The organism is Tenacibaculum sp. 1_MG-2023 (assembly GCF_030547425.1).
Classification (GTDB): Bacteria; Bacteroidota; Bacteroidia; order Flavobacteriales; family Flavobacteriaceae; genus Polaribacter.
The window spans coordinates 57,672-115,342 of the sequence record NZ_JAUORH010000010.1; the positions used below are offsets into that span (position 1 = coordinate 57,672).

44 protein-coding genes (2 of these 44 cut by a window edge) are annotated in these 57,671 nt (G+C 31.8%); 20 read left to right on the plus strand and 24 right to left on the minus strand.

Going from position 1 to position 57,671, the window contains the following annotated elements:
• The 8 genes from Q4517_RS08635 to dnaB form a co-directional block, all read right to left on the minus strand.
• Positions 1-208, minus strand: partial view of a patatin-like phospholipase family protein gene (locus tag Q4517_RS08635; protein ID WP_303508124.1) — the 5' end (the start) only. It extends 587 nt beyond the left edge of the window; the window shows 208 of its 795 coding nt (coding positions 1-208); its start codon is at positions 206-208; its stop codon lies off the left edge, out of view.
• A 40-nt stretch (positions 209-248) separates the two neighbouring features.
• A complete protein-coding gene (gene bshA, locus Q4517_RS08640) occupies positions 249-1,379 on the minus strand; it encodes an N-acetyl-alpha-D-glucosaminyl L-malate synthase BshA (protein ID WP_303508125.1) in 1,131 nt (376 codons plus the stop codon).
• A gap of 139 nt (positions 1,380-1,518) precedes the next feature.
• Positions 1,519-2,364 carry a transketolase gene (locus tag Q4517_RS08645; protein WP_303508126.1) on the minus strand — a complete coding sequence of 282 codons (846 nt, stop codon included), beginning with the start codon at positions 2,362-2,364 and terminating at the stop codon, positions 1,519-1,521.
• A gap of 350 nt (positions 2,365-2,714) precedes the next feature.
• Entirely contained in the window at positions 2,715-3,626 is a 912-nt protein-coding gene (locus Q4517_RS08650; RefSeq protein ID WP_303508127.1) for a hypothetical protein, read from the minus strand.
• 87 nt (positions 3,627-3,713) lie between these two features.
• The gene (locus Q4517_RS08655; protein WP_303508128.1) at positions 3,714-4,757 is read right to left on the minus strand and encodes a hypothetical protein; all 1,044 of its coding nucleotides are present in this window, start codon (positions 4,755-4,757) and stop codon (positions 3,714-3,716) included.
• A 317-nt stretch (positions 4,758-5,074) separates the two neighbouring features.
• Positions 5,075-6,334 carry an asparagine synthetase B gene (locus Q4517_RS08660; protein ID WP_303508129.1) on the minus strand — a complete coding sequence of 420 codons (1,260 nt, stop codon included), beginning with the start codon at positions 6,332-6,334 and terminating at the stop codon, positions 5,075-5,077.
• On the minus strand, positions 6,335-6,988 hold the full coding sequence (locus tag Q4517_RS08665; protein WP_303508130.1) for an Abi-alpha family protein: 654 nt from the start codon (positions 6,986-6,988) through the stop codon (positions 6,335-6,337). It abuts the gene before it with no gap.
• Positions 6,989-7,059: 71 nt separating this feature from the next.
• Positions 7,060-8,574 carry a replicative DNA helicase gene (gene dnaB, locus Q4517_RS08670; RefSeq protein WP_303508131.1) on the minus strand — a complete coding sequence of 505 codons (1,515 nt, stop codon included), beginning with the start codon at positions 8,572-8,574 and terminating at the stop codon, positions 7,060-7,062.
• A gap of 127 nt (positions 8,575-8,701) precedes the next feature.
• On the opposite strand from dnaB, the gene Q4517_RS08675 reads away from it, so the two are divergent.
• From Q4517_RS08675 to lysA, 3 genes are all read left to right on the plus strand, one after another.
• Positions 8,702-9,775, plus strand: a complete 1,074-nt coding sequence (locus Q4517_RS08675; RefSeq protein WP_303508132.1) for a DUF3810 domain-containing protein — start codon at positions 8,702-8,704, stop codon at positions 9,773-9,775.
• Positions 9,776-9,845: 70 nt separating this feature from the next.
• Entirely contained in the window at positions 9,846-11,084 is a 1,239-nt protein-coding gene (gene pepT, locus Q4517_RS08680) for a peptidase T (RefSeq protein WP_303508133.1), read from the plus strand.
• A gap of 282 nt (positions 11,085-11,366) precedes the next feature.
• Positions 11,367-12,572 (plus strand): diaminopimelate decarboxylase, encoded by a 1,206-nt coding sequence (lysA, locus tag Q4517_RS08685; RefSeq protein ID WP_303508134.1) that lies wholly within the window; start codon positions 11,367-11,369, stop codon positions 12,570-12,572.
• Positions 12,573-12,816: 244 nt separating this feature from the next.
• Here lysA and Q4517_RS08690 read toward each other — a convergent pair whose 3' ends face one another.
• The 4 genes from Q4517_RS08690 to rpsF form a co-directional block, all read right to left on the minus strand.
• Positions 12,817-15,984, minus strand: coding sequence for a carboxypeptidase regulatory-like domain-containing protein (locus tag Q4517_RS08690; protein ID WP_303508135.1), 3,168 nt, complete (start codon positions 15,982-15,984; stop codon positions 12,817-12,819).
• A 106-nt stretch (positions 15,985-16,090) separates the two neighbouring features.
• Positions 16,091-16,537: a 50S ribosomal protein L9 gene (gene rplI, locus Q4517_RS08695; protein ID WP_115901608.1), complete on the minus strand. Its 447-nt coding sequence runs from the start codon at positions 16,535-16,537 to the stop codon at positions 16,091-16,093.
• A gap of 15 nt (positions 16,538-16,552) precedes the next feature.
• Entirely contained in the window at positions 16,553-16,849 is a 297-nt protein-coding gene (gene rpsR / locus Q4517_RS08700; RefSeq protein ID WP_028892048.1) for a 30S ribosomal protein S18, read from the minus strand.
• Positions 16,850-16,852: 3 nt separating this feature from the next.
• The gene (gene rpsF / locus Q4517_RS08705) at positions 16,853-17,194 is read right to left on the minus strand and encodes a 30S ribosomal protein S6 (protein WP_099214475.1); all 342 of its coding nucleotides are present in this window, start codon (positions 17,192-17,194) and stop codon (positions 16,853-16,855) included.
• Positions 17,195-17,317: 123 nt separating this feature from the next.
• Here rpsF and Q4517_RS08710 point away from each other — a divergent pair, with 123 nt between their 5' ends.
• Positions 17,318-18,214 carry a sterol desaturase family protein gene (locus Q4517_RS08710; RefSeq protein ID WP_303508136.1) on the plus strand — a complete coding sequence of 299 codons (897 nt, stop codon included), beginning with the start codon at positions 17,318-17,320 and terminating at the stop codon, positions 18,212-18,214.
• Between the two features lie 63 nt (positions 18,215-18,277).
• Here Q4517_RS08710 and Q4517_RS08715 read toward each other — a convergent pair whose 3' ends face one another.
• The 3 genes from Q4517_RS08715 to Q4517_RS08725 form a co-directional block, all read right to left on the minus strand.
• Positions 18,278-19,348 (minus strand): hypothetical protein, encoded by a 1,071-nt coding sequence (locus tag Q4517_RS08715; protein ID WP_303508137.1) that lies wholly within the window; start codon positions 19,346-19,348, stop codon positions 18,278-18,280.
• Positions 19,349-19,410: 62 nt separating this feature from the next.
• Positions 19,411-20,190, minus strand: coding sequence for a hypothetical protein (locus tag Q4517_RS08720; RefSeq protein WP_303508138.1), 780 nt, complete (start codon positions 20,188-20,190; stop codon positions 19,411-19,413).
• The gene (locus tag Q4517_RS08725) at positions 20,177-20,737 is read right to left on the minus strand and encodes an RNA polymerase sigma factor (protein WP_303508139.1); all 561 of its coding nucleotides are present in this window, start codon (positions 20,735-20,737) and stop codon (positions 20,177-20,179) included. The genes Q4517_RS08720 and Q4517_RS08725 overlap by 14 nt, the downstream gene beginning before the upstream one ends.
• Positions 20,738-21,069: 332 nt before the next feature.
• On the opposite strand from Q4517_RS08725, the gene Q4517_RS08730 reads away from it, so the two are divergent.
• From Q4517_RS08730 to Q4517_RS08745, 4 genes are all read left to right on the plus strand, one after another.
• On the plus strand, positions 21,070-23,286 hold the full coding sequence (locus Q4517_RS08730) for a bifunctional (p)ppGpp synthetase/guanosine-3',5'-bis(diphosphate) 3'-pyrophosphohydrolase (RefSeq protein WP_303508140.1): 2,217 nt from the start codon (positions 21,070-21,072) through the stop codon (positions 23,284-23,286).
• A 74-nt stretch (positions 23,287-23,360) separates the two neighbouring features.
• A complete protein-coding gene (locus tag Q4517_RS08735) occupies positions 23,361-23,810 on the plus strand; it encodes a Fur family transcriptional regulator (protein ID WP_115901602.1) in 450 nt (149 codons plus the stop codon).
• Positions 23,811-23,833: 23 nt separating this feature from the next.
• Entirely contained in the window at positions 23,834-25,105 is a 1,272-nt protein-coding gene (locus tag Q4517_RS08740) for an adenylosuccinate synthase (RefSeq protein WP_303508141.1), read from the plus strand.
• Positions 25,106-25,138: 33 nt separating this feature from the next.
• Positions 25,139-25,669, plus strand: a complete 531-nt coding sequence (locus Q4517_RS08745; protein ID WP_303508142.1) for a DUF1572 family protein — start codon at positions 25,139-25,141, stop codon at positions 25,667-25,669.
• A 55-nt stretch (positions 25,670-25,724) separates the two neighbouring features.
• On the opposite strand, the gene Q4517_RS08750 is transcribed toward Q4517_RS08745, so the two are convergent.
• From Q4517_RS08750 to Q4517_RS08765, 4 genes are all read right to left on the minus strand, one after another.
• On the minus strand, positions 25,725-26,438 hold the full coding sequence (locus Q4517_RS08750) for an SCO family protein (RefSeq protein ID WP_303508143.1): 714 nt from the start codon (positions 26,436-26,438) through the stop codon (positions 25,725-25,727).
• Positions 26,435-27,211, minus strand: a complete 777-nt coding sequence (locus tag Q4517_RS08755) for a formylglycine-generating enzyme family protein (RefSeq protein ID WP_303508144.1) — start codon at positions 27,209-27,211, stop codon at positions 26,435-26,437. The genes Q4517_RS08750 and Q4517_RS08755 overlap by 4 nt, the downstream gene beginning before the upstream one ends.
• Before the next feature lie 29 nt (positions 27,212-27,240).
• Positions 27,241-28,695: a copper-containing nitrite reductase gene (gene nirK, locus Q4517_RS08760; RefSeq protein WP_303508145.1), complete on the minus strand. Its 1,455-nt coding sequence runs from the start codon at positions 28,693-28,695 to the stop codon at positions 27,241-27,243.
• A 141-nt stretch (positions 28,696-28,836) separates the two neighbouring features.
• Entirely contained in the window at positions 28,837-30,267 is a 1,431-nt protein-coding gene (locus Q4517_RS08765; protein ID WP_303508146.1) for an aspartate aminotransferase family protein, read from the minus strand.
• Positions 30,268-30,405: 138 nt separating this feature from the next.
• Here Q4517_RS08765 and Q4517_RS08770 point away from each other — a divergent pair, with 138 nt between their 5' ends.
• Together Q4517_RS08770 and Q4517_RS08775 are read left to right on the plus strand one after the other, a co-directional pair.
• Complete coding sequence (locus tag Q4517_RS08770; protein ID WP_303508147.1) at positions 30,406-32,046, plus strand: OstA-like protein; 1,641 nt, start codon at positions 30,406-30,408, stop codon at positions 32,044-32,046.
• A gap of 5 nt (positions 32,047-32,051) precedes the next feature.
• Positions 32,052-33,230: an aspartate aminotransferase family protein gene (locus tag Q4517_RS08775; RefSeq protein ID WP_303508148.1), complete on the plus strand. Its 1,179-nt coding sequence runs from the start codon at positions 32,052-32,054 to the stop codon at positions 33,228-33,230.
• Between the two features lie 105 nt (positions 33,231-33,335).
• On the opposite strand, the gene Q4517_RS08780 is transcribed toward Q4517_RS08775, so the two are convergent.
• Complete coding sequence (locus tag Q4517_RS08780; protein ID WP_303508149.1) at positions 33,336-35,051, minus strand: AAA family ATPase; 1,716 nt, start codon at positions 35,049-35,051, stop codon at positions 33,336-33,338.
• A gap of 156 nt (positions 35,052-35,207) precedes the next feature.
• Positions 35,208-36,146, minus strand: coding sequence for a hypothetical protein (locus Q4517_RS08785; RefSeq protein WP_303508150.1), 939 nt, complete (start codon positions 36,144-36,146; stop codon positions 35,208-35,210).
• 1,180 nt (positions 36,147-37,326) lie between these two features.
• Between Q4517_RS08785 and Q4517_RS08790 the strand changes: the two genes are divergently transcribed.
• The 3 genes from Q4517_RS08790 to Q4517_RS08800 all read left to right on the plus strand — a co-directional run bounded on the left by Q4517_RS08790 (position 37,327) and on the right by Q4517_RS08800 (position 41,390).
• On the plus strand, positions 37,327-39,783 hold the full coding sequence (locus tag Q4517_RS08790; RefSeq protein ID WP_303508151.1) for a PAAR domain-containing protein: 2,457 nt from the start codon (positions 37,327-37,329) through the stop codon (positions 39,781-39,783).
• A 64-nt stretch (positions 39,784-39,847) separates the two neighbouring features.
• Positions 39,848-40,780 (plus strand): hypothetical protein, encoded by a 933-nt coding sequence (locus Q4517_RS08795; protein ID WP_303508152.1) that lies wholly within the window; start codon positions 39,848-39,850, stop codon positions 40,778-40,780.
• Positions 40,781-40,814: 34 nt separating this feature from the next.
• Positions 40,815-41,390 (plus strand): hypothetical protein, encoded by a 576-nt coding sequence (locus Q4517_RS08800; RefSeq protein WP_303508153.1) that lies wholly within the window; start codon positions 40,815-40,817, stop codon positions 41,388-41,390.
• 540 nt (positions 41,391-41,930) lie between these two features.
• Here the strand turns inward: Q4517_RS08800 and Q4517_RS08805 are convergent.
• Positions 41,931-42,515 (minus strand): carboxypeptidase-like regulatory domain-containing protein, encoded by a 585-nt coding sequence (locus Q4517_RS08805; RefSeq protein ID WP_303508154.1) that lies wholly within the window; start codon positions 42,513-42,515, stop codon positions 41,931-41,933.
• Between the two features lie 574 nt (positions 42,516-43,089).
• Here Q4517_RS08805 and thrA point away from each other — a divergent pair.
• The 3 genes from thrA to thrC are packed head-to-tail and all read left to right on the plus strand — an operon-like array spanning position 43,090 to position 47,796.
• On the plus strand, positions 43,090-45,534 hold the full coding sequence (gene thrA, locus Q4517_RS08810) for a bifunctional aspartate kinase/homoserine dehydrogenase I (protein WP_303508156.1): 2,445 nt from the start codon (positions 43,090-43,092) through the stop codon (positions 45,532-45,534).
• Between the two features lie 2 nt (positions 45,535-45,536).
• On the plus strand, positions 45,537-46,466 hold the full coding sequence (locus tag Q4517_RS08815) for a homoserine kinase (protein WP_303508157.1): 930 nt from the start codon (positions 45,537-45,539) through the stop codon (positions 46,464-46,466).
• Between the two features lie 49 nt (positions 46,467-46,515).
• Positions 46,516-47,796: a threonine synthase gene (thrC, locus tag Q4517_RS08820; protein WP_303508158.1), complete on the plus strand. Its 1,281-nt coding sequence runs from the start codon at positions 46,516-46,518 to the stop codon at positions 47,794-47,796.
• Between the two features lie 50 nt (positions 47,797-47,846).
• Here the strand turns inward: thrC and Q4517_RS08825 are convergent, their stop codons facing one another.
• A complete protein-coding gene (locus Q4517_RS08825; RefSeq protein ID WP_303508159.1) occupies positions 47,847-51,404 on the minus strand; it encodes a M1 family aminopeptidase in 3,558 nt (1,185 codons plus the stop codon).
• A gap of 3 nt (positions 51,405-51,407) precedes the next feature.
• Complete coding sequence (locus tag Q4517_RS08830) at positions 51,408-52,289, minus strand: ABC transporter ATP-binding protein (RefSeq protein ID WP_303508160.1); 882 nt, start codon at positions 52,287-52,289, stop codon at positions 51,408-51,410.
• A gap of 207 nt (positions 52,290-52,496) precedes the next feature.
• Here Q4517_RS08830 and Q4517_RS08835 point away from each other — a divergent pair, with 207 nt between their 5' ends.
• From Q4517_RS08835 to Q4517_RS08850, 4 genes are all read left to right on the plus strand, one after another.
• Positions 52,497-53,627 (plus strand): sensor histidine kinase, encoded by a 1,131-nt coding sequence (locus tag Q4517_RS08835; RefSeq protein WP_303508162.1) that lies wholly within the window; start codon positions 52,497-52,499, stop codon positions 53,625-53,627.
• The gene (locus Q4517_RS08840) at positions 53,620-54,321 is read left to right on the plus strand and encodes a LytTR family DNA-binding domain-containing protein (protein ID WP_303508165.1); all 702 of its coding nucleotides are present in this window, start codon (positions 53,620-53,622) and stop codon (positions 54,319-54,321) included. The genes Q4517_RS08835 and Q4517_RS08840 overlap by 8 nt, the downstream gene beginning before the upstream one ends.
• Positions 54,322-54,387: 66 nt before the next feature.
• The gene (locus tag Q4517_RS08845; protein ID WP_303508166.1) at positions 54,388-56,160 is read left to right on the plus strand and encodes a long-chain fatty acid--CoA ligase; all 1,773 of its coding nucleotides are present in this window, start codon (positions 54,388-54,390) and stop codon (positions 56,158-56,160) included.
• A 72-nt stretch (positions 56,161-56,232) separates the two neighbouring features.
• On the plus strand, positions 56,233-57,671 hold the 5' portion of the coding sequence (locus Q4517_RS08850; RefSeq protein WP_303508168.1) for a long-chain fatty acid--CoA ligase. It continues 334 nt past the right edge of the window; only the first 1,439 of its 1,773 coding nucleotides appear in the window; it begins with the start codon at positions 56,233-56,235; the stop codon falls past the right edge of the window.

The window sequence follows — 57,671 nt, forward strand, 5'->3', positions numbered from 1 at the left end:
TACCAGAAGCATACATAGATCCTACTAAAGAACCTGAACTACAAGCCGAAATAGCATTAATTTTAATATTTAACTCTTCCAGTTTTTCTAATAAAGCAATATGTGCTACTCCTTTTTCTGCTCCTCCACTTAGCACTAAATTTATAGGTACTTTAGCGTCTAAAGTTTTTATTTTTTCAAGAGAACATTGGTACTTTTCTTTAATCATCTTTCTCTATTTATTAGCTTTTTTTAAGATAATATAATTTTTATGCTTCTACTGAACATTTTTTATAGAGTTTCTCATAAGCTGGTAGAATATTATCTAGTGAAAATAGCTTAATATGTTCTTTAGCGTTTTCTTTAAATTTATTTAAAACCACATCATCTTTCAAAATATCAATAGTATTGTTAGCCATACCATCAGTATCGCCTAATTCGCTTAAAAAACCTGTTTTACCATTAATGTTTACTTCTGGTAACCCTCCTGTATTAGTAGAAATAACAGGTGTACTTGCCGCCATGGCTTCTAAGGCTGCCAACCCAAAACTTTCCGTTTCAGACGGTAATAAAAACACATCTGTATAGCATAATATTTTTGCAACTTCTGTACTATTTCCCATAAATAGTACTTTATCTTCTATTTGTAATTCTTTAACTAAATTTTCAGCTTTTAAACGTTCAGGACCATCACCAACCATTAGTAATTTTGAAGGAATTTCTTTTTGAACCTTATTAAAAATTCGAATTACATCATCGGTTCGTTTTACAGGTCTAAAATTACTTATATGTGTTAAAATTCTCTCTTCAGATTGTGCCAACGCTTCTCTTTTACACTCTCCTTCATGCGCCTTGTCATATTTTTCTCCATCAATAAAGTTGTATACTACTTTAATATCTTTTTCAATATTAAATAATCGAAGTGTATCTTCTTTTAAGCTATTGGATACAGCTGTTACTTCATCTGATTTGTTTATACTAAACTCTACAGCAGTTTTATAAGTTGGATGACTTCCTACCAAGGTAATATCCGTACCGTGTAGTGTTGTTACTACTTTTATATCAATACTTTTATCTTCAAGCATTTTTTTTGCCATATAGGCAGCGTATGCATGCGGAATAGCATAATGTACATGTAACACTTCAAGTTCATATTTTTGAACTACTTCTACCATTTTACTTGATAAAGCTAATTCATAAGGCTGATATTGAAATAGTGGATATTCTTCTAAAACAACTTCATGAAAATGCAAACGATGAGAAAAGAAATCTAATCGAACAGGCTGATTGTAAGTTATAAAATGTACTTCATGCCCTTTATCTGCTAATGCCATTCCTAATTCGGTCGCCACTACTCCACTTCCTCCAAAGGTAGGGTAACATACAATTCCTATTTTCATCTGTATCTGTTGATTATTTGTTGAATATGATTACAGACGTAAATTTACGGTATTACTTACTTTTTTTTGTAAAGTTTTTCATAAAAAAAAGCCATTACGTAATTCGTAATGGCGTTTATGGTATTGATTATATCTTTTCTTAGTAATCTCCTAAGGTTTCTGGATTTTGAGCTAAGGCAACCTCTAATTGCTCATCGTTTGGTGCTTTACCATGCCATGCATGTGTATGCATCATAAAATCAACTCCATTTCCCATTTCTGTACGTAATAATACACAAACTGGCTTTCCGTTTCCTGTACGTGACTTTGCTTCTGCCATTCCTGCTAAAACAGCTTCTACATTATTACCTTCAGTAATTTCTACAACATCCCAACCAAAAGCTTCAAATTTAGCTTTTAAGCTTCCCATAGCTAAAACTTCATCCGTAGAACCATCAATTTGCTTTTCGTTTACATCTACTGTAGAGATTAAGTTGTCAACTTTTTTAGCCGCTGCATACATCACAGCTTCCCAAATTTGACCTTCTTGCAACTCTCCATCACCATGTAATGAATATATCGTTTTGTTGTCTCCATCTAACTTTTTTGCTTGAGCTGCACCAATAGCAACACTCATACCTTGGCCTAACGATCCTGAAGCAATGCGTATTCCTGGTAAATGCTCGTGTGTAGTTGGGTGTCCTTGTAAACGAGAGTCTAGTTTTCTAAAAGTAGCTAACTCCGCTACCGGAAAAAATCCGCTACGAGCTAAAACACTATAATAAACTGGCGAAATATGCCCGTTTGATAAAAAGAATAAATCTTCGTTTTTACCATCCATAGAAAAATCAGTAGAATAATCCATGATTTCTTGGTATAAACACGTAAAAAATTCTGCACATCCTAAAGAACCTCCTGGATGTCCTGAATTTACAGCATGTACCATGCGTACGATGTCTCTACGAACTTGTTGTGTAAACTCTTGTAATTGTTGTGTTGTTGGCATTATTGTTTTGTTTTATGCCCACAAATGTAATTGATTATGTAAAAATGAGCAATTACTTTTTTATTTAAGTAAAAGAAAAAGGGTTCATATGAGTTACGTTTTCTTTTTCGTTAAATTTTCCCTTTCTAATTGAATAATTACTGAACCCTTTATTTACGTGGTTCAAATAACTTGTTTGTTTGTTTAATACACAAATAGTTGTACTCTGTTTTTATAAAAATTGACTTCCAAAAACAAGCAAAAAATTCATTTATAGATAATTATAAAAATAAGAAAATCATGTCTTTTTGATACTTTTAGATTCTAGTAATAGTAAAAGGCTATAAGTCTTCTTACTATTTAAGTAAGTATTAATTTAACAGTTCTTCTACATTTTGATATTGAACTCCAAAAAGGTAGTATTCGTTATTATTAGGAACTTTTAACGTAATCGTTAAGCTTTTGTCAGTTCCTAAAGTGTATTCTATAGCAGCTACATTTATTTGCTGATAAAAAGGGAATATTACTTGTTCTGGAATAGATGTTAGTAAACTTACTGTTTCTTCTGTATATGTTCCAGAAATATGAATTTTTATTGTCATATCTGAAACAGCAGATACATAAGAATTAATGTTTTTTAACATTCCTGTTTTGGGATTAAAAACTTCATCCCAAGATATTACAGAGTCATCCCAATTACTTGGAGTATGATATGCGTATAAAAAAGCAGCAGATGAAAACCAATTTCCAAAGTTAATTTTCTGTGTAGTAGATTTACTAAAAGCTATGCTTACTGTTACAACTGATTTTGCTACTTCATTAGTAAAATTATCTAAAGAGGTATTTACAACTAAAACAGGAAATTCTGGGTAAACAGGAATGCGTATAACTTGTTCGTTTGATTTTACAATAATTTTTGACTGTGAGGAGTTTCCTATTACTCCTTTAAAAGTATTTAAGCTAGGTGTATACTTTGGTATTGTATATGGGACTATCCAGTTTGTTGCGTTATTATAATCATTCAACCCTATTTGAATCGCTAAAGGTTGGTTTATTTGAGCATTTAAAATTCTCCCATACACCTCACTAAAATAATTTAGAGGAAGGGCGCTATCAAAAAACTCGGTTCCTACTGGAATAGTATCTAATAAAACTGAGAAATCAGCTTCGTTTGTGGGTAAATTTGGTAAAGATGCATAGAATGTAAAATTACTTAATTGTGCGTTAAATAACTCTGCCAGTTCGTTTAATACTAAATAATTAAAACTCTCGGGGGACTTCATTATTCATTATTTTAAGTTAACTATAATAAATTTATGTAAAAGGTTAAGTAGAGCACATGGTTTTCATGTGCTCTCTTAACTATAAGATTAAATTAATCTTGAAGGTGCTTTTAAAACATGGTTTGTACTACCACCTGTTACAGCTCTATCTGTTGGAATTACTCCCATACCAAAAATTTGTAAATCTCCTGGTGCTGATGTAATTGTTACAGAAATCGTTTTATCATCATTAAATTTATAGCTAGATGTAGCTTTTGATGATGATCCTGATGTATAGAATGGCCATACATTGGTCTCTGTACTTTTTTCAATTTCTTCAAAATCAGATTGACTATAAGTTGCCCAAGATTTTACAGTAATTGTGTAACCAGAAACAAGTAAAGCTTGGTTGGTTACTCTTTGTAAAGAACCAGATGGACCAAATAAATTATTCCAATCATCTTGATTTTGAAATTGATCAGGATTTTGGTACATATCAGTAAAATAACCAGAGAAAAACCATCCTCCTGCTCTAACAGCTAGAAAAGCATACTTATTAAAATTCATATCTACAGTAATTCTACTTGCAGAAGCTTTTTCATTTAATGGTTTTGAAACACTATTAGACTTCTTTCCCCAGAAACCAACTCCTGAAGAACCGTTGCTTTGTGCCCATGAGTTTTGAATATCATCATTAGACGTTTGAGAATCAAAATGAATTGCCGCAGAAGAACCTTTTTCAACTTGTAATTTTAACTCTTCAAAGGCTGGAGTGTATATAGGGTTAGTTCCCATGTTGCCTCCAATCCAATTGTTAGAGTTTGTATAATTACTCATTGCTATTTTATACAAGAATGTACCTGTATCTTCTGTTTTACTTAGCATTGTAGCGTAATTACCGCTTAAAGTATTTAAAGGGTTACCTTCATACAATACTCCTACAGATTTTGGGGGAACACCATCAAAATAGTTATATAGTTCTGACGCTGAACTTTGGACTGGTAATACACCTTGTATCATTTGAAAACTTTTGTCACTTAAGTTTAATGATTGACAAAGGGCATTATACATTCCATTAGTTGGAGTTTCCATATTTGCTCCAACTTGTTCTTTTACGACACCATTAGATGGTTCTGTAAGTTTTGTTGCCATGATAATTTAGTTTTAAGTTTAGTTTTTACCTACTCTATTTAGGCTTTTCGGTATACGCCTAAAAATCCAAAACTATTTAACAGATGATCAAGCTATTAAATTAAAGAATGAGGTATGAAGTATAAAGTTGCGCGCTAATCATAAACCATACAATACAAGTTTTGGTTTTACTCTTACTAAATTATATAAATAACAAACGAATCACTTTACAAAAACCTTAAACGTTGTTTATTAATACGTTAAGTAGTATTAAATAGGTACAAGGCTTAACCAAAAACAATATAAGACGCTAAAAAACAGATAATTACACATATGGATTATGTTTTCTGTTTTTTCTTTTTAGCTGCAGGAAATAATACATTGTTTAATATTAAACGATATCCAGGAGAGGTTGGGTGTAAGTCTAACTCTGTTTTAGGGTCTCCTACTCTATGCTGATAATCTTCAGGATCATGACCACCATAAAAAGTAAACATTCCTTTCCCTTTAGTTCCGTGAATATAGCGCCCCTCTCCATTGGTTTTATTGCCTCCTAAAACAATGACTGTAGATTTTATTGTATTAGGGTCAAAAGAAGTTGTTTGTCCCATAAAACCTTTAACTAACATAGTATGATTTTGGGTAAGCATTGTTGGAACTTGATCCCATTTTGCCGAAAACTCTTTCAATACAAAATAGTCTACCTCTTTTCTTATTCTTCGCTTACGAGTCATATCTATTGAAGAAAACTCATAGGTAGTAGGGTTACGAATCAATTCAAAATCTTTAAACGCAAGTGTTTTATTAAAGTTAATTTTCGATTGATAATTAGGCTCTGAAGCATCTCCATCAAACATTCCTTCACAAATATCTACCCCATCAGCAGCTAGTGCAATATCAAAGCTATCAGTTGCAGAACACATCGCAAACATAAACCCTCCGCCAACTACATAATCTCTAATTTTTTTGGCTACTGCTCCTTTTTCTTCAGACACTTTACTATACCCTAATCTTTTCGCTAAAGCTTCAGCATCTTTTTTTTGTTGAATATACCAAGGAGCTGTTCTAAAAGCTCCATAAAAACGTCCATACTGCCCTGTAAAGTCTTCATGATGTAAATGCAGCCACTCATACAATAACAATTTATCATTCAACACCTCTTCATCATATATTACATCAAAAGATATTTCAGCATACGTTAATACCATCGTTACCGCATCATCCCACGGCATTTTATCTTTAGGAGAATATACCGCTATTTTTGGTGCTTTTTCTAAAGTTACTGCTTCTTGGTTTTTTGAAGGTGAAGAAATTTCTTCTAAAATTAATGCTGATTTAGCATCTGAAATTATTTGATAGGAAACACCTCGTATTTTACATTCTTTTTCTACCGCTTCATTATTTTCAATTAAAAAAGCACCTCCATCATAATTTAATAACCATTTAGCTTTCAAACCATTTTGCAAAGCATAATACACAATACCATATGCTTTTAAATGATTCTTTTGATTTTCGTTACTCATAGGTACATAAATAAAGGATGCCCATAGTGAGTTTGAAAAAAGGAAAAATGTTAGTATGTAGAGAAATTGTTTCATTTATGAAGTTATTTTGCCTAAAAAGGTTTTTCCTAAGTTAGTTAATGAATAAAATTCACCTAAAAAAACATTATCTAAAGGACCAGGTACTATACTATTTGAAAAATTTACATCATATAACTCTTTTAACACCCCTAACCTTAGTAGATTATCTATTAAAACTAATTTAATTTCTTCATTAAAAGCTTCTAATTTTTCTTTTATTTCTTCTTTTAACAAGTGTCTATCTAATTTATCTAAAGAACTTAGTTTGTTAATTGATGAGAGCAGAACTATTTCATCAGAAGAAATTTGATTTAATATTTGAATAAATATATTATTACTATCAAATTTGTTTTCTGGATTTAAAGAGTTTGAAAGTAAATTAGCCCAACTATCTTTCATAAAATTATCTTCTTCATATGAACTATATTCTAGTAGTGTTGATAAATCCTTTACAGGAATTTTCTTTGGAGTTTCAATACCTTTTAATTTTAAAAACTCTTTAGCCTTTAAAATTATGCCTACTTTATTTTTAAACCTCCAATACTCTACTTTATCAGTAAGTATTCCTGTTCCTTCTATCAAAGGAGCAGCTATTAGTTTCTCAATAAAGTTTAACGCTTTTTCTGCTGCTAAGCCAATTCCATTAATTTTTTCTAACTCTTCTTTCATTATAAAACTAAAATACACAATTACTTCGAAGTAATTGTGTATTCTATAATATTTTAAGTTTTATTTAAAGATTAAAACGGAACATCATCGTCACTTGGACCAAAAGCATCTTCTGGTGAAGCAAAATTACTAGACGCTACTTCATCGTTAAACCCTGAGTTCATACTCGATTGGAATTCACTACTAAACCCTTCTTCTAAATCTGAGAACTTTGCTAAGTGTCCTGTAAACTTCAAACGAATATTATCTAATCCACCATTACGGTGTTTTGCTACAATAAACTCCCCTTGTCCTTCACATGGCGAATGATCGTCGTCATCCCATTCTGTCATTCCATAGTATTCAGGACGATAAATAAACGATACAATATCGGCATCCTGCTCAATTGCTCCAGATTCACGAAGATCGGATAGTAACGGACGTTTACTTCCTCCACGGGTTTCAACCGCACGTGATAACTGAGAAAGGGCAATTACAGGTACATTTAATTCTTTACCTAGTGCTTTTAAGTTACGCGAAATCGTCGAAATTTCTTGTTCACGGTTACCTCCTGCTCCTCCTGCTGTCATTAGCTGTAAGTAATCAATAATTAAGATTTTAACTCCGTGTTGTGACACTAAACGACGTGCTTTTGCACGTAAATCGAAAATAGATAATGCTGGTGTATCATCTATAAAAATAGGGGCATCCGAAAGTTTTTTCACTTTCACGTTTAACTGCTCCCATTCGTGTGGCTCTAAATTTCCTTTACGTAATTTTTCTGATGTCAATCCTGTCTCAGAAGAAATCATACGGGTGATTAACTGTACAGATGACATCTCTAATGAAAATACAGCTACCGCATGATTAAAATCAATTGCCATGTTCTTTGCCATCGATATTACGAAGGCTGTTTTACCCATACCAGGACGAGCTGCAATGATAATTAAATCGGAAGGCTGCCAACCTGATGTTAAAGCATCTAGTTTTGTAAATCCAGTGGCCAAACCACTCATTCCTTCCTTGGTAGAAATCTCTTGGATTTTATTAATCGATTGTTGTACTAACGAATCAGCTCTTTCTGCTCCTTTTTTAAGGTTTCCTTGTGTTACTTCAAATAGTTTTCCTTCGGCGTCATCTAATAAATCAAAAACATCTACAGTTTCATCATACGCATTTTCAATAATTTCTGAAGAGATAGTAATTAGCTTACGCTGAATGAATTTTTCTAGAATAATTCTAGAGTGAAATTCAATATGTGCAGATGAGGCAACTTTTTGGGTTAACCCAATTAAGTAAAAATCTCCTCCTGCTAAATCTAACTTTCCATTTTTCTTTAATTGATTTGATACAGAAAGTAAATCAATTGGTTCTGAGTTTTGGAAAAGCTCGTAAATAGCGGCATAAATTTCTTGGTGCCTTTTATCATAAAAAGCATCAGGATGTAAAATATCAATTACTTCATCAATCCCTTTTTTATCAATCATCATAGCCCCCAAAACAGCCTCTTCTAACTCTAAAGCCTGTGGTGGTAACTTTCCTTTTTCTAAGCTTATAATTCTAGCTTTATCTATTTTTGTTCCTTTGAGAGATTGGGTTCTTTCCATAATAGCAAAAGTAAATTTTTAAGATGATATTAGTAGAGACATTATTCAATTTTCTTTATGCACATTTTTTGTAAATAAACTGTTATTAACTTGTTGATAACCTTACAACTTTCTTATTTTTGGTGGCATGCATAACCTAAAAAAATATTTTTTTGTTGCTTTATTTCTGCCTATTCAAGTAATTTTTGTGCTTTTTATAAGCCAAAAACCACAATGGATTGAATTTTATTATAGTAATGGAATTTACCCGTATATTTCACAATTCTTTCGAATTATTCTAGGTTGGATTCCTTTTTCTGTTGGGGATATAATTGGTTTTGTTTTATTGTATCTTTTATTAAAATCTATCTATTTTTTAATTAAAAAAAGGTTTCAAAACTTCCTTCCTAAGTTAGTAAAATTTATTGCAATTTTATCTATTATTTATTTTTGTTTTTATGCTTTTTGGGGATTAAATTATTTTAGAGAGCCGTTAGCTAAAAATCTTAAACTAAAACAATCTACCTATACAACTGAAGAATTAATTTCAACTACTAAGAAGATTGTAACAGAATTAAACAAAGTTCATTTACAAATAACAAAAAATGATTCAGTAGCTATAATTGTTCCTTATTCTCAAAGAGAAATTTACAGTTTAGCTCCTAACGGTTTTCAAGAACTATCAAAAACTTATCCTCAATTAGTTTATCAAACTTCCTCAATTAAAAGTTCATTGGTAAGTTTATTTCAGTCATACAATGGAACATCTGGATATTTAAATCCAATAACGGGAGAAGCTCAGGTAAATAATATGATTCCTAAAACTGGTTATCCCGCAACTATTTGTCATGAAATGGCGCATCAAATTGGTTGGGCTGCTGAAAACGATGCTAATTTTGTAAGCTTTTTAGCTTCAATAGCTAATAAAGACTTGTATTTTAAATATTCTGGATATCGTATGGCTTATAATTATTGTATTGGTCAAGTTTATAAGAGAGATAAAGAATTAGGTAAAGAAATTGCCAAAACAGTAAATAAAGGTGTATATAAGGACTATAAAGCGACTTATTTACATTGGAAACAGTTTAAAAACCCTATTGAGCCGTATTTAAAAAAAGGGTACAACTCTTACCTTAAAGCCAATAATCAATCAAAAGGAATTCAATCATACAGTTATGTTGTTGATTTATTAATAGCATATTATAAAAAGAAAGATTCCTGAAAATTTCATTGTATTTCAATTGATAAAATACATTTGAATTGGCTATTTTTGGTGCTTTAAAAATACTACGATGAACAAACAACATATAATCGACCGATTTGTAAAATATGTAACTATTGATACTGAAAGTGACCCTAATAACCCTGCATTTCCAAGTACTGAAAAGCAATGGAATTTAGCTAAGGTTCTTGAAAAAGAACTAAAGGAAATAGGAATGGAAGATGTTGAATTAGACGAGAATTGTTATTTAATGGCAACGTTACCTAGTAACTTAAATTACGAAGTACCAACTATTGGTTTTGTTGCTCATATTGATACAAGTCCAGATTTTACTGGAGCTAATGTAAAACCTCAAATTCATGAGAATTACGACGGAAAAGATATCTTATTAAACAAAGAAGAAAACATCGTTTTATCTCCTGATTATTTTGATGATTTACTACAATATAAAGGACAAACTATAATCACTACTGACGGTACTACCTTATTAGGTGCTGATGATAAAGCAGGTGTTACTGAAATTGTTTCTGCAATGGAGTACTTAATCCAACACCCAGAAATTAAGCATGGCAAAATCCGTATTTGCTTTACTCCTGATGAAGAAGTTGGTAAAGGTGCACATATGTTTGATGTTGAAAAGTTTGGTGCAGAATGGGCTTACACCATGGATGGAAGTCAAATTGGAGAACTAGAATATGAAAACTTTAATGCAGCTGGTGCTACAGTTACTATTCAAGGTAAAATTGTACACCCAGGATATGCAAAAGGCAAAATGATTAATTCTATGCTTATTGCTAGTGAGTTTATCAATGCATTGCCTGAAGATGAAGTTCCTGAAAGAACAACTGGTTATGAAGGTTTCTTCCACCTACACCACATGGAAGGTAAAGTTGAGCAAACTACGTTGAGCTATATTATTAGAGATCATGATATGGACCAGTTTAACAACCGTAAAAAAGCGATATTAGATTTAGCTGAAGTTTTAAATGCTAAACGTGGACAAAAGTTAATTAGTGTTGAAATTAAAGATCAATATTTTAACATGAAAGAAAAGGTAACTCCTGTAATGCACATTGTTGATATTGCTGAAGAGGTAATGAAAGATATGGGAATTACTCCGTTAATTAAACCCATTCGTGGTGGTACTGACGGTTCTCAATTATCGTATAAAGGCTTACCATGCCCTAATATTTTTGCTGGCGGACATAACTTTCATGGACGTTACGAGTATGTTCCTGCTGAAAGTATAGTAAAGGCTAGTGAAGTAATTGTTGGAATTGCACAAAAAGTTGCGGTAAAATTTAAGTAATCTTACACTAGCTTTTATAAAATCAAAAACTCTAGCTTCCGCTAGAGTTTTTTTTATGATATTTTACCCCTTAAAAAATATCATTTTGTTTGAAATAAATCCCCTTAATTTTATTTCATAGCAAATATGATTCTTTTGAAAAGATTATATCATAGGAAAATTCCCTTTTGCTTAGACGCAAAACTCCCTAATTTCACAAAAAAACACAAATTTGTGAATTTCTTTCATTTTATTTTTTGTAATCAGTTACCTATATACTTTTGCCCATAAATATTAAAGTAAATGAATAGACAAGACCTTTTAAAGTTAGCCGATAAATATCAGTCACCTTTGTATGTTTACGACACTGAAAAAATTATTTCTCAGTATAAAAAGATAACATCTGCTTTTTCTAAAGTAAAAAACGTAAAGATTAATTATGCTGTTAAAGCTTTATCAAATATCAATATTCTAAAGGTTTTCAACAAGCTTAACAGCGGTTTAGATACAGTTTCTATTCAAGAGGTTAAACTTGGTTTATTAGCAGGGTTTGAGCCTCATGAAATTATATATACACCTAATGGAGTTTCTCTACAAGAAATAGAAGAAGTTGCTAAATTAGGTGTTCAAATTAATATTGATAATCTGTCTATTTTAGAATTATTCGGGCAAAAACACCCTAAAATCCCAGTTTGTATTCGTATTAACCCGCATGTAATGGCTGGTGGAAATAGTAAAATATCTGTAGGTCATATCGATTCTAAGTTTGGAATTTCAATTCATCAAGTACCTCATATAAAAAGAGTTGTTGAAAATACAGGAATGCATATTAATGGAATACATATGCATACAGGTTCTGATATTTTAGATATTGATACTTTTATAAGGGCCACAGAAATTTTATTTGATACTGCACGACAGTTTAAAGACATTGATTTTATTGATTTTGGTAGTGGTTTTAAAGTTCCTTATAAAAAAGACGATATTTCAACCGATATAAATGAATTAGGTAAAAAACTATCTACGAGGTTTAATGAGTTCTGTAAAAATTACGGAAAAGAAGTTACTTTAATGTTTGAGCCTGGAAAATTTTTGGTAAGTGAAGCTGGATGTTTTTTAGCAAAAGTAAATGTTATTAAGCAAACAACTTCAACTGTTTTTGCTGGTATTGATAGCGGTTTAAATCACTTAATACGTCCAATGTTTTACAACTCTTATCATTACATTGAAAACCTATCTAACCCAAAAGGAAGAGAACGCTTTTACAGTATAGTTGGATATATTTGTGAAAATGATACCTTTGGTTCTAATAGAAGAATCAATGAAATAGCTGAAGACGATATATTATGTTTTCATAATGCGGGTGCTTATTGCTTTTCTATGGCTTCAAATTATAATTCAAGGTTTAGACCTGCTGAAGTTATGATTTACAAAGGAAAAGATTATTTGATTAGAAAAAGAGAAACTATGGACGATATTCTTAAAAATCAAGAAAGTATTATCTTATAATCCTAGATTTAAAAACTCTGACCTTAATAAGGCCAGAGTTTTTTTAAAATATAATCAACCCCTCAAAGACTATATTTTAAAACGTTGTAATTAAAGTCCCCTATCTTTATTTACGTCTACAAATATCACTTATTTATTTCAACAATTTCACAGGAAAAGCACCCTTTATCACAAAATATTCAGGCAAAAAGCAAAAAAACCACTCAAAAAATGAGTGGCTTTATAAGTCTTTTGTTCTTATTTATTAAAATATGTAACGTAATCCTATTTGCATTTGCCAACGAGACAATAAACTAGAGTCAAAGCCAAATGTTTTTATAGAGTTTGGAGTAAATGAATATGTAGGAGTGTTACCTGCGTCTAAACTAACACCTAAAGGCTGTAAATTATTAGGTTGCTGAACCACTCCCCAATCAGAATTTAGTAAATTTCCTACATTTAATATATCAAGACTTAATTGGATTGTATTTTGTTTTTCATCAGAAACATTAAAATTAAAGTCTTGTAATATTTTTAAATCCCATTTGCCTCTCCATGGCGCTAAAGCTCCGTAACGTTCAACATACTGCCCTCTAATCCCTTTTAAATAATCATCTTGTTGTATATAACTTTCAAAAGCTGCTGCTTGGGCAGGGTCACTAAATTGCATTTGATTTACTTCTGAACTCGTTGGAACATATAGTAAGTCATTTACAGCTGAACCATCGTTATTAATATCTCCTCCATAAGTATAATTAAACCTTCCTCCTTGTGCATACTCAAAGAAAGTTGAGATAGTTGTTGCAAACTTATTTCCTCCATAAGTAAACTTTTTAGAAAGTATACCAATAACTCTATGCGTATCACCATATTTAGAATATGATAAGATGTCGTTATTTGCATTTCCTACAACAGGATTAAATGCAAAAGCATCTCCCGTGATTTCTGCTTCAATTGAGTTTACATCCTGTGCATTTAAGTAATTATAGGCTACACTTGTATACAACCCGTTATCAAAAGTTTTTTGAAGCTTTAAAGAAGCATTCCAAACACGACCTTTATCAGAGTTTGTAAATACGTAAGCATTATTTCCTTTATCACTTCCGCCATATATTTCTCTAGTATCAAATGGCGTATTTAAAGTCGCACTAGGCTCTCTTAGTCCCCAGTTTTGTACATGTGCACCATTGATATCCTTTGTATAAGAAATGTCAGTAGTCGCTATAATTCCATTTTCAAACTTCCAATCTAAGCCTAAATTTGTTCTCCATACTTGTGGAAATTTAAAATCTGGATCAACCAATTGGAAAAAACCATCATCTGCCCCGCTTACCTGATTTCCAATCCACACAAAAGGTAAACGTCCTGTGAATACACCTGAACCTCCACGAAGCTGCATCGTATTATTTCCTTTTACATCCCAATTAAAACCTACTCTCGGTGAAATTAACCATTGATTCGTAGGCATTTTGGTTGAAAGTAATTGTTGTTCTTCACCTGTATTAGGGTTGTAGTACAATACTGAATTATCTCTTGTTGCGCCATTATCAGTATCTATAAATTTCTGAATCAAACTAGAAGTATTAAAATACAAAGGCTTATCAAAACGAACACCATACGTTAACTTAAACTTATCGTTCACTTCCCATTCATCTTGTACATAAAAAGCTAATTGACCTACATTTAATTCAGATAATTTCCAACCGCCGTCTACTCCTACTCCTGCTGCATTTTGAGCATCATATCTGCTTTTTGCATAAGCTAAATTAGTCGCTAAAATACCATTGGGATCAGCTGCATCATTTAAAAAGTTAGCCATATTAGGATATGGTCCTCCAAAACCTGGGATATTAAATGTTCCTCTATACGGAAAGGTTCCGAAATTATCATAAGCCCCTAGATTAAATGAGTTTTCAAATTCAAATTGTTCAAATGAAAAACCAACTGTATATGTATGATCTCCTTTGAAAAAATTCATATTATTAGTCAATTGAAAAACTCGTTGATCTAGTGTATTGTGAATAGAAAAAGGCTCATGACCGGCTATAATATAATTACTACCGCTACCATCTTCAATAGAAATTACTGGTGCAGGTGTAGATAACGGATTTCTAAAATCGTCAAAATGCGTATAGCCTATTTGCAACTTATTGGTTGTTGTTTCTGATAAGTTAGAGTTTAATTCTAACTGAAAAGAGTTTAGATTATTATTAATTTCATACCCCGAATTTTCAAATTGTAAGGTAGAAAAGCTTGGCCCCCTATTTCCTAAAGCTGTTGGATGAGCTGGGGTTTCTTTTGAAGCTCTTAAAAAGTTATAAATTAATGCTAATCTATTTTTATCGTTGATATTCCAATCTAATTTAAAAATTCCTTTTGTAGATTCAGAACCGTACGTAAATCCTTTATAAGCTCCTGTATCATATCCTAAAGCAGCCAACGCATCACGAACAGCTATCATATCAGATTCTAGTACTCTAGATTCATTAATAGCGCCGCTCCCTGTGTTTGGTACCCAACCTGCTGTACCTAAATCTTCTCTATCATCTTTTTCAAAATTCGCAAAGAAGAACAACTTATCTTTAATTAAAGGTCCTCCTAAACTAATTCCATATTGACTTTGACTTAACTTAGGTTTTACGACTTTCTGCCCTTTAATTTTTCCTCCAGTCATATCTTGATTTCTGTAAAACCCATAAACTGTACCTGTAAATTCGTTAGTACCACTTTTGGTTACAGCATTTACAGAAGCACCTGTAAACCCTGATAAAGTTACATCATACGGCGCTGTAGAAACTGAAATTTGTTCAATTGCATCTAACGAAATTGGTTGAGAACCTGTTTGTCCCCCAGGTGTTGGTGAATCTAAACCAAAAGGGTTATTAAAAATAGATCCGTCTAATGAAAAGTTATTGAACTGATCGTTTCTTCCTCCAAATGAATTTCCACTCGCAGTTGGTTCTAAACGCGTAAAATCTGCAGCTGAACGTGAAATAGTAGGTAATGTCTTTAGCTGAATTGAACTAACACTAGTTTGTGCTCCTGTTCTATCATTATTAAAAACTTTACTTCTTGAAGAAGAAATAACAACTTCTTCTAATTGCTCTCCATCCTCAGATAAAATACCGTCAATATTGGTTGTTTTACCTAAAGTTAAATAAATGTTGGTTACTTCTTGCGATTCAAACCCTATATAACTAAACGTTACTTTATATGGCCCTCCTACTCTTAAATTAGGTATGGTATATCTACCATTATCTTGAGCTACAGCTCCTGATATAGTACCTGTTGGCTCATGCAAAACGACAATGTTAGCACCAAACAAAGGTTCACCTTGATTGTCTGTTACAACTCCTTTTATTTTTGATGTGGTTACCTGGGAATAGATGGATAAACTCAAAAAAACAAAAGAAAAAATTAGTATTTTTTTCATAATAGTTCTGATTTTGTTTATGTTACATTTCAAATTTAAGCATAAAAAAAATCCGCTCGACCGAGCGGATTTTTTCTTTATTAACATGTATTTAACAATTTAGTTACTATTCAGCAACTACTTCAAATACGATGTCAGCTACAACAGCTCTGTGTAAACGTACAGCAGCGTTGTATTTTCCTAATCTTTTTACGTTACCTCCAGTAACTTTGATAAATTTCTTATCTACTTCAGTACCTGCTTTAGCTAATGCTGCAGCAACATCAATGTTGTTTACTGAACCAAATAATTTATCTCCAGAACCTACTTTAGAAGCTATTTTGATTTCATAACCTTTAACAGTTTCAGCTATTTTGTTAGCGTCTTCTATTAATTTAGCTTCTTTATAAGCACGTTGCTTTAAGTTTTCTGCTAATACTTTTTTAGCTGAAGAAGTAGCTAAAATTGCATATCCATGAGGTATTAGGTAGTTACGTCCATAACCATTCTTAACAGTTACAACATCGTCTTTAAAACCTAAGTTTTCTACGTCTTGTTTTAATATCAATTCCATGTTTCTACTTCTTTATTATTTTAACATATCTCCAACGTAAGGCATTAAAGCTAAGTGACGAGCTCTTTTAATAGCTTGAGCCACTTTACGTTGATATTTTAATGATGTTCCTGTTAAACGTCTTGGTAAAATCTTACCTTGTTCGTTTACTAAATACATTAAGAAGTCTGCATCTTTGTAATCGATGTATTTAATACCGTTTTTCTTGAAACGACAGTATTTAGCTTCCTTTTTAGTTTCGATATCAAGCGGAGTTAAGTAACGTACTTCTCCTTGCTTGTTTCCTTTTGCTTGTTGTTCTATAGATGCCATTTCTTACTTTTTTGCAGATTTAACACGGTTTCTTCTCTTTTCAGCCCAAGCTGCAGCATGCTTATCTAACTTTACAGTTAAATAACGCATAACGCTATCGTCACGTCTAAACTCTAATTCAAACGGAGCAATTGCATCACCTGCTACTTTGTACTCAAATAAGTGGTAAAATCCACTTTTTTTCTTCTCGATTGGATACGCTAATTTTTTTAAGCCCCAATCTTCTTTAGAAATCATTTCTGCACCTTTAGAAAGTAAATAGTCCTCAAACTTCTTTACTGCTTCCTTTATCTGAGTTTCAGATAAAACGGGATTCAAAATGAAAACAGTTTCGTAATGATTCATAATTAAATTATTTAAAATTTATTTTTAAGCCTGCAAATATACTGCTTTTTAATCCATAAACAAACTCTATTACTTAAATAATTTAATGATTTTGTGTACGTTTGTAACTAAACACTCTTTTTTATGCAAATCCCTGAAATCCCTAATTTGGTTCATTACGCTATTCCCTTTTTTATTTTGACTGTTATTATAGAAGTTATATTAACGGTTAAAGTAAAACTAGAAGATTATGAATTTAAAGATGCAGCTACTTCTATTACTATGGGATTAGGTAATGTTTTTATAGGATTACTTACAAAAGGATTAATTTTTGGAGTGTTTTTCTTTTTATATCAATACCGATTGTTCACTATCTCTTTTACTTGGTGGGCTTGGTTGATTTTATTATTTGCTGAAGATTTTGCTTACTACTGGAATCATAGGATTGCACATGAGAGTAGACTATTTTGGGCGAGCCATGTGGTGCATCATTCTTCAACAAAATATAATTTGAGTACGGCATTACGCCAAACTTGGTCAGGTAGTTTTTATACATTTATATTTTGGGCGCCACTAGCAATTATAGGATTTCATCCATTAATGATAGTTACTCAAATGAGTATTAGTTTATTATATCAATACTGGATTCATACCGAGCTCATTGATAAACTACCTAAATGGTTTGAAGCTGTTTTTAATACACCAAGTCACCATAGAGTACATCATGCTACCAACCCTCAATATTTAGACAGAAATCATGCAGGAATCTTTATTATTTGGGATAAACTTTTTGGAACTTTTGAACCTGAAGTTGAAAAACCAGTATATGGCTTAGTTAAAAACATCAATACTTACAACCCTATTAAAGTGGCTTTTATTGAATGGTACAATATGTTTAACGATGTTTTTACCAGTAAAACTACACTAAGAAAAAGATTACTGTATTTTTTTAAACCTCCTGGTTGGAAACACGACGGTACTGGAAAGCTTTCAATGCATTTACGTAAAGAATGGGAAGAAAATAAAAAAGGAGAAGTTTAAACTTCTCCTTTTTTATTGTCACCTCCAAAGGCATATAATTCCCCGAGGTTTGCCTTAATTTTACTAATTAATATCAAATCGAACTCCTAATGAAATATTTCTTGTATCAGTATCTTTAAATAATGGATTTAAATCATATTTAGCATATAACCCAATTCCTTGGTAAGCGACATAAGCACTTAATCCGTAGTTATATTTATTCATATTAAAATTATTCTTCTGAACTTCTTCAACCGTAACTCCTTGCGCATTTTTGTATTCTAAATATTGGCGAGTTCCTAATTTAAAACCAAAGAAACCACCTACTCCAACTTGGAAGCTTTGATGTGTTCTATCAACAATTTCTCCATCAGAATATTTTTTGTTTTTCGAAAAATCGAACTCTAAATGCATTGGAAAGGTCATTTGTACATGTCGTAATCTACTTTCAGAAAGTTGTTCTGGGTGAATACTTAAATTTGTTTCATTTCCATTTACAGTATGATATTGATTGTTTTTTGCTCTTAAATTATTCCACAGAAAAGACAATCCATATTTAAAATATGTTTTTGAAGGTTCTTTTGACAACCGTGTTTTCCATGTAAAACCTAACTCATAAAAATGCGATTGCCAAAACTTATAATCTGAATCCTTTAAAGAGCTTAGTTTATTATTTGTTAATGTATTATTTGCTCCTAAAGCAATAACAAATTGTGTTGTAGTTCTTTTTCTTCTTCTTTTCTTTTCTCTTTCAACTTCATCTTCTTCATCGTCAGAAAAGTTTAGTCTGAACTTAAATTTTGCTATTTCAAAAGTTTGTTCTCGTGATTCTTCTTCATTGCTAAATATTTTACCGTCAATTTTGTCTTGTACAAGTTGTTGTAGTTTTTGTTCCTGAAAACTAACTTTTTTCTCTATTTGAGCTGCATGATAGGCTGCTGTTTCTTTTTTTAATATAGCAGCTTCATCAAACGATATTGTATTCTTTTCTAATTTTGTATTAATCTCTTTTACTCGAATCTTTAAAGAGTCTTTTTGCTGCTTAGTAATACTATCAATACTCATTGATATTTTCTTGACTTCTTTTTCAAATACTTTTTCTTGAGATTGGGCAATAGTTGTTACAAACAACACTAACAATAGTATTCTTTTCATTTTGATAATTTTAAATTGATAATAATTTGGAATGGTTAATTATCGATAATTAATAAGCGCTTTTATTTATTTCTCTCTACAATTGCTACAGCAATATCGGATATTCTTGATTTTAGTTTTTGCATAAAGTTTCCCTTAAACTCTTCATCATCAATCGTTCTTTCAACTTCTGCTAAAATAGTATTAGGATCTATTTTTAAGTTAGACTTTTTTAGTTCGTCTTCAATAGTTTTTAACACATCTTCTCTCTTTACTTTATGCTTTGCATAGTATTCTTTAACCTCTTCAGAACTATGTGTTACTGCAAATAGCAAATCGTCACTAATTACTTTTACTCTTGAATTAGATTCTTTCTTTTTTGTTTCTATTGGCTTATCCAATTTTCCTACTACTACTTCTTCTTTTCGTAGTTCTTCTTTTTGGATGTTTTTAAAGACTTTATCTTCTTTTTTTAAGGTAGAACTCTTAATTACAGTAATCTTTTTCTTCTTCTTTAATTGTTTTTCTTGTTGATTTTCTTCTGTCTGCACTACAGCTTCATCTGTATTTCTAAGGAACTTTTCTATGCCTTTATTATTAATTTTCAGTGTATCAACTGGAGTATCAACTATAACATCTTCAATTGGTGCTTTTGACTCTGAATCTTTAAAATAGAAGGCTACAAAGCTTATAAACAAAGTAAAACCTGCTGCATACCCTACATATAAAAACCAGTTCCTTTTTTTTGTTACTTCTCGACTATCTAAACGAGTCTCTAACCTTTCCCATGCTGAATTAGATGGTTTTAGTTCTCTGTTTTTAAGCTTTTCAGCTATATGCTTATCAATATTATTGCTTGACATTTCTTACTTTATTAATTTTCTCGTAACTAGCTTGTAAACATTTACGAGCTTTAAATAATTGTGACTTTGAGGTACTTTCAGAAATCTGTAATTTTTCTGCGACCTCTGAATGTTTATGTCCTTCAATAGCATATAAATTAAACACTAATTTATACCCCTCAGGTAACTCATCTATTAACCTTTGAATATCTTCTACCGAGGTATTTTCAAGGTTTACTGTTGCAGCTTCATTAAAAACAAAATCTTCATCCGATACTTGAACAGGGTTCTTTTTTCGTAAATAACTTATACAGGTATTTACCATAATTCTACGAATCCAGCCTTCAAAGCTCCCCATTTCTTTAAACTCCTCAATATTGGTAAAAACTTTAAAAAAGCCCTGTAGCATTAAATCTTCTGCATGATGTAAGTCTTTTACATACTGCCTGCAAACTCCTAACATTTTTGGAGAATGTTGCTCAAATATTAGTTGCTGAGCTTCTCTACTTTGTTTTTTTGCTTGTTTTATAAGCGAAGCTTCTTTGTTATGTAATGAAATAATTTTCAAATCAATAGGTACGTTTTTTTATAGCCTTACAAATATAAAGACTACCGAACTTGAAAAAAGGTTGCCTGAAGAATAAAAAAACCTCCGAACTTGTTATAAGACCGGAGGTTCAAATACCATAATTAAATGATATTTCAGGGGGGACTAGCTCTTTTTGTGTCTCCTCTGAATTATGTGGCAAAGTTATACTATATCAACAAATATATTTACAGGAAAAAACCTAGATATACATTAAAAATTCATTTAAAAACATTTTCTTACAAAACTTGCCCAATATAATTCTTTGCACTACTTTTATTATAAACCTAATAAGTATAAAGAGTTTTTATTATATGAATTATAATGCAACGATAGAGGAAGAAAACAAAGAAATAGCAAATAGGTATAAAAACTTATTAAAAGGTACATATCAAACGTTATCAGAAAATGATAAAAAATTGATACGTAAAGCTTTTGATATTGCTGTAGAAGCACATTCTGAACAACGTAGAAAATCAGGTGAACCTTATATTTACCATCCTATTTCTGTGGCAAAAATCGTTGCTGATGAAATAGGTTTAGGAGCCACTTCTATTGCTGCTGCCCTACTTCATGATGTTGTGGAAGACACCCACTATACAATTGATGATATGGAACGCTTGTTTGGTGAAAAAATTGCTCGTATTGTTAGCGGACTCACTAAAATTTCTAATTTAAAAAAGGATCAAGATTTCTCTATACAAGCAGAGAATTTTAGAAAAATGTTACTTACCCTGAATGATGATGTCCGAGTAATACTGATTAAAATAGCTGATAGGTTACACAATATGCAAACTATGGACTCTATGCCACCTCACAAGCAGGTGAAAATAGCATCTGAAACCTTGTATATCTACGCACCATTAGCTCACCGTTTAGGACTTTATAACATAAAAACTGAGTTGGAAGACCTAGGGTTAAAATATACCGAACCCGATGTTTATAAGGATATTTTAATTAAAATTAAAGATAGTAAAGAAGATCAACAAAAATATATTGATAGCTTTACTAGTGTTTTAAATGAAGCCTTAAATAAAGAAGGCTTTAATTATGAAATAAAAGGACGTTTTAAATCTATTTTTTCTATCCGCAGAAAAATGCGTAAGCAAAACGTAACTTTTGATGAAGTGTACGATAAGTTTGCGATTCGTATTATTTACAAACCTACTTCTGACGATGAAAAGTTCGATGCTTGGAAAATATACTCTATAGTTACTGATTTTTTTAAACCAAACCCTGCCAGATTAAGAGATTGGATTTCACAACCAAAATCAACAGGATATGAAGCATTACACATAACAGTAATTGGACCTCAAGCTAAATGGGTTGAAGTTCAAATTCGTTCTGAAAGAATGGATGAAATTGCTGAAAAAGGTTATGCTGCCCACTTTAAATACAAGCAAGGCTCTGTAAAAGAAAATGGCTTAGAAGGATGGTTAAATCGTTTAAAAGAAAGTTTAGAAAACCAGAGTTTAGACGCTGTAGACTTTGTTGAAGACTTTAAATTGAATCTTTATGCTAAAGAAATTTATGTATTTACTCCAAAAGGAGACCTAAAATCACTTCCTAAAGGAGCTTCAGCATTAGACTTTGCCTTTTCTGTACATACCGATGTTGGATTAAAGTGTCGTGGAGCCAAAGTAAACGGAAAATTAGTGCCATTAAGTCACGAATTAAAAAGTGGAGATCAGGTAGAAGTGCTTACCGCCTCTAACAACAAACCTAATGTGCGTTGGTTAGACTTTGTTATTACAGCTAGAGCGCGTGCTAAAATAAAATCAGCTTTAAAAGCAGAAGAAAAGAAAATAGCAGAAGAAGGAAAAGCTATTTTACAACGAAAACTACGTCATTTAAAAATTAACTCAAATGAAAAAGTTATTCATGAGTTAGCTAGTTATTTCGGCTTAAAAACTAGTTTCGATTTATTTTATCGAGTTGGTAATGGCGCTATAGACAATACACAACTTAAGGAGTTTATTGCTCAAAGAAGTAACCGTATTATGGGCTTTATTAAAAGTACCTTTAGACGTTCTCCTTCAAAAGAAATATCCGAAAAAGAAGAGGTTACTAATAAATATGATGCCTTAGTTTTTGGTAAAGAAGAACAAACATTAGATTATACTCTGGCAAAATGCTGTTCACCTATTCCTGGCGATAAAGTTTTTGGTTTTGTAACTATTAACGAAGGAATTAAGGTACATAAAAACGATTGTCCTAATGCTATTTCGCTACAGTCAAACTATGCCTACAGAATTATGCCTGCGAAGTGGATTGATTCTACCAAGCAAGAGTTTACAGTTATTTTACACCTTTCTGGTATTGATAATAAAGGAATTGTTAACAACATTACCAAAATAATTTCTAATAGTATGGATGTGTTTATTCATAGTATAAATATTTCTGGAGATAATGGTGTGTTTGAAGGAAAGCTATCGTTAAGTGTAAAAAATAAAACCCAACTTGATAAATTAATTAATAACATGAAACAAGTAGAAGGCCTTCAAAAAGTTGAGCGTGTTAATACTTTGTAAATTTCGTTTTTAACATTCTTGTATTTTATCAAGAAATAAACGTAAATTTGTCCTTTCGTAAAATTTAAAAATAAATGAGTAATTCAGCCGAAAATCAAGAAATTGTAAAAAAAGTATTCACTTCTTTCTTAGAAGAGAATAAACACCGTAAAACACCAGAACGTTACGCTATTTTACAAGAGATTTACGATGCTGAAGAACATTTTGACATAGAATCTTTATACATTAAGATGAAAAATAAAAACTATCGTGTTAGTAGAGCTACACTTTACAATACGATAGATTTATTGTTAGACTGTGGATTGGTTCGTAAACATCAATTTGAAGGGCAATCAATGGCGCGCTACGAAAAAAGTTACTTCGATAAAAATCACGATCATGTAATACTTACAGATAGTGGCGAAGTAAAAGAATTTTGCGACCCCCGAATTCAAATTATCAAAAAAACAATTGAAGATGTTTTTGATATAGATATTCATAACCACTCACTTTATTTCTACGGAACAAAAAGAAACAACAAATAAAAACACACTTAACAACACACTAAATGGCAGTAGATTTATTACTCGGACTACAATGGGGAGACGAGGGAAAAGGTAAGATTGTAGACGTTTTAACAAAAAACTACGATATAATTGCACGTTTTCAAGGAGGTCCAAATGCTGGTCACACGCTAATTTTTGACGGAAACAAGCATGTACTACATACTATTCCATCTGGAATTTTTCATAAAACAGCTTTAAATGTAGTAGGTAACGGAGTGGTTATTGACCCTGTTATCTTTCAAAAAGAATTAGAGAATTTAGATACGCATAACATTGATTATACTTCTAAATTATTAATTTCTCGAAAAGCGCACTTGATTTTACCAACGCACCGATTATTAGACGCAGCTTCTGAAACTTCAAAAGGAAAAGCTAAAATAGGATCTACATTAAAAGGAATTGGACCAACATACATGGACAAAACTGGTAGAAATGGAATGCGTGTGGGTGATTTAGAATTAGACAACTGGAAAGAAAAATATAGAGCTTTAACTGAAAAGCACTTAAGTATGTTAGCATACTTTGATGTTCAAATCGATTATGATTTAGACGAGTTAGAAGCTGAATTTTCTAGAGGAATTGAAAAATTAAAAACATTACAGTTTATTGATTCTGAAGAATTTTTAAACAGCGCTATTAAAGAAGGTAAAACTATTTTAGCTGAAGGAGCTCAAGGATCGTTATTAGATATCGATTTTGGAACATATCCTTTCGTAACTTCTTCAAATACCACTGCTGCTGGTGCTTGTACTGGTTTAGGAGTTGCTCCTAATAGAATTGGTGAAGTTTTCGGTATTTTTAAAGCATACACTACTCGTGTAGGTTCTGGACCTTTCCCAACAGAGTTATTTGACGAAGACGGAGCTACTATGGCAGAAGTTGGTCATGAGTTTGGAGCTACAACTGGACGTGCTCGTCGTTGTGGATGGTTAGATTTAGTTGCGTTAAAATATGCTGTTGATGTAAACGGTGTTACACAATTAATGATGATGAAAGGTGATGTTTTATCTGGTTTTGACACTTTAAAAGTTTGTACTTCTTACAATTACAAAGGTGAAGAAATTTCTCATTTACCTTATAATATTGAACCAGAAAACGTAAGTGTAAACTATACTGAATTCAAAGGTTGGGAAGATGATTTAACAAAAATGAATTCTTCTGATGAATTACCTCAAAACTTATTAAATTACATCTCGTTTATTGAAAAAGAAACGGGTGTACCTGTAAAAATAGTTTCAGTAGGACCTGATAGAAAACAAACAATTAATAGATAAAAATTTAAAGGAGCTCAATTGAGCTCCTTTTTTATGATGATAAAAGAATATTTAGAAAATATCACTACTCAATTTAAATCATATAAAGAAGTAGCTGATAAAGCGATTGCCCAACTAGAAGAAAAAGACGTACACTGGAAATACAATGAAGAAAGCAATAGTATAGCTGCTATTATTGTGCATGTATCAGAAAATATGTTGTCGCGTTGGACAGATTTTTTTACTTCTGATGGAGAAAAAGAATGGAGAGATAGAGATGCTGAGTTTGAAACTCATGATTTATCAAAAAAAGAATTGATAGCTCAATGGGAAAAAGGATGGGATTCCCTTTTTTCAGCGTTAGATTCATTAAATGAAGAAAACTTCAATCAACCTATACTTATAAGAAATAAACAAGTTAAGTTAATTGAAAGCATTACAAGGCAAATAGCTCATTACCCTTATCACATTGGTCAAATAGCCTATATTGGTAAAATGATTTTAAATGACAAATGGCAAACGGCTTCGATTGGCAAAGGAAAGTCTAAAGAGTTTATACAGACTCAATTTGACAAAAACAAATAAAAAAAACGTCTTTTAGGAATTTCTAAAAGACGTTTTTAATTAGAAAACATGGCAGCTAATTTTTTACTGTTTCCAAAATACTTGCTACTGTTTCTTTGTTATCTACCCCCAAACCTTCTTGTTGATGCACTAACTCTCCTTCTGGGTTAAATACACTTATAATATTTGAGTGTGAAAAATCTAATGGAGAAATTTGTTTGTATTTCACAGCTAGTACATTCGCAAACTCTCTAACTGATTCTTCTGTGCCTTGTAAAAAAGTCCAATGCTCATCATCCATAAAGTTTTCTTTCGCAAAAGCCTTTAATCGTTCTGGGGTATCGTTTTTAGGGTCTATACTAATTAAAACGTATTGTAAGTCTTCGTTATATTCTTTAGGTATTTTAGCCTCAATATTACGCATATCAGCAACCAATCTTGGGCAAGCAGCTTTACATGTAGTATAAATCATTACCATTACCAAAGTTTTCCCTCTTAAATCTTCTAAATGAATCCTTTTATTCTCTTCAGTTTTCCATTCTGATGTTAAATTGAATATAGAACTTTCAGAAATATCAGTAGCTAGTTCTTTAGCATCATTTTGATTCTTTTGTGCTAAATCCATTTTACAAACAGGGCAACTCCCTCCTTCTCCATACATTTTATCTCCCTCACAAAGCATAGGACATTCATATACAGTTGCCAAATTCGTATTGTTTTTCTCTTTTTTACAAGAACTTAATAACGTAATTGAAAAAAGAAATATCATTATATATTTTACTACTTTCATTGTGCTGTATTTTTATCTTTTACACATCTAAAACCTAAGTTTCGCATTGTGTATTTAGCTTTTAAACTTCCACGGGTAGCATAGCGCATAAAAGCTGCATAATTCATTAAATCTGTCGACCCAATTGCTGCACTACCGCAGAATAAATTACTATCATTATCAACATCTTTTCTAGATTCTCCTGACACTAATACCGAATTAAAATCGGATGTCCATTCCCAAACTAAGCCATGCATATCATACACTCCCCAATAGTTTTTAAAAGTTGAACCTATAATATTATTAAATGTTCTTGGTTTTTCATACCATCCTAAAATGTATTCATTGTATGTTTTTAAGGTTCTTGCATCTGCTAATTTTTGATTAGCCATTCCTACATATTCCCATTCATCAACTGTAGGCAAACGTTTTCCTTTATTTTCACAATAACATTTGGCTGCAAACCATGAAATATTGGTAACCGGTGATTTTAATTTAAGATTACCTCCTATTTCAGTATCATTTTTCCAATTAATAAGGTAACTTTTATCTGCAAACAGCTTAATTACTTTAGATTTTCTCCATTTTGGATTTTCTTTTACAAACTGTAAAAAGTCTTCATTAGTTACAGGATGTACATCCATAAAAAAATCTTGAATAGTTACTCTTGCTGAATCTCTTCCGTACAAAGGAATATAATCACCTCCTTTAATGGGAACCATTTTAGATTGACAATTCATATTGGAAATGCCTAAGAAAAATATACAAATTGTCAATCTTAAAATAGTTTTCATTTCTTTTAATTTAGAGTTTAACTATGCTTTTAGTGAGCACTTCTTACTTCTAATACAGTATTTACACTAACATTTGTTTTATTGTTATCCCAAGAATTGTAAACATAAGTAAGAACATCTGCTACTTCTTGATCGTTTAAAGCTTGTTTGGTCATTACACTATTATACTTTTGACCATTTACTGTTATTTCTCCTGTTTTACCGTGTAAAACAATATCAATAGCTCTCTTAACGTCAGCATTTAAATAATCTGATTTTGCTAAAGGAGGAAATGCATTTGGAATTCCTTCTCCGTTCGCTTGGTGACATGCAAAGCAGGTTTTTGTATAAATTTGTTTTCCGTCTGCTATTTTTTGTGCTAATGATTTATCTTGTGGTTTTGCTACAACCTCTTCTTCTTTACCATTAGGCATTTCTTGAATAGTACCTCCTTCAGGATTGTAAATTCCCTCTTGTTTTACTCCTGAATAAATTTTCTTTTTCTCTTCACCTTTTACTTTCAACATTCCTAAAGCTCCTTTGTTAAAAGCTCTAAAAATAGCATGGTCTACTAAAATAAACGTCCCAGGAACATCTACTTTAAAATCCACAATAGCAGCCCCACCTGCTGGTATTGATGTTGTTTGTACATCTTTATTAATTACAGAACCTCCTTCAATATGAACATTGTCAAAAATTTCACCAATTACGTGAAAAGACGACGTTAAATTAGGTCCACCATTACCAACAAATAAACGTACTGTTTCTCCTACATTAGCAGTAATTGCATTATCACCCGTTAAAGCTCCTACGCTTCCGTTAAACACTACATAATCGGCATCTTCTTTTACTGCTTTTCTCATATCAAAAGCCTGTAAACCTGGTTCTCCATTCTCTCCCTTTGTATAGAAATCACCTTGCATAATATAGTATTCTTTATCTACTTTTGGTAGTCCTCCTTCTGGTTCCACTAAAATTAAACCATACATTCCGTTAGCAATATGCATTCCTACAGGCGCAGTAGCACAGTGATACACATATAACCCAGGGTTTAAAGCTTTAAATGAAAATGTTTTTTCATGACCAGGAGCTACAAAAGAAGAAGTTGCTCCTCCACCTGGACCTGTTACTGCATGTAAATCAATATTATGAGGTAATCTATTATCTGGGTGATTTGATAGTGTAAATTCTACTTCATCTCCTACTCTAGTTCTTATAAAACTTCCTGGAACTGAACCACCAAACGTCCAGTACACATATTCTACACCATCTGTCATAGTTCCTTCTTTTTCAAGAATCTCCATGTTTACTAGTAACTTTTTAGCAGTTCTGTTACCTACAGGCACTGGAACATGAGGTGGAGCTGTTAATTCTGCTTCTATAGTTCCTTTAATTGCTATACCTGAAGCATCTTTCATGGCTAAGCCTTCAGGTTTTTCATTTTTACAGCTTGTTATTAAAAACATAGCTGCTAAAATCATTGAAATTGTTTTCACTTGTTTCATTTCTCTCTATTGATGTAGTTATTAATACCTTTTTAATAAAAGACTTTTTTATCTTTTATTAAACAAAACTACTAACAGAAAAGCTTATGAAATATGATTTTTATCATGAAAACAAAAAAGGAGCTTTTAGCCCCTTTTTAATTATTTATCTTTTAAAATTTCTTCACCAAATTGGCTACACAGCTCCAAGGTTTCATTAATATCTCCCATTGTCGTTTTAGGGTTAATCAAACACATTCTAAGCACTACCTGTTTATTCAATATAGTAGTTACTAAAAACGCTTCTCTAGAGTCCATTATCTTTTGAGAAATTTTCTGATTTAATTTATCAATTTCTTTTTCTGATAAATTCAACCCGATAGGGTTATATCTAAAATTAATTACTGCTAAGGTTGCAGGAGAAATAATTTCCCAGTCTCTACTCTTACGTAACATTTTCTCTACATCATCAGCTAATTGAATGTTGTAAGTAACAGCTTCTTTAAAAGCGTCTAACCCATAAGTTTTAATAGACATATAAAACTTTAGTGCTCTAAAACGTCTTGTTAACTGAATTCCATAGTCGTAAAAATTAATTTCCGATTCGTTTCCTTCAATGTCTCTTAAGTACTCTGGTTTTTCGCTAAAAGTACCACTTAACCAAGAAGCGTCTTTTACTAACAAACAACCAATTTCATAAGGTTGATAAAACCATTTATGCGGATCTACAGTAAGAGAATCAGCTCTTTCAATTCCACGCAAAGCTTTTGCTCCTTTTTTTGATAAAATAGCTGCTCCACCATATGCCCCATCAATATGGAACCATAAATTTTCTTCTTCACAAATATCTGCTATTTCATCTAAAGGGTCTACAGTACCAGTATTTGTAGTTCCTGCAGAAGCGATATAACAAAACGGTTGTAACCCTTCTAATCGGTCTTTTGCAATCGCATTTTTTAGTTTGTTAATACTAATTCTAAACTCTAAATCAGTGGGTAAAACTCTAATTTGCTCTTTTTTAAATCCTAAAACACGAATTGCTTTAATATTTGAAGAGTGTGCCTGATCTGACAAATAAATTATGGCTTTAGAAAAATCATCACCACATTTTAAACGTCTAGCAGTAACCAAAGCTGTTAAGTTTGCCATAGAACCACCACTGGTAAAAATTCCTCCTCCTTTTTCAACAGGGAAATTATACATTTTTAGTAACCAGTTCATTGTTACAATTTCTAACTCAGCTGCTGCAGGAGAAACCATCCATCCACCAGAAAAAATATTGAATCCTGTTGCCAAACTATCTGCCATAGTACTAATAAAGTTACTAGGCCCTGGTACAAATGAATATGCTTTAGGGTGAGAAATAACGGTACTATTAGGTATTACATTATCCATCACAAAATCTAACACTTTATCAGCAGGCATACCAGCATTTGGAGCTTCTTGTAAGAAAATACTGTCCATTTCTTTTCTAGAGGCACTGGCTACAGGCTTTTTTTGCTCTAACGTAGCCCAATGTTCTGCAATTATATCAACAATTTTATATCCGTAAGATTTCATCTCTTCTTTTGATAAATCAAAATGAGCGCTCATATCTTTATAATTTTTTAATTTGTTACAAAATTAACCATTTACTAAGTGACAATCTTTTATTTATCTTGATAATTTTATTTCTTTATTAAGATTTTAGCATGTTCTTTTCATTATTTTTGTGCATTAAATCGTATTATTTTGAAAAAACTATTCCTATTAATTTTTATATTATTCTCTGTTGTAAGTTTTTCTCAAACAAAAAAAATAAAAATACTTTCTACTGAAATAAGTACTGCTGATGAAAGTAAATATCCAGGAGCTACTATACTGATAGGAAAAGTTAAAATGTCACACGAAGGGGCTACTCTAGACTGTAAAAGAGCATTACTTTATAAAGACAAAAATTTATTTAAAGCTATTGGTGAAGTAATTATTGAGCAAGGAGATAGTATTATTCAATACAGTGATTTTGCTACCTATAACGGAAACACTAAAAAGGCAAAATCTTGGGGAAATGTAGAAATTAATGATAAAGAAATGACGCTAAAAACTGATACGCTTCATTTTGATAGAATTAATCAAATATTATACTACCCAAACGGAGGAACTATCCGTGATACAAAAAACACTCTAAAAAGTGTAAAAGGAACTTATCTATTAAGAGAAAAAAAGTTTACTGCTAAAACAAAAGTAACAGTTGTAAACCCTGAAAATCATTTAGAATCTAACCATTTAGATTATTATACCAATACTAACTTAGCTTATTTATACGGGCCAAGTACCATTACTAATTTAAAAGATAGTACTAAAGTATATTCTGAAAGAGGTTTTTACGATACGAATACCGATGTTTCTTACTTTGTTAAACGCGCAAAATTGTTCTTAAAAGAACGAACCGTTTCTGCTGATAGCTTGTACTACGATAAACGTAACGGTTTTGCCTCAGCAACCAACAATATAAAAGTAGTTGATACCGTTCAAAATATGGTAGCTAAAGGAAATTATGCTGAGTTATATGAACTCAAAGATTCTTTGTTTATAATTGATAGAGCCGTTGCTATTTCTGTATTTGAAAAAGACTCTATGCATGTTGCGGGTGATAAAATTTTATTAACCGGTAAACCTGAAAAACGAATTGCTAGAATTTTTAACAACGTAAAAATATTCAAGTCCGATTTACAGGGTAAATGTGACTCCATTCATACAAGTCAAGAAACAGGATTAACTAGAATGTTTAACAGACCTATCCTGTGGTCTAATAATAGCCAAATAACAGGTGACAGTATTCAGTTAGTATCTAATAAAGAAACAAATAAACTTGACTCTTTAAAGGTTTTACAAAATGGTTTTATGATTCAACAAGACTCCGTTCATACAGAAAACTTTAATCAAATTAAAGGAAGAAATATTTATGGAAAGTTTGAAAAAGGAGAATTAAGAACAATGTTAGTTAAGGGTAATGCTGAGTCTTTATACTACAGTAATAACGAAAAAACACAAGAATTAGAAACTATCACAAAAGAAATTGCAAGTGATATTGAGTTTATTTTAGAAGATGGAGAAATAACACAAACTAAATACTTTAAAAAATCTGAAGGAAAAACTTTTCCTCCTTCTGAATTTCCTTCTGACGAAAAAAAATTTAAAGGCTTTTTATGGCGAGGAGATGAACAGCCCCTAACTGTTGAAGATATTTTTTTGAAAGACGCTACTTCTACCGTTCCTTCAAAAAGAAAAAAACAACCTGATGTTGTTAAAGAAGCTAGGGAACAGTTTATTGAAGAAACTTCAAAAAATGAAAAAGAACAAGAAAAGCTAAAACTTAAAAAATTAAAATAATTTCTGTGAAAGACGATTTTTTTAAATACCAAGGTCAAACCACACCTCACCCATTAGCTATTGAAATTTCACATGCCAAAGGAAGTTATATTTATGATAGCAACGGAAAAGCGATGTTAGATTTTGTTGCAGGAGTTTCTGCAAATAGTTTAGGACATAATCACCCTAAAGTAAACGAAGCCATAAAAAATCAATTAGAGCAGTATACACATGTAATGGTGTATGGTGAGTTTATACAAAAACCACAATTAGAATTGTGTAAAGCCTTGGCTGCTACCTTACCTCCTAACCTTTCGTCTGTTTATCTGGTAAATTCTGGTACCGAAGCTACCGAAGGTGCTTTAAAGTTAGCCAAACGATTTACGGGTAGAAGTGAAATTATTGCGGCTAAAAATGCGTATCACGGAAATACACAAGGTGCTATGAGTGTATGTGGTGCAGAACAACAAAACCGTGCATTTCGTCCGTTAGTTCCAGGAAGTAAGTTTATTGAATACAACAACGAAATAGATTTAGAAAAAATCAATACCAATACAGCGGGTGTTATCCTTGAAACTATTCAAGGTGGTGCAGGATTTATCGAACCTAAAAATAATTATTTAGCAAAAGTAAAACAACGTTGTGAAGAAGTTGGCGCCTTGTTAATTTTAGATGAAATTCAATCAGGAGTTGGACGTACAGGGAAATTTTGGGGATTTGAAAATTATAACGTCACTCCAGATATTATTATCACGGGTAAAGGTTTAGGTGGCGGAATGCCTATCGGCGCTTTTATTGCTTCTTTTGAGATAATGAACTGTTTAAAAGAGCACCCGAAATTAGGACATATTACTACGTTTGGCGGACATCCTGTAATTGCGAGTGCTGGTTTAGCTACGGTACAAGAAATCACTTCCTCTAACTTAATGGAAGAAGCCTTACGAAAAGAAAAAATTATTCGCGATGCCTTTAAAAATCACCCTGCTGTTAAAGAAATTAGAGGAAAAGGATTGATGCTTGCTTTATTAGTAGATACTCCTGAAGCTGCCTCACAAGTAATTTTAAACTGTTTAGATAAAGGATTGATTTTATTCTGGTTACTTTTTGAAGGAAGAGCCATTCGTATTACGCCTCCACTAACTATTTCTGATGAAGAACTAGAAAAAGGATGTGATCTTATTGTAAGTGAGTTGGATAAATTGTAGTTTATCAATAATTCAAACATCTTAAAATAGATAGTTAAAAAAGAAATAGTAACTTTGAATGACTGGATTAGTGCTTTTCATAGGATACAATGTTGTACTGCGTTTTTATTTCACTATTTCTTTAAATCTCTTTATTAGTCTCTTGTATGAGTTTGGTAAATTCTGGTGCGGTAAGTTTGATATGACGTGTAACAATAAATCTAATTTCTTAAGACTCCCTTCGAAATTCGTCAATAGGTTATTAGTGTTCCTATCCGCAACTGGAATATTCAGACGGTTATAAATCAAGTTTCTTGCTGTCGTAGAACCTACTAAGTCCATTTCCATATTGTACTTCATACATAATACATCAAATTCTAATGTAAGGTCTAATGCACGACTATGATTAGATGTCAATAAACCCTCTATCTGTGTTCTTTTATTTTGATTATTTAGAATTTCAGGTATTAAAGGTTCATTATTGTATGTGTTACGGTAGTTGAAAAACCCATTCCCATATCGACTATTAGCTTTACTGCCGTTTTGGTAGTCAAAGAAAAAATCTTTGTCGATTATCATAGTTTTTGGAATTTTTAAATCTCTTAAAAGATAGAATGCATACTTTAAGGATGATATTCCACTAAGTTCCAAGACCGAAATACCGTGTCTTTCTATTACTATATTTTTTAGTTTCAATAAATTTCTAAATACCTCAGAGTCTGTTGGACTTTCTGTCACTATAACGTGGTTGGCAAAAAAGAATTCTGAATTACGAAATTTATGAAACTTGTCATATTGTAGTGTTTGCAGATTATAATTCTGCCAAAATTGAGAATTCAATTGATGAATGGTAGTTTTAAAACTTCTCTTTACGTCTTTTTCCTTTCTTACTAAGACTATTTTAGTATGGTCCAATTCATCTATCAGTACCGTTGAATGAGTAGTGAATATTAGCTGTAAATCATTGTTATTTGTTTCATCCAAGAGAGCAAATATTAACTCTTTTTGGGCTTGTGGATGTAGATTGATTTCAGGCTCTTCAATTCCTATTATGAAGTTTGTATGATTTAACTTGGCTAAATATCTATATATTGAAATAGCTACAAGGCTTTGAATTCCACTTCCGCATTCTTCCAATTTAAAATTTTGCTCTTCTTCAACAATTTTGATTGCTAAATCATTAATGAATAGTTCATAATTCAAAGGAAATCTGCTGTCTATTTCTACACTAAACCCCTTTTTGGCTAAGTACATATCCTCAATGCCTTTGGATACTTTGCTTAAAGCGTTCTTTTTGAAATATTTGAAAGCGTCTTTTACTTTTGGACTTAACGTGTCTCTTTTTGCAGTATGTGTTGAAAAGAAATTATCCAAAAGTTTTTTTAAAATTGTTATTTCGTCCTGTCCTTTATATTTCGCTCCACGTTCTGTTGGTATTAAAACAAATTGAACATCACTAAACAATTCTTTCACAAAATCTTCGGTAGCAATTTGAAAATTATTGTTGTTTTTTATTAAATACTCTAATCTGTTTCTTTGTTTGTTGAATTCTTGTTTAACGCAAATCTGTCCATTATTTAAGAAAGGATTGTAAACTGCTTTATTAGGAACGGATTCAAAATCAATTGTGATTCTTGGAACAGCTCTTTTGGTTGTATACAAATTGGTTCCATCTATAAAATGATGAATTTCAGCATTTGGATTAAAGAAAGAATTTAAAGCTCTCATTAAAGCTGATTTTCCTGAATTATTCTGTCCAACTATTGCCGTAACTTGATTAAAATGAAATTTTCCGTTCTCAACTGAACGGAATTTAGATATATGAACTTCCTTTATTTTCATTTTTCGTTAAATGCAGTACAACGGGTTTGTGTAAGGAAAGTTGCATGGTTTAAGCACTAAATTTAGTAAATAAAACACAAACTAAGAAAATCCGCGAGGATTTTCGTAAGTAAGCTTTTACCAGCAATTTTTTTTACACGGTGTTAACAACAGTTTTTATTTTATATCGAGAAAGTCTAAATATTCTTGATAATTATATATAATATTTTGATTGTTTGTACTAAATGCAGATTTAATCATTGCTTTATCTGATGTTACAAAAATCATTTTTGATGAATTTATTGTGTTTTGACCAGTATAATACATCATATGTATGTCCCAAATATAATTAGAGTTTTTTTCAATATTGAAATTATTTTGAGCAACCTTTTTGAAAACATTTTTTTGTAGGTTAATAGGTTCAGGAAAGGTTTTTATAAATTCCTCAGCCATTGGCTCTAATTCTTTTAAAGTCAGTATTCTGGTGTTGTTCTCTGCATTTAATAATAAATTTGTAAGATGCAACATTGCAGATGCTATTTCTATAGAAGTTTTTTTGCTTTCAATTTGTTTTATAATTGCATTCCTTTTGTTCTTATCTGATTTGAATATATTATTTCCATTTGAATTAGGGTCAATTTGTTTAAAGAAATTCGTAATTGATTCTGTAAAACCTTTTTCCCCTTCTTCAATATGTTTTTTGTTAAGTGAAAGGTTTTTTTCTAATTTTAAAAAAGTCTCAAAGTATGGTTTTTTTGCAATATTAAAAGCCATTTGTCCGATTGCTTTTTGAGTTTCTATTTTCATTTGAATTTCTTGTTGAAAGAAACTCTTTCCGATAAGCAACTCAGGAGATGGTATTGCTTCGTAATTTTCTGTTGTTCCGCTATGATGATATAATGCCTTTAATGATTGAATTATATATTTCCTATTAGTCCAATTTTTATGGTTTATATGTGCTAATAGTTCTTTAGCAACAATTGGATTAAATAATGGAGATATGTCCTTTTTATTTTCAGCAAATTTTATTTTGTTAAGTAATCTACTTAATTGTTTATTGGTTTTATTTCTACTTAAATTTCTATAAAAATTTGTATCAAGTATTACTTTGAACATAGTTTGGTTATTGTTGTTAACTTGTTTATATAGATGTAAAACACATCGTTATACACCTGTTTTTATAGGTTTATAGTTGTATTTTATGTTTGTTTATACTCTTACGAACTTACTAATAATAATTTAATTTTCTTACGGAATACCATAAGCTCAGCTATTTAGATACTAAAAGTAGTTTTAGTTGTTATTAACGACCTCTGATACCTTATTTAGAAAATCAAAAACCAAGTTGACACACTTTATTAAATACTTCCAAAAATAAGTTGACACACTTTATTGAATACTCCCGACACACTTTATTGAATACTCCCGTTATTGGGTCGCTAACATCACGGCATGCTCCGTTAACACTACGGCACGGGTCGCTGATATCACGGCATGCTCCGTTAACACCACGGCATGGGTCGCTGATATCACGGCATGCTCCGTTAACACCACGGCACGGGTCGCTGATATCAAGGCATGCTCCGAAGACACTACGGCACGGGTCGCTAATATCACGGCACGCTCCGAAGACACCGCGGCATGGGTCGCTGATATCACGGCGTGCTCCGTTAACACCAAGGCACGGGTCGCTGATATCACGGCATGCTCCGAAGACACCACGGCATGGGTCGCTAATATCACGGCATGCTCCGAAGACACTACGGCATGGGTCGCTGATATCACGGCATGCTCCGAAGACACCACGGCACGGGTCGCTGATATCACGGCGTGCTCCGTTAACACCAAGGCACGGGTCGCTGATATCACGGCGTGCTCCGTTAACACCACGGCACGGGTCGCTAATATCACGGCATGCTCCGTTAACACCACGGCATGGGTCGCTGATATCACGGCGTGCTCCGAAGACACCACGGCATGGATCGCTAATATCACGGCATCCTCCGAAGACACTACGGCATGGGTCGCTGATATCACGGCACGATTAGTTAATGCTTTTCTCTACTATGTTATTATTTTTTTCTTAGGATATAAGCTAAAGGTATTTTCATTGTTTTTTATAACATAATTTATGCACTTAATTCAATGTTAAACAACAAAAGATATATCATTCCTTTTCTAGCTGTAACTCCGGCTTCTTTTATTGGTACAACAAATAATCTCACTCAAAAAAAACCATAAAACACTGATAATTAACACTTTTTTATTATTTTAGTTCGCGAAAAATAAAAAAGCTATGTCTAAAAAACCAGTTGTAACTCTAGGTAGTAATCACCAATGTCCAATGTGTAGTGGGTCTACACCTCATGTTGGAGGACCTGTTACCCAAGGAGAGCAAAATATTTTAATTAACGGTAAACCTGTGGCAACTATTGGTAGCATGTGTACATGTAACGCAGGTATAGATACTATAGTCACTGGAAACCCAAGTATTCTTGCTAATGGTAAACCTATAGCATGTATAGGTGATATGACTGCACATGGGGGAGCTATTACTTCTGGAGAGAATAATGTTCTTGTTAGTAGTAGCTCACCACAATCAACTGTAGTGATGCCTATTGATCAAATTCCATTTCCTGATGTTAGTTTTAAAGATAGAATTGGAGCAGCATTAACAGGCAATTCAAAAAAACTAAAGCAAGCTGAAAAAAATCAACAAAAAATAAAAGAACTTGCTGAGCAACAAGAGCAAGAAAAAAAAGAAAAAGAGCTCCCAAAACTACAAGGTGAAATTATTTTTATAAATGGTTATTTAAGTGACTTTAAAACAAACAGCGAATCACACTGGAATGCTATAATGGATTTAAACCCTGATAAACCTGGTTGGTTTACCTCAAGAGGTGAAAACACTAATGAATATAAACGTACTGATCATGATGATTATTATACTGCCGAACAACGTGAAAAAGACCTGCACAAAAGTAAATTTAGAAAAATAGTTGAAGAAAAGTTTAGAAATCCTAATACGTTAATTTTTAAAACTCCCGAAAGTAAATATTATGGTTACTGGAATGATATCGCTAATGACTACAAAGCTACAGAAACCTACGCCAAATACTTTAATGCAGATGGTAGAGTGCACTACATAAATGGTTCACATGGGCTAGGAAGTAGCGGAGCACATAGAGTTGATCATGGTATTGCTTTAGGCTATGAATGGGCCCGTTATAATTGGAAACTCATCAAAAAAGAAAAGGTTGATGCAAAAAAAGAAGAAAAACCCGAAATAGAAAGCTATTCTCCGCATTATAAACCCGTAACTATTGTTGGTCATAGTCAAGGTGCGTGTATGGCAGCAGGTGTAAAACTAGGGGTTATTAAATATGCTAACGAAATGGGATGGAAAAAAGTAGCCATAAATACTATTTTTTTAGGAGTGCATCAACCTAAAGGGTTATATGGGAAAAACTACGATAGTCTTATTAAGAAAAAAACACAAGAGTACATGGTTTACAAAAATGCTGTACTTAGAGGAAAAAATGAAGATAGCGGGCATAAATTTTTAAGTGCAATTTCTGAATTATATAGTCCTAAATATAAAAAGGTTTTTAACAAACGAGGTTTATTTGAACATGTAAAAGCTATTTGTTACGATTGGAACGCTTATAAAAGTAGAGCTCTACAATTTACTTTTCCAAACGACAGAGGTGATTTAGTAACTATAGATGGAGATATACCAGAAATAAAAAGTGCCTGTCATCCTAAAAGGGATAAAACGTTATTTAGTGCTGAATATTTTCATAAACAAGATAGTATTCCTTCATATTACCAAACACAACAAAATAAAAAAATCATTGATTTGTCTATGTATGGAGCTGAAAGTGGCTATGTAGTTATTCCTCCTTATGTAGCTGAAGAACGTTACGATTACGATGCTATAGAAAAGTTAGACTCCCCCACTATAAATCAACAAATGCACGGTGTACATTGGAAAGGTTATAGTAGAGTAGCCATACGTTGGGGTGTAGCTATGAATGCCTTTAAACTAGCTAAATCAAGCTATCAAGAGTATACTAACCATAAATTTACCGCAGACGCTGTTGGTGATCTTTTAATTGGGACTTATACGTTTATAGAAAACAATCATAAAAAAATAACGTTATACAAAAAACTAATTGCTAATTATAAAAACAAAACGATTAAAACTAACCTTACTAATTTGTTTGAAGGACATTTTAAAACTCCTATTAAAATACCAAAACATTTAACTCGTAAATGGAGGTATTCTAGCGACGAAAAGTATGCTATCATTCTATATAATTTAGCCTATGTAACTTATCAAAATATGCTACTACAATACGCTCCCTTACAAAGTGCTGATTTATATGCTCACTTTGCTCCCGTGGGGCATATTTTACACACAAAATTATTACAAGACAATAGTGGTAGTTTTAATGATCAGTACGGTAATACTTCTATATTTGAACGTATAAAGAATGCTGGAAAAGATAAATTCTATAGAATGGAATACAAGAAAAATTCATTTGATAATCAAGAAGTTGAGGATTTAAGCGAAGAAGAAAAAAGAAAGCAAGAAAAAAACTATGTAGAGGGAACGAAAGAAGGGAAAAAACATTTAATAGACTCTTCAATAACAAAAACTGATTATATAAACTATGTAATTAAAGCCTATGTTAAAGGTGAAAGAAAATATGAAAGCAAATTATATGATGAAAGTAAAAATAAAAATTAGCACTATTTGTTTGCTTTTGTTAACCAGTTGTAATTATTTAAAAAAGAAAAAGGCTATACAAAAAATGGAAAAAGAATATACAGAATATCAAGATTTACATAAGCATCAAGGAACAGAAAATTATGATGTAATTACTTTATTTAATGAAAATTCTATAATAAAAGAGAAATTAGTTGAACGAAAACAGCAATTTTTATCTATAATAAATAGAGACCAAAAATTAAAAAAATCTAATAGAATGAAAATAGGTTTTTTTGGAAATTTAAAAGGAGAGGGTTATACTGGAGAGACGTTGAAAGATGGAACCATGTGGTCTATAAGTGAATACAATAACTGGTTATTAAATGGAGATAACAAAAGGTTTAAATACATAGATCCTTTTTCTGACAGAGAAATAGAAAACCCATATGAATTCGAAAATAAGGAAAAAGATTTTAAAAAATGGTTAGTAAAATTTAAAGAATATTATAATAAAGCTAATTATGTATATATATGGATGAGCTATTACTATTTTAAAGTTGAAGGAAAGTGGTATATGATGAAAGATGACTTAGAAAAAAGCCCTATTGATTTCAGAGAACAATACCCTTCCAAAATAGCTCCCGAAGAAGTACGTATGGTAAAAATTCCTGAAGTCTTTGATAACTTATTAGAAAACAAAACCCTACAATTAGCTGAATATGTAGAAATGGACAAACAAAAAAGTAGTGGTTTAAACCCTATTAGTTTTTCCTCTGGTTATTACATGTTCGAATTACATTTACCACAAGGGGATATCTTAAAATTTAGACGTTATAGTGCCATGGGGTTTAATGCTGATATGAATATATATCAAATACCTAAAGAATTAGGTGGTAGCGACGAAGTTTTTTTTATAGAACAATTACCAAGACAAACTTATCCTGATAAATCCTTTGCTGGTTTTTATGCCATACGACCTAAAAATTACAAAGAATTACCTGAATACAAAGCCTATTTAGAAAAAGAGAAAAAGTAATCAATAGTATATTAAATCCAAAGTAACCTAAAAAATGAGAACAATAATTACACAATTTTTACTGTTGTATTTACTGTCTAGTAATATTTCTTATTCACAAGAATTACACACTAGAAATACCAATTGGAAAAAAGAAAATTTAAAAAAACATGTTAAGTCTTATATAGAAATTAGTAATGTAGCAATAAAAAAAAATGGAAACATCATTCAATCTCTAGAGAAAACTAATTCATCAGGAAAAGAGAAATTTGTATTTAATAAACAAGGAAGCTTAACGGAAAGATCTTTTTACCGTTATTCATCTAAAGTTCCATATCGCCAGTGGACATTTAATTATGATAAACAAGGAAATCAAATAAAATTTAGAGAGTGCGAAATTAACATTCAACTTCCAGAAAAATGTATTACTTCAAAATTCGTTTACAAAAAAACAGGCAATCAAACAGAAATTAAACTATATGAAATTAGAGAGTTTTTCCCTGAAGCTGATGATGGTGAATATGTACATAAAAAATGGATTTATACTTATAATACAAAAGGGTATTTGATAAAGGCAGAAGAATATTTGGGCAAAAAAAAAATTAAAAGAAATAATATCTTACACCTATGATAGTGAAAGTAATTTAATAGAAGAAAACCACGTTTATAATAGAAAAGAACATTCTACAAACACTTATAAATATGATAGAAAAAGCAATGTTGTAGAACAAAAATATTGGTGCGAGGATAAAGATTTAAATAAAACAATTACTTATTCTTACGATGATAAAGGTAATGTAATAGCAGAAATTTTTAGTTCTTACACAGGTAATAAAATTTATAAAAAAAACACTTATAAATACAAATATGACAGAAATGAAAATTGGAAAGAACGTATAAAATATAAAAACAGTGTTCCAATACAGGTTTCAAAACGAATTTATAAATATTTTGATTAACTTCTTTGTATTACACACCTAAGAAACACGTTTTTATTTAGCTTTAATTGATTGTATTCTGGCTCCTTTTCGAAGGAAGAGTCATTCGTATCACACCTCTCCTAACCGTTTCTGACGAAGAAATTGAAAAAGGATGTTTATGTTAAGTGAGTTGGATAAGTTGTAGTTAAATTTACTTGTTTTTTGCCACAGTACTTTGTTGTAGCACGTTTTTATATTTGTATTGTTACTTTATATTTATTTTTTTCAGAACATTCGGTTGTACTGAAACTCTTTGCTTTTCTCCTTCCATTAACACATTCTATAACTTCTGAAATTTTATTTTCAGTCAATTCAGTTTTTGAGTCAATTTGGTAAATCTGTAATTCTTGTCCTAATCCAAGTTTAATTTTAAAGTCAGTTGTTGAGTCTTCCTTAATTTTGATTTCAGTTTTGAATTGGTCAAATCCTATGTAATTAATTTCAATCGAATATTCTCCAGAAGGCAATTCCACTTTTATATTTCCGTCAAAGTCTGCTTGTAATTCTTTCCTTAAAGTACTGTCTTGGGAAATGATTTTGATAGAAACACCTGACATCGGATTATTAAGTTTGTCTAAAATTTGCCCGCTTAATTCCGTTTTTTTTGAGTTTTCTACTGTTATGATTTTAATCTCGTTATTGTCATCTTCGTTTTGAAATGAAAAAATGTATTGAAAGCCGTATTCTTTAGTTTTATCAATATTATTCAGTTTCCAATTTTGTGAAAATAAACTGAACGAAATGATATAAAAGGTTAAAGTTATTATATGTTTCATCGGTTTTCTCAAATGTGCTACAACTTGTTTATATAGATGTAAAATACATCGTTATACACCTGTTTTGGTAGGTTTATAGTTGTGTTTTATGTTTGTTTATACTTTTACGAACTTACTAATAATAATTTAATTTTATTACGGAATACCATAAGCTCAACTATTTAGAGACTTAGCTTTGGGTCGCTGATATCACGGCGTGCTCCGAAGACACCACGGCATGTTCCGAAGACACCACGGCATGGGTCGCTGATGTTATTCTTCTTATTTTTTTGCAAAAAGATTGTGTTATGTGTACTATCCAAATATTTTTTTTAACAAAAAAACAACAACTTTTCTTGTTTTTTACAACATAATGTATACATTTGGCTCAATGTTAAACAACAAAAGACATATCATTTCTATTCCAGCTGTAACTACGGCTTCTTTTGTTGGCACAACAACTACAATTATTATTACAACCCTTTAGGGGTTATTTTTCTACATATCATTTCCGTATATATTTATTTTTTCAAAAGACTTGAAAACAGATAAATAGCTTAAAAAATCTTATTTTTAATTTATTATTCATTTTAAAATGAACGTTTTAAAATTTGGTGGTTCCTCAGTAGCCAACCCTCAAAACATAGAAAAAGTAGTACAAATCATTGCCAATGCCTCTGTAAACAGTCCACTTATTGTAGTGGTTTCTGCTTTTGGTAAAACAACAAATAAACTTATTACATCGGCAGAACAAGCTGCTGAAAACAATGCTAATTATCTTGAAAACTACCAAGAAGTTGAACAAGTACATTTTGAAGTAATTGAAAAATTAGTCCCTGAAAATCAGCAAGAAGAGGTTAAAACCTATATAGCATCGCTTTTTAAGCAACTAAAAACCTTGTTAGGAGGTTGTTTGTTACTAAACGAAATTACTCCTAAAACACTCGCTACCATTAGTGGTTTTGGGGAATTGTTATCTTCATACATTATTGCAGGTATAGCCAGTAAAGAACTGGATGTCGTATATAAAGACAGTAGAGAGTTAATCATCACTTCCAATGCCTTTGATAAAGCACAAGTTGATTTTCAACGAACCAACGCCAATTGTAAAACTTATTTTACCAATAATAAGCACCAAGTAACTTTGTTACCTGGATTTATAGCTCGTACAAAAGAAGGGAAATCAACTACTTTAGGACGTGGAGGTTCCGATTATTCTGCAGCTATTTATGCGGCTGCTGTAAATGCTAATGAATTGCAAATATGGACAGATGTTAGTGGAATGTACACTGCAAACCCGCATATGGTAAAGCAGGCATTTCCTATTCCACATATTTCGTATCAAGAAGCCATGGAATTGTCGCATTTTGGAGCAAAAGTTATCTACCCTCCTACCATTCAACCAGTGTTGGAAAAAGAAATTCCTATCCGTATAAAAAACACGTTTGAACCAGAAAGTGTAGGTACTCTTATTTCAAAAATTACCGAAAACGGAAAACCTGTAAAAGGAATTTCTCATATCGAGAATATTACGCTATTAACCTTAGAAGGAAGTGGCATGGTAGGTGTTTCTGGCATTTCTAAACGCTTATTCGAAACGTTATCGACACACAATATCAATGTGGTGTTAATTACGCAAGCTTCTTCTGAACACTCTATTTGTGTAGGGATTTATGATGAAGATGCTGAAAAAGCAGCTCTAAAAATCAATGAAGCATTTGCCTTTGAAATAGAGCGTCATAAAATAGATCCGATTATTGTAGAACAAGGGTTGGCAATTATTGCTTTAGTAGGTGATAAAATGAGAAATCATCAAGGTTTGAGCGGACAAATGTTCAGTTCTTTAGGCAAAAACAACGTAAATATTCGTGCCATTGCCCAAGGTGCTTCGGAAAAAAATATTTCTGCTGTTATCAATAGTTCAGATGCCAAAAAAGCATTAAATACGCTACACGAACAGTTCTTTGAAGAGAATATAAAGCAATTAAACTTGTTTGTTACGGGTGTAGGAAATGTTGGGGAACGCTTTTTAGCACAAATCCACCAGCAGAAAAAATACTTAAAAGAACAGTTAAAACTGAATGTACGTGTTGTAGGGATTTCCAATTCTAAACAAATGATTTTTGATGAAGGTGGTATCAGCTTAAAATCATGGAAAGAACAATTGCAAAATGGAGAAACGAGTTCTTTAGAACGTTTTTTCCAAAGAACAAAAGCGTTGAACCTTCGTAATTCAGTTTTTATTGATAATACAGCCAATCAAAAAGTTTCTGAAATATACGAACACTATTTAGCCAACAATATAGGGGTGGTTACTTGTAATAAAATAGCCTGTGCTTCTGAACTCAACAATTATAAAAAGTTAAAACACATTTCACGAAAATACAGTGCACCATTTTTATTTGAAACCAATGTGGGTGCTGGTTTACCTATTATTGATACGCTTAAAAACTTAATTGCTTCTGGTGATCGAGTGCATAAAATACAAGCGGTGTTATCGGGTTCTTTAAACTTTGTTTTCAATAATTTTAATGAGAATACTTCATTTCACAGTGTCGTACGACAAGCACAAGAACAAGGATACACCGAACCAGATCCTAAAATTGATTTGAGCGGTGTTGATGTAGCTCGAAAAATATTAATTCTTGCACGTGAAAGTGGTTATGAACTAGAACTTTCAGATATTGAAAACAATGCTTTTTTACCTGAAAAGAGTTTAAAAACTACTAATAATGATGATTTTTATGCTTCTTTAACTGAATTTGAGGCACAATTTCAACAAGTATATAAAGAAGCTGCCGATAAAAATTGTCGTTTAAAATATGTTGCTGAATTCAATAATGGAAAAGCGTGTGTTGGCCTACAACACATTCCGTTTGATCATCCTTTTTATAATTTAGAGGGTAGCGACAACATTGTCTTGTTTTTTACAGATAGATATCCTGTAAATCCGCTACAAATAAAAGGAGCAGGTGCAGGTGCTGAAGTAACTGCTTCTGGAATTTTTGCTGATGTCATACGAATTGGAAATAATATATAAAAATGAACTATTTAAAAATATTTTCACCAGCAACCGTTGCCAATGTTTCCTGCGGATTTGATGCTTTAGGCTTAGCGCTCGAAACGGTTGGTGATACGATGACTTTTACCAAAACAATTACAAAAGGTGTTAAAATCACAAAAATAACTGGAGCTGATTTACCATCTGACCCACAAATAAATGCTGCGGGAGTGGTTGCGCTTGCGATGTTAGAAAAGCATCCAGTTGATTTTGGTATCGACATCACCATTCACAAAGGATATACTCCTGGAAGTGGTTTAGGAAGTAGTGCTGCCAGTGCTGCGGGAGCTGCGTTTGGTGTAAATCAGTTATTAGAAAATAGTTTCTCTCCTCTTGAATTGACTCAATTTGCTATGCTAGGAGAAGAAGCCACTTGCGGAACTCCGATAGCTGATAATGTTTCTGCCGCTATTTATGGTGGTTTTACATTGGTACGTAGTTACAAACCTTTGAGTATTGTAAAGATTCCTGTACCTGCTGATTTAAGAGTGGTAGCCATTCATCCTCAAGTTGAAGTAAAAACCAAAGATGCCAGAGCTGTATTACCCAAAGAAGTTCCTTTAAAAGATGCGGTTACACAATGGGCAAATGTTGGTGGATTGATTAGCGGATTGCATGCCAACGATTATCAATTAATCGCTGATTCCTTAACCGATATTATTGTTGAACCTGCTCGTAAACATCTGATTCCACATTTTGATGACGTAAAACAAGCAGCTATAGAGGCTGGAGCTTTAGGGGCAGGAATCTCAGGTTCTGGCCCTACAATTTTCACTTTATGTAAAGGAGATACAACTGCCGAAAACGTTTATAAAACTATTCAAAACACGTATCAAAACAAACAAATTGATTTTAACATGATTCTTTCTAAAATCAACACAGAAGGAATTAAAATTTTAGAAACTAACTAATATAAAATGTTCACTGAGCGTAGTCGAAGTGAAAAACAAATACAAAATTATGAATTATTATAGTCTCAATCATACATCACCTAACGTTAACTTTGAAAAAGCTGTAGTAAACGGATTAGCTCAAGATAGAGGATTGTATTTCCCTGAAAATATTACGCCATTACCTAAAGAATTTATTGATAACATTGGTGAATATTCTAATGAAGAAATTGCGTATGAAGCCATCAAACAATTTGTAGGTGATGAAATTCCGCAAGGCATTTTACAAAAAATCATCAAAGAAACCATCAATTTTGAGTTTCCTGTGGTATCTATTGAAGAAAATATCGGTACACTAGAATTATTTCACGGACCTACCATGGCTTTTAAAGATGTAGGCGCTCGTTTTATGGCTCGTTGCTTGGGGTACTTTAATCGCGATAAACATCAACAAGTAAGCGTATTGGTCGCTACTTCAGGCGATACTGGAGGTGCTGTTGCTAATGGATTTTTAGGAGTGAAAGGTGTAGATGTGGTCATCCTCTACCCTAGCGGAAAAGTAAGTGATATTCAAGAGAAGCAATTGACTACTTTAGGACAAAACATTACTGCTTTAGAGGTTGATGGTGTTTTTGATGATTGTCAAGATATGGTTAAAACTGCTTTTTTAGATGCTGAAATCAACCGTACGTTAACCTCAGCAAACTCTATTAATATTGCTCGTTGGTTACCCCAAATGTTTTACTTTTTCTTTGCCTATAAACAAGTTTATAAGCAACATAAAGAAGTAGTTTTTTCAGTACCTAGTGGAAATTTCGGGAATATTTGCGCAGGGATTATGGCGCAAAAACTAGGGTTACCTATCAAACATTTTGTGGCTTCTACCAATGTAAATGATACGGTTCCTAATTATTTGGCTAGTGGTGAATATCACCCTAAACCATCTAAAGCTACCATTTCTAATGCCATGGATGTTGGGAATCCAAGTAATTTTATCAGGATACAAGAATTATTTGATAATGATTTAAATACTTTAAAATCAGTATTCTCTTCTTTTTCTTTTTCTGATGATGAAACTCGTGACGCTATGAAAAACATCTATAAGAACTCAAGTTATATTGCCGATCCACACGGAGCTGTTGGATATTTAGGGTTGAAAGAATATGGGTTACAAAACGAGTTTGGAATTTTCTTAGAAACAGCACACCCTGTTAAGTTTTTAGATGTTGTAGAAGAAGTTTTAAATGTAACAGTTGAAATTCCACCACAAATAGCATCTGTAATAGATCGAAAAAAAGAAGCTATACAAATTAGCTCTTATCAAGACTTAAAGAGCTTTTTAAATGCTTAAACAGAATTTTAATTAAAAATCGCCTCAATTAATGAGGCGATTTTCTATTCTTAGAAACTAAACACATTGTCTCTTAAATTTTCATCACTTCTAGTTCCATAAGGATCTATCGCTATATACTTAGGTTTTTTGTTTACTATAAATCTAACTTGAGTACGTTCTTTACTTAATTGTTTAGACTCATAGTGTAATACAGTATTATTGTCCTTTACAAGCGACGGATGCGTTGTAAAGATTCCTATTTTAATAGGCTCGTTAATACCTATTTCTTTAATATCTCCGTTTGATAGTGTTTCAAATCGTTTCGCTTTTATTGTGGCGATAACTTCATAGGTTCCATCAGGCAACTCCTTATACGAACTTTTTTCTACAACTATATCGTAAGTTATTACCTTTTTAAACCAATCATTTACCAATTGGTGATATTCTTTGGGAGTAATTTTATATATTTCTTCAAGTAATTCTATAGTATGTGCTTTAGGAGAACTTTCAAATCTATGTCGATGTGTAATAGTTTTTAATATTTTATTTACTTGCTTCTCTCCTATCAAATCTCTTAATGCCATTAATACGGTATAAGCTTTACCATAAGAAATATACCCTTCATCTAATACTTTATAAATTGGAGGTTCAATGTTTTCACCAAATGCTCTTCCTAAAAAATATCTTCTTCGTGCATCTTCAGCTAACTCATATAAAACACCTTTTCCGTACATCTTTTCTAACACGACTGCTTCTGTATATTTCGCTAATCCTTCTACTAGTAAAGAACCACCCGCTACTGGCTTAGCTATTAATGTATGCCCCCACCATTGATGTGCTACTTCATGAATTGTTCTTTTAGCGACTAAATTAAAGGTATTTTCATCACGAACATCTGACAAGTATAAACGATCTTCTGTCATACTAATAACCCCTGGATGTGCAAATCCACCAAATCCCCAATGTGAAGGAACTTCTGCGATTCGAACATGTTTAAAATTATACGTTCCAAAATTTTCTTGACAATATGCTAAGGTTTCTTTTGTACTTTTCTCTATTTCATCAATATTAAAATCGTGACTAGCGTTGTAATATTGTTCTATAGAGATTCCATTATATATTGCTTTTCTAGTTGTATAATTTGCAGAAAAATAGGCTACTATAGGTAATATTTTTCCTTTTGATTTGTAGTGGTAATAGTTTCTATCTTTTTCTGACCAAGTTTTAATTAAATCTCCTGAACTTATGGCTATTTGGTCTTTATGTGTAGAAACAACTGTTTCAAAACGCACTTTTTCAATTTTAATGTCTTCTAAGGCTATATGCACATCTGAGTTATCATCCTCATCTCTTTCTGGTAATCCTCTTTTTTTACGTTCTGTTTTATCCAAAATTTCAAATCCAGAAGCATACCCTATAATAGGCTCAAAATTTCTAAAAGTTATATAGCTACCGTTATTAACAATACTTTTGTCTTCTTCATATCCTTTTAGTTCTTTTTCTATAACAAAAGTATAAGCTACAGAATCGTTGGGTTGGAGTTTCTCTTTAAATTCAAACACATAGGCTCCATGTATAGTATCTTTTGTTGATAAACGAGCTCTTTCTAAATGAATTTGTTTTATAGGTATTCGTTCAGTTATTAATAATTTAGATACTGCTTCATTATTTTTATTTTTTAACACATAATTTGCCTTGACGGTATACTTTCTTTTCTTCGGAAAAATAGCTACTTCTGTTTTTTGAGAAACTGGATATAGCTTTTCTAACGTTTGATAATGCTTATACTTACGTTCGTAATCTTCACTAAGATTTAAGTTATCATCATTCGTATGATAATCTGAAAGAACATTGGTGTTGTAAAACACTAAGCTTCCTGCTCCAATAACTAACAAAGAAAAGCTTAAAAGCAATATCCTCTCTGTTAAGTTATAACCTTGCTTTAGTTGCTTTATTTTATACGAAAAACCTTTTACCATTCCTCTATTCCAAACTTTAAAAGCTATTAAAACAAATAAGACTCCTATCCCTAGCCAATACAACCCTAAATGATTAAACTGTGTAGCATTGCTATTATACGTAGTCATATCTCCCAAGGCTACTCTAGGCATAAAACCAATACTTGTTAAAGGGTGTTCTAAACCTAAAAGGTTAGCTTTCATACTTATTATAACTAACAAACCAAAAGCTCCCATTCCTACATACTTACTTTTAGCTATACTATTTATAAACACGGCTAGCATAGCGTATATGATAAGCTGTAAACCATAATAATAAAATACAGAAGCATACATACCAATGTTTATACTTTTAAAACCTAAACTAACTTGAAAAGTAATACACATAAATATTCCTAAAGCAATTAATAATATGGGTAATAATGATAAACTGATAAACTTAGCAGCAAAAAACACCCAATTTTTAGTTGGAGTTGCACCAATAATTAAATTAAAATTTACACTATGCTCTCTCCATACAATCTCAGAACCGTAAAAAATTAGTAGCATGAGTCCAAAAAGTGTTAGCGGGCTTGTTATTAATTCTATTAATTGGTTAGTTAAAGGATATATACTTACTCCATATTCACTTCCTTCAACAACAGTTGCATACAGCTCTGAAAAAACAATTAGTAACCACATAGCTACAATTACTAAAAAAGGTAAACTTTTAAACACACTGTTTAGCTCTAAACGTACTAATGACAAAAGTCCTTTTATTTGTGCTGTAAAATTGTATGTTCCTTCTATTCCTTTATAGGGAGTTAGCTGTTTTATATTATTTTTTAATGTTTTTTGTTTCTTTACTTTCTTCGTAATTTTTCTAAAAGAAAACCTTTTATAGGTAAGGAACAATATTCCAAGAGAAAAAGCTATCCAAAGTATTCTATTCCATAAAAATAATCCTGAAAAAGAAAGTAACTGCGTATTCTTCTGATGAGCTGTCCAATACTGAGTTTGCTCAAAAAAAGCGGCTACCCCAAAAGAGTCTACAATTGCTGCTACAGACATCATTTCTGGTGATGCTGGAACAGATTGTGCTAATAATGGTGAGTTTAAAAAGATAGAACTCACAAAATATAACATGTAAATAAATACAGCACTTGCATAGGTGGCAATACTGCTCTTGGTAAGCGTGCTTACAGAGGATATTAAAGAAGTGCAGATAAAAATATTAGGTAACACTAAATACAACCATGGTTGTAGATAATTTAATAAATTAAAAGCTCCTAACCTTTCAGCATCCAAACCAGAAAAATAGTTTCCAAAAATATACCCAATAACAAAAGGAGAAAAAGCTATGACACTAAAGATTAAAGTCCCTAAAAAACGACTCCAAAAGTAATGATGTTTTGTTATAGGCGAACTATAAATTAAGCTTTCCATGTTGTGTTGCTTATCTCTTATGATAGCTGTTACTGCAAAAAACATGGTAATAAAAACACTACCTAATGTAAAAAGGCCTGTATGAAAATACACTTGATAAACGGAATTAAAGTTTACTCCAGTAGGCGCATAACCTTGACTTCCTGTAAAATATCCTAAACCTAAAAATAAGACTGCAAATATTGGGAAAGCTCTTTGTTTTAACTGATAGTAAATTTCAAATTGTAATAATTTCTTAAACATAGATTAGGCGTTTTTTTGATGAAATAATGTAGCGAAATAGTAGTCTTCTAAGTTTGGATTGATTCTTTCAAATCCATTAGATAAAGTGGCTTCTGAGAAGACTCTTATTTGTGTTTCTCCTGATACTAATTTGGTTGAAATAACATCATAGGCCTTTTTGTAATGTTCAATATCACTTTTAGCAATAATTTTAGTCCAAATACTATCTTGTATGCCGGCTACTAGTTCTCTTGGATTTCCTTGAGAAATAATCTGTCCTTCTGATAGAATTGCCATTTTAGTACATAAGTTTCTAACGTCTTCTACTATGTGAGTAGATAAAATAACAATTACGTTCTCTCCTATTTCACTTAAAAGGTTTAAAAATCGATTGCTTTCCTCAGGGTCTAATCCTGCTGTCGGTTCATCAACAATAATTAGTTTTGGATTTGCTAATAAAGCTTGCGCAATTCCAAAACGCTGCCGCATTCCTCCTGAAAATGTATGTACCGATTTCTTCCTGTGCTGGTAAAGATTTACTTGCTGCAATAAAGAGGTTACTTGGTTTTTACGCGTTGTATTGTTTGTAACTCCCTTCAAAATAGCTAAATGGTCTAACAATTTTTCAGCTGATATTTTAGGGTACACACCAAACTCTTGTGGTAAATAACCCAAATCTTTTCTTATTTCATGAGGAGTATTAATAATATCACAGTCATTAAATACAATTTCTCCAGAAGAAGGCTCTTTTAAAGAAGCTATGGTACGCATTAAAGAAGATTTTCCTGCTCCGTTAGCACCTAACAAACCAAACATTCCGTTTGAAATATGTAAGTTTATTCCGTTTAATGCTTTAACTCCATTAGGATATGTTTTAGTAAGATTAGTTATAGTTAATGTATTCATATGAGATTCGTTTTTTGTTTACAACAAATCTCTAGTATCTTCCTTTCCGTATAAATTAAATATGATATACCTTGCTGTTTTTAGCATACATAGTACTCTTTTAATTGTTAACTTATGTTTGACTAAAAAAACTACCTATTGATATTAAAAATGATAGTGTTTATCAATATAATTGTGAGAACAGTTTTACATGAGTAATTTTGGTGTATGATTGATTTTTTTAAGAAGTACAACGCCTTCCTTATTGGTTTTCTAGTTATAATTCCATTATTCATCTTATTGGATTACATAAATGTTCTAAATATTCCGAGAGACCAACCAGGTGAAGTTATTGTGATTACTGTCTTTTGGGCATTAGTTATAGGCTTGCCTTTACATAATTATCAGTATTTAAAAGAAAAAAAGAAAGCTGTAATAGGTATTACTGCTCTGTTTGTATTGCTTTTTATTACAGTCTTGATTGATTCTTTTATGAAACTCCCAGACAACCCTATCACCTTCATTTTATTAATAGTATTTTGGTGTGGACTTGTCTATTTTTTAGTGCCTAACTTCATAAAAAAATACTGGAAGTTTATAACACTTCTATACACTCCGTTACTCTTATACTTTTTTTATCTACGATTATTTTCTGGTGATTTAGAAGCTTATTTAAAAGTTAAGCAAGAAACACCTTTCTATATTTTTTTCTTACCTATTCCTATTTTCTTTTTTCTTTGGGTTTTTGAACAATGGAAATGGGTACAAGAGTTAAAAAAAGAAAAATCTAAAACTGAATTATCACTATTAAAAACACAAATAAATCCGCATTTTTTCTTCAACACATTAAATAACTTGTACGCACTTACAGTAAAAAATTCCCCTCAAGCACCAGAAGTTATTTTAAAGTTATCTGACATGATGCGCTATACCATTTACGATGGAGAAAAAGAAACTGTAAAAATTTCAGAAGAAATAGAATACTTAAATAATTACATCGAACTACATAAAATCCGATATAAAAAGTCTGTAGAGATTACTTTTAATCACGACATCGATACCTCTTTAAACATTCCTCCCTTATTGTATATTATTTTACTAGAAAATGCCTTTAAACATGGTATAGAAACACTTGCTGAAAATGCTTTTATACATATTAATTTATACGAAGATGCTCATTTTATTTACTTTGATATAGAAAACAATTTTGATCCTGGTGAACTCAATAATTCTAAAGGAATTGGATTACAAAACCTAAAACGAAGATTATCTTTGCTATACAAGCAACAACATGAACTAAGTATTAGTTCCACAAATAACATTTACAAAACACTGTTAAAAACTCCTAAGCATGCTTAAATATATAATTATTGATGATGAACCTTTAGCGCATGAAATCATTACCGAGTTTTGCAGCATGCTACCGCATGTACAGTTGGAAAAAAGTTGTTACAATGCTATGGAAGCAATGCAGTTTTTAAACAAGCATACAGTTGATTTTATGTTTTTGGATATCAACATGCCAAAGTTAAAGGGATTAGACTTTTTAAAGACCTTCTCAACCCCACCTAAAACCATCATTACAACTGCTTATAAAGAGTATGCTATCGAAGGCTTTGAGTTAAATTTTGTAGATTACCTTTTAAAACCTTTTAGTTTTGATAGGCTGGTAAAAGCAGTAAATAAAGTGTCTAATATATCATCAGAAAAAATCATTCACAAAAAAATAATAAACACAAATCAAACAAATACTCGATTTTTTATCAAAGGAGACAAAAAACACCATCAAATTGATTTAAGTGATTTGTTATTTATAGAAGCTTACGGAAACTATACGAAGCTATTTTTAGCCGATGAAATGATTGTAAGCCACGAAAAGATTTCTCATTATGAATCGATGTTAGATACTACTCTCTTTTTAAGAGTACATAAATCATTTATTGTTGCTATAGATAAAATAAAGTTTATAGAAGGTAATCGTATTATAATTCATGAACATAAGGTTCCTATTGGTCAAACCTATAAAAGCACCGTTGGTAAGCTCTACAATTAGGAGCAATTTTATTTTTTATTTATCTCTTTTATTTTCATAGATTTATGCATCATCAAAACTAATTACATGCATATATCTTCAAAAGTTACACGCCTTTTTGATTTTCCATACCATCAATTACAAAACTATCCGCAACAAGATTGCTTAGTTTCAAAAGAGAATAATGAATGGAAAAGTATTTCAACTCAAAAATACATTGAAGATGCCAATACAATAAGTAAAGCTTTATTAAATCTTGGAGTAAACCCAGGAGATAAAATAGCAGTAATTACTTCTGTAAATCAACCAAAATGGCATTTGCTAGATATTGGAGTTATGCAAATTGGTGCAGTAAACGTTCCTTTATATCCTACTTTTTCAGAAAAAGATTACGCTTATATCTTAAACCATTCCGATAGTATGTATTGTTTTGTTTCTGATGATGAACTCTACCAAAAAGTAATCAAAGTTCAAGGGCAAACACAGCTTAAAAAAGTATTTACTTTTGAAGAACTAGAGACAAACTATGGATGGAACTCTTTTCTAAGCCTTGGTAAAGATGAAACCCATCAAACAACAGTGAATGAATTAAAAAAAACTATAAAACCATCTGACTTAGCTACAATTATCTATACCTCGGGTACTACTGGAACTCCAAAAGGGGTTATGCTTTCACACCATAACATTGTTAGTAATGTTTTTGCTGTTGGAAAAAGGCTCAATTTACAAGGAAATCAGAAAAGAGTAATAAGCTACCTTCCTATTTGCCACATCTTCGAGCGTGCGGCTTCGTACTATTGTCAATATATGGGCTTTGAAATTCATTTTGCTGAGAGTATTGATAAAGTTGGGGAGAATTTACGCGAAATAAAACCTCATTTTATGGCTGTAGTTCCTCGATTGTTAGAAAAGGTTTTTGACAAAATCATTGATAAAGGAAGTAACTTAACTGGCTTAAAAAAACGATTGTTCTTTTGGGCATTACAGTTAAGTGAACAATACAAACCTTATAAAGAAAATGGTTGGTGGTATGAGTTCAAACTCTCCATAGCACGCAAACTCATTTTTTCTAAATGGAAAGAAGCTTTAGGAGGTCATTTAGAATTTATGTTAGCAGGAAGTGCTCCAACACAAGCTAGACTAGTAAGAATATTTACAGCAGCAGAAATCCCTGTTTTTGAAGGTTACGGGCTTACCGAAACCTCTCCTGCTATCTCTGTTACTGATATGCGAAATAATAATTTTAAAATAGGAACTGTTGGAAAAGTAATTGAAAATGTAACCGTAAAAATAGCTGAAGATGGAGAAATCTTAGTTAACGGTCCAAACGTAATGATGGGCTATTACAAATCTCCGAAAAAAACTAGTGAGTCAATTGTAGATAACTACTTTCATACAGGAGATATTGGAGAACTAGATAATGAAGGCTTTTTAAAGATTACAGATAGAAAAAAAGAAATCTTTAAAACCTCTGGAGGGAAATACATAGCTCCTGCTATTTTAGAAAATGAGCTAAAAAAATCTCGTTTTATAGAACAAGTTATGGTGATAGGTGAAGGAGAAAAAATGCCCGCTGCACTTATTCAAGTAGCTTCAGAGTTTGTTCAAGAATGGTCAAAAAGACATAATCATACAATAACGGATATTGCTTCGGATGAAAAACTCATCAAAAGAATTCAAAAAGAAATCGACTTTTGTAACGAAAAGTTTGGCAAATGGGAACAAATAAAGCGTTTTGAAATTACCTCTGATGAATGGACGACAAATTCAGGACATTTAACTCCGACATTGAAAATGAGACGAAAAATTATCTTAGAAAAATATAACAGTTTACATCAAAAAATATATAATCCTCAATAAATCAACCAGTAAACTACAACTTGTGCAATCGGGGTATTTTTCATACTTTGCAAAGCCCAAAAATTTGAACATATGTCGATTGAAATTACTCGTCTATTTGACTTTCCTTATTATCAACAAGAAAAATATAATTTAGAAAAAGCATTTATCACTAAATACAATGGTGAATGGCAATCTATATCAACAAATGAATATATAAAAAAAGCCAACGCTATAAGTAGAGGTTTATTACGATTAGGAGTACAACCTAATGATAAAGTTGCTGTAATTTCAACTAACAATAGAACTGAATGGAATATTTGTGATATCGGAATATTACAAACAGGAGCTCAAAATGTTCCAATCTATCCAACTATTTCTAAAGAAGATTACGAATATATCTTAAATCATTCTGAAGCGACTTATTGTTTTGTTTCTGATGAAACCATCTTAGAAAAGCTAAACCAAATAAAAGGAAACACAAAGCTTAAAGGAATTTTTACTTTTGATGACATCCAAGGAGAAAAAAGCTGGCAAGAAATTTTAACCTTAGGTGAAGATGAAAGCAATCAAAATGAAGTTGAAGAGCGTAAAAATGCTATTACAACTGATGATTTAGCCACCCTGATTTATACTTCTGGAACAACAGGACGTCCTAAAGGAGTTATGTTAAGTCATAAAAATGTAGTTTCAAATGTATTAAGCAGTGAAAAACGTGTTCCGTTAGAATACGGTCAAGGTAGAGCTCTAAGCTTCTTACCTGTTTGTCACATTTTTGAACGTATGATTTTGTATTTATATCAATACTGTGGTATTTCTATTTATTTTGCTGAGGCTATTGATAAGTTGAGTGAGAATGCTCAAGAAATCAAACCACATGTAATGACTGCCGTTCCAAGACTGTATGAAAAAATTTACGATAAAATTTATGCTAAAGGAGCTGAATTAACAGGAGTTAAAAAGAAATTATTCTTTTGGGCTATAGAATTAGGTTTACAATATGAACCATATGGAGCAAATGGCTGGTGGTACGAAAAGAAATTAAGCATTGCCCGCAAACTTATTTTCTCTAAATGGCAAGCTGCCTTAGGCGGAGAATTAAAAATAATGGTTTCAGGTTCCGCCGCATTACAACCACGTTTAACTAGAGTCTTTACAGCTGCTGGAATGCCTGTAATGGAAGGTTATGGTCTTACTGAGACCTCTCCTGTAATTGCTGTAAATGATATGCGTGATGGTGGTTTTAGGTTAGGAACCGTTGGTAGACTTATTGAAGGTGTTGAGGTTAAAATTGCTGATACTGGAGAAATTTTAGCCAGAGGTCCTAATATAATGATGGGCTACTATAAAGATCCTGAAAAAACTGCAGAAGCATTACAAAATGGATATTTCCATACAGGTGATAAAGGTGAATTAAGTGAAGATGGATTTTTAAAAATTACTGGACGTACCAAAGAAATGTTTAAAACCTCTGGAGGTAAATATATCATTCCACCATTATTAGAAGGCCAGCTAAAACAATCTCGTTTTAT

What these genes read in the sequence shown, in the direction of transcription:
- bshA (WP_303508125.1), bottom strand. Translation starts at nt 1,379, where the DNA reads ATGAAAATAGGAATTGTATGTTACCCTACCTTTGGAGGAAGTGGAGTA.
- Q4517_RS08645 (WP_303508126.1), bottom strand. Translation starts at nt 2,364, where the DNA reads ATGCCAACAACACAACAATTACAAGAGTTTACACAACAAGTTCGTAGA.
- Q4517_RS08650 (WP_303508127.1), bottom strand. Translation starts at nt 3,626, where the DNA reads ATGAAGTCCCCCGAGAGTTTTAATTATTTAGTATTAAACGAACTGGCA.
- Q4517_RS08655 (WP_303508128.1), bottom strand. Translation starts at nt 4,757, where the DNA reads ATGGCAACAAAACTTACAGAACCATCTAATGGTGTCGTAAAAGAACAA.
- Q4517_RS08660 (WP_303508129.1), bottom strand. Translation starts at nt 6,334, where the DNA reads ATGAAACAATTTCTCTACATACTAACATTTTTCCTTTTTTCAAACTCA.
- Q4517_RS08665 (WP_303508130.1), bottom strand. Translation starts at nt 6,988, where the DNA reads ATGAAAGAAGAGTTAGAAAAAATTAATGGAATTGGCTTAGCAGCAGAA.
- dnaB (WP_303508131.1), bottom strand. Translation starts at nt 8,574, where the DNA reads ATGGAAAGAACCCAATCTCTCAAAGGAACAAAAATAGATAAAGCTAGA.
- Q4517_RS08675 (WP_303508132.1), top strand. Translation starts at nt 8,702, where the DNA reads ATGCATAACCTAAAAAAATATTTTTTTGTTGCTTTATTTCTGCCTATT.
- pepT (WP_303508133.1), top strand. Translation starts at nt 9,846, where the DNA reads ATGAACAAACAACATATAATCGACCGATTTGTAAAATATGTAACTATT.
- lysA (WP_303508134.1), top strand. Translation starts at nt 11,367, where the DNA reads ATGAATAGACAAGACCTTTTAAAGTTAGCCGATAAATATCAGTCACCT.
- Q4517_RS08690 (WP_303508135.1), bottom strand. Translation starts at nt 15,984, where the DNA reads ATGAAAAAAATACTAATTTTTTCTTTTGTTTTTTTGAGTTTATCCATC.
- rplI (WP_115901608.1), bottom strand. Translation starts at nt 16,537, where the DNA reads ATGGAATTGATATTAAAACAAGACGTAGAAAACTTAGGTTTTAAAGAC.
- rpsR (WP_028892048.1), bottom strand. Translation starts at nt 16,849, where the DNA reads ATGGCATCTATAGAACAACAAGCAAAAGGAAACAAGCAAGGAGAAGTA.
- rpsF (WP_099214475.1), bottom strand. Translation starts at nt 17,194, where the DNA reads ATGAATCATTACGAAACTGTTTTCATTTTGAATCCCGTTTTATCTGAA.
- Q4517_RS08710 (WP_303508136.1), top strand. Translation starts at nt 17,318, where the DNA reads ATGCAAATCCCTGAAATCCCTAATTTGGTTCATTACGCTATTCCCTTT.
- Q4517_RS08715 (WP_303508137.1), bottom strand. Translation starts at nt 19,348, where the DNA reads ATGAAAAGAATACTATTGTTAGTGTTGTTTGTAACAACTATTGCCCAA.
- Q4517_RS08720 (WP_303508138.1), bottom strand. Translation starts at nt 20,190, where the DNA reads ATGTCAAGCAATAATATTGATAAGCATATAGCTGAAAAGCTTAAAAAC.
- Q4517_RS08730 (WP_303508140.1), top strand. Translation starts at nt 21,070, where the DNA reads ATGAATTATAATGCAACGATAGAGGAAGAAAACAAAGAAATAGCAAAT.
- Q4517_RS08735 (WP_115901602.1), top strand. Translation starts at nt 23,361, where the DNA reads ATGAGTAATTCAGCCGAAAATCAAGAAATTGTAAAAAAAGTATTCACT.
- Q4517_RS08740 (WP_303508141.1), top strand. Translation starts at nt 23,834, where the DNA reads ATGGCAGTAGATTTATTACTCGGACTACAATGGGGAGACGAGGGAAAA.
- Q4517_RS08745 (WP_303508142.1), top strand. Translation starts at nt 25,139, where the DNA reads ATGATGATAAAAGAATATTTAGAAAATATCACTACTCAATTTAAATCA.
- Q4517_RS08750 (WP_303508143.1), bottom strand. Translation starts at nt 26,438, where the DNA reads ATGAAAGTAGTAAAATATATAATGATATTTCTTTTTTCAATTACGTTA.
- Q4517_RS08755 (WP_303508144.1), bottom strand. Translation starts at nt 27,211, where the DNA reads ATGAAAACTATTTTAAGATTGACAATTTGTATATTTTTCTTAGGCATT.
- nirK (WP_303508145.1), bottom strand. Translation starts at nt 28,695, where the DNA reads ATGAAACAAGTGAAAACAATTTCAATGATTTTAGCAGCTATGTTTTTA.
- Q4517_RS08765 (WP_303508146.1), bottom strand. Translation starts at nt 30,267, where the DNA reads ATGAGCGCTCATTTTGATTTATCAAAAGAAGAGATGAAATCTTACGGA.
- Q4517_RS08780 (WP_303508149.1), bottom strand. Translation starts at nt 35,051, where the DNA reads ATGAAAATAAAGGAAGTTCATATATCTAAATTCCGTTCAGTTGAGAAC.
- Q4517_RS08785 (WP_303508150.1), bottom strand. Translation starts at nt 36,146, where the DNA reads ATGTTCAAAGTAATACTTGATACAAATTTTTATAGAAATTTAAGTAGA.
- Q4517_RS08790 (WP_303508151.1), top strand. Translation starts at nt 37,327, where the DNA reads ATGTCTAAAAAACCAGTTGTAACTCTAGGTAGTAATCACCAATGTCCA.
- Q4517_RS08795 (WP_303508152.1), top strand. Translation starts at nt 39,848, where the DNA reads ATGGAAAAAGAATATACAGAATATCAAGATTTACATAAGCATCAAGGA.
- Q4517_RS08800 (WP_303508153.1), top strand. Translation starts at nt 40,815, where the DNA reads ATGAGAACAATAATTACACAATTTTTACTGTTGTATTTACTGTCTAGT.
- Q4517_RS08805 (WP_303508154.1), bottom strand. Translation starts at nt 42,515, where the DNA reads ATGAAACATATAATAACTTTAACCTTTTATATCATTTCGTTCAGTTTA.
- thrA (WP_303508156.1), top strand. Translation starts at nt 43,090, where the DNA reads ATGAACGTTTTAAAATTTGGTGGTTCCTCAGTAGCCAACCCTCAAAAC.
- Q4517_RS08815 (WP_303508157.1), top strand. Translation starts at nt 45,537, where the DNA reads ATGAACTATTTAAAAATATTTTCACCAGCAACCGTTGCCAATGTTTCC.
- thrC (WP_303508158.1), top strand. Translation starts at nt 46,516, where the DNA reads ATGAATTATTATAGTCTCAATCATACATCACCTAACGTTAACTTTGAA.
- Q4517_RS08825 (WP_303508159.1), bottom strand. Translation starts at nt 51,404, where the DNA reads ATGTTTAAGAAATTATTACAATTTGAAATTTACTATCAGTTAAAACAA.
- Q4517_RS08830 (WP_303508160.1), bottom strand. Translation starts at nt 52,289, where the DNA reads ATGAATACATTAACTATAACTAATCTTACTAAAACATATCCTAATGGA.
- Q4517_RS08835 (WP_303508162.1), top strand. Translation starts at nt 52,497, where the DNA reads ATGATTGATTTTTTTAAGAAGTACAACGCCTTCCTTATTGGTTTTCTA.
- Q4517_RS08840 (WP_303508165.1), top strand. Translation starts at nt 53,620, where the DNA reads ATGCTTAAATATATAATTATTGATGATGAACCTTTAGCGCATGAAATC.
- Q4517_RS08845 (WP_303508166.1), top strand. Translation starts at nt 54,388, where the DNA reads ATGCATATATCTTCAAAAGTTACACGCCTTTTTGATTTTCCATACCAT.